We start from the raw sequence: 57,671 nt of genomic DNA on the forward strand, positions 1-57,671 counted from the left end.
CGAACGCCCAATGGCAGTGGGGCGCCGGCGCCGACGCGCACGGCGAGTTCGACAACGGCACCGTCTCGGGCGAGGGCAACGCCGGCGCCTTCGTCGGCATCGACACCGACGCGGGCGCGAGCGCGGGCATCAGCCTCGACGGCGCGGAGGCCAACGCCTCGGCCAGCGCCATGGTGGGCGCCGAGGCCTCGGCCGACGGCTCCGTCTCGGTGCTGAACGGCCTGGCCGGTGCGGAAGGCAGCGCCTCCGCGATGGCCGGAGCCGAGGCGAGCGCCGAAGCCGGAGCCACGATCGGCCCCGACGGCATCGGTGCGAACGCCGGCTTCGACGCCTTCGCGGGCGCTCAGGCCGGAGTCGACGGCAGCGTCTCGGCGCTCGGCGTGACGGCGGGCGGCGGTGCCGAGGTCTACGCCGGCGTCGGAGCCCACGCCAACGTCGACGCGAGCATCTCGATGGACGAGGTCGGCGTGAGCGTCGACGTCGGAGCCGCGTTGGGCATCGGCGCGGGCGTCAACTTCGACGTCTCGTTCAGCCCGCAGGACGCGGTCGACTCCGTGGCCGACTTCTTCGGGTTCTGACCCGCATCCGCTCCCCCTCTTCCTCCCCGATCCTCAAAGCTGAAAGGCTGAACCCATGACTCACACGCTGACCTTCCCCGGCGATGCCGCTCCGGCGTTCCCGTCCGTCACCCTCACGCTGCCCGACGACTGGCAGGCGCTCTCGGTCTCCGGAGCGGTGCTCGCCGCCGGCAAGACCGTCGAGCAGGGCCAGTTCCGGCCGAACGTCGTCGTGGCCGTCTCCCGCTTCGGCTCCGACTACACGCTGCAGACGGCGATCGACGCCGTGGTCGCCCGCGTGGGGAGCATCCCGGGCGTCGTCGAACTCGGCCGCGAGGAGCTCGAGGTGCTCGGCGAGCCCGGGTTCCGCATCGAGTTCAGCTACCCCGACGAGCGCGTCGGCACCCTGATGCAGGGCGTGCGGGTCGCCGTGGTCGAGAACGGGCCGGTCACCGACCTGGTGCAGATCACGGTCACCGCGACGGGCGAGCAGGCCACCGAGCTCTGGGGCGAGCTGCGCGAGATCCAGGCGACTGCCACGACCGAGGCCTAGGTTCGGATCATGGCAGACAGCTTCGAACAGGCTCAGGCGCGCGTCCTCGCGCTCAACAGCGACGACCTCCCCTTCGTCTACCAGGCGGCGCCGTACGGCATCCAGGCCACCTGGAAGTACGCCGACGTGAAGTGGGCCGCACTCACGGCCGCCGGCACGATCGACGCCTCGTACGAGCTGAGGGTCACGCTCGACCCCGCCGAGTCGGCGTGGGAGTTCGACGAGACCGACACCCGCACCGAGTCGCGCCTGCGCAGCACCGGCGACGGCGGGATCAGCTTCGGCACCTCCACGTCGACGTTCAAGGGGCGCGAGAACAGGAAGAGCTTCTCGTTCGGCGTGGGCTCGGCGGCGCGCACCACCGACCGGCAGGGCACGCACGACGGCAACCTCTACGGGTACTCGTTCACGACCGACGAGATCAAGCAGCCGCTGATCGCGGCGCTCGAGCAGGGCGGCTGGGAGCCGAAGAAGAAGGGGTTCTTCGGAAAACTCTTCGGCGGCTGAGGCCGCCCTCGGTTGAGGGTCGGATGCAGCGGGTGTAACTTTGCAGTCTGCGCAATGTTCGCGCGTTCCCCCGTTCTCCTTCTCGTCCTGAGGATGCCCATGTCGCGCACCAGCCCGTCGTCCCGCCGATCCGCATCGGAGGCCCGCGCCAAGCAGTTCGAGGAATCCGGCGGGAAGATGACCCACCGGCAGATCCTGTTCATCATCTTCGGGCTGATGGCGGGCATGTTCCTCGCCTCGCTCGACCAGACGATCGTCGGCACCTCGATGCGCACGATCGGCGACGACCTGGACGGCATCAGCCTGCAGGCCTGGGTGACGACCGGGTACCTGATCCTGTCGACGATCTCCACGCCGCTGTACGGCAAGCTGTCGGACATCTTCGGTCGTCGGCCGCTGTACATCATCGCGATCGCGATCTTCCTGGTCGGCTCGCTGCTCGCGGGGCTCGCCACCGACATGTACCAGCTCGCGATCTTCCGGGCCATCCAGGGCCTCGGCGCCGGCGGTCTGATGTCGCTGGCCCTCACGGTGATGGGCGACATCCTCGCTCCCCGTGAGCGCGCCAAGTACCAGGGCTACTTCCTCGCCACCTTCGGCATCTCCAGCGTGATCGGCCCGCTGCTGGGCGGCCTGCTCTCCGGCGCGCCCCAGATCCTGGGCATCACCGGCTGGCGCTGGATCTTCCTGCTCAACCTGCCGATCGGTGCGATCGCGATGGTGATCGTGCTGCTGTTCCTGCACATCCCGCACACCAAGCGCGAGGTGCGGATCGACTGGTGGGGCGTGGTCGCGGTCATCGTCACCGTCGTGCCGATCCTGCTCGTCGCCGAGCAGGGCCGCGAGTGGGGCTGGGGCTCGTGGGGCGCGATCCTCTGCTACGTGCTCGCACCGCTGGGCCTGGCCCTGTTCATCGTGGTCGAGCGCCGGATGGGCGACGACGCGATCATCCCGCTCAAGCTGTTCACGTCGTCCACCTTCACGGTCGCGACGATCCTCGGCGTGCTGGTCGGCTTCGGCATGTTCGGCGCCATGATGACGATCCCGAACTACCTGCAGATCGCGACCGGCGCCACGCCCACCGAGGCGGGGCTGCTGATGATCCCGATGGTGCTGGGCCTGATGATCTCCTCGATCGTCTCCGGTCAGCTCATCTCGCGCACCGGCCGCTACAAGATCTTCCCCACGCTCGGCACGGGCCTCCTGGTCGTCGCGTTCATCTACATGAGCTTCGTCTCGGCCGACAAGCCGGTCTGGTACGTGCTGATCGGGATGCTCGTGATCGGCCTCGGACTCGGCCAGCTGATGCAGACCCTCACGATCGCCTCGCAGAACTCGGTCGGTCCGCGGGACATCGGTGTGGCCACGTCGAGCTCGACCTTCTTCCGCTCGATCGGTGGAACCCTGGGCACCGCCGTGGTCTTCTCGGTGCTGTTCTCGCGCCTGGGCAACACCCTGCTCGACTCGTTCACGAACCCGGAGATCATCGCGGGCACCCAGGCGGCTGCGGCCGACCCGGCCGTGCAGGCGAACCCGGCGAACAACGCGATCCTCCAGGTGCTCGCCAACGCGCAGGCCGACCCGTCCTCGCTCGGCACGGCGCTGAGCGGCGACACGTCCTTCCTCGTCGGCGCCGACCCGCGGCTGAGCCTCCCGTTCGTCGACGCCTGGGCCAACGCCACCTCCACGGTGTTCCTGGTCTGCCTCGGGGTCGTCGCGGCCGCGTTCGTGCTGAGCTTCTTCCTCAAGGCCACGCCGCTGCGTCAGCGCTCGGCCCTCGAGGAGAGCGCCGCGGAGGACGCCGCCGTCAAGGCGCAGCTCGCCGCGGAGCAGGCGGGCGCCCTCGTGCTCCCCGACCTCCCCACCGGCTCGGTCCCCGTGCAGAAGCCCCAGGGGCAGGCGTAGGCACCGGCTTCCGGAGGCCTGAGGGGCGCTAGAAGTCCCTCAGGTTTCCGCGGAGGCCTCCGTCGCCGTAGCTGGTGCGGAGGATGCCCCGGCGGCGGAGGACGGGGACCAGCTCGCCGAGCATCCGGTGGATCGTGACCGGGTGCAGGTCGCCCGAGAAGATGAAGCCGTCGTTGTCGGCCTCGTCGCCGAGCTCCTGGATGAAGTCGGCGATCTCCTCCGCGGTGCCCACGTAGCCCGCCCGCTCCGAGATGCGGCCGAGCCGCGCCTTCGCGGTGAGCAGCTCACGGAGCGTCGCATCGGCGAAGTCGGCGAAGCCGCCCAGCAGACCCTTGATGCTCCCGCGGGAGACGTGGTCGCCGAAGACCCCCGGGTCCACCGGCCTGTCGAGGTCGAGCCCGGTGAGGTCGGTCTCGAGGTCGCTGGACTGACCCGCGGCCACCGCCAGCAGGGTCGCGTCGTCCGGATGCGCGGAGGCCTCGACGAGGCGATCGGCCTCCTCGCGGCTGGAGACCACGATCGGCTTGAACACGAACAACACGTCGATGTCGGCGGGTCGCCGCCCGTGCGCCCGGGCCGCCGCGTGCACCTTCGCCCGGTAGGCACGGATCGTCTCGACGTCGAGCGAGGCCAGCGCGAGCTGCACCTCGGACTGCTCGCCCGCGAAGGCGAGCCCGCGCGGTGAACCGCCCGGCGAGACCACGATCGGGTCGCCCGAGAGCTCCCCTCCCCCGCCGAGTCCGGGGAACGGCAACGCGTTGAGCGGCCCGTCGAACCGGAAGTGCTCTCCGCGGTGCGCGACGGCCTCCAGCTTCGAGCCGTCGGCGAAGCGGGCGGTCGCGGCGTCGGAGATCAGCGCATCCTCACCCCAGCTGTGCCAGAGCCGGCGCACGGCGGTGAGCCACTCCTCGGCCCGGTCGTAGGCGCCGTCGTGGTCGAGCGGCTCGACCCCGAAGTGCCGGCTCGAACCGACGTCGGTGACGACGTTGATGCCGAAGCGGCTCGCGCTCAAGTGCTGCAGCGTGGCGAACTGGCGGGCCGCCTGGTACGGCGAGTACGCCAGCGGGTTCACGGTCGGCGCGATGCCGAGATGGCTGGTGACGTCGAAGAGGTACGGGGCGAGCAGCAGCGGGTCGTGCTTGGGCCCGCCGTAGGCGCTGCGGATGCGGAGGTCGAGCGTGTCCGCGTTGCCGAGCGAGAGCGCGTCCTCGATGATCACGAGGTCGAAGCCCGCCTGCTCGAGGGTGCGGGCGGACTGCTGGTAGAGGTCGGGGCGGGTCCAGTCGTGGTTCCACTCCCAGTACGGGTGCCCCCAGCCGTGCGGGCCGAAGCCGCGCGAGAGGAACCAGCCGAAGTGCTGCAGTCGCGACATCCTCAACCCACCTCGGCCAGGGCCTGGACCTCGGTGCGGGCCGGGTGCGCGGTGCGGGCTGCGATCTCGGCACGGGCTGCGCTCCTCGCGCGGGCCGGTGCGCGCACGGGCGTCACGGCCGCTGCCGCCGCCAGCCCCCGCTCGAGGTCGGCGATCAGGTCGTCCGCGTCCTCGACCCCGACCGAGAGGCGGATGAGCCCGGGGCCGATCCCGGCCGCCGCGCGCTGCTCGGCGCTCCGGGCCGCGTGCGTGGTCGACGCGGGATGGATGACCAGCGAACGCACGTCGCCCAGGTGCGTCATCCGGGTGAACAGCTCGACCGCATCGAAGAAGGCCTGCGCGGCCGGGAGTCCGCCGTGCAGCGTGAACGAGAACACCGAGCCCTGCCCCTCGGGCAGGTACCGCCGGGCCAGCTCGTGGGACGGGCTCGACGCGAGCCCGGAGTAGTCGACCCGCTCGACCTCGGGCCGACGCTCGAGCCAGTCGGCCAGGATCGCGGCCGTCGTCGACTGCCGGTCGACCCGGAGCGACAGGGTCTCGATGCCCTGCTGGATCAGGAAGGCGTTGAGCGGCGAGGGCGTCGGCCCGAAGCGCGAGGCCACGACGTCGCGGGCGTAGGCCGCGAAGGCCCGGCGGCCGAAGCGCTCGACGAAGCTCGCGCCCGCCAGGCTCCGGGCCGGTTCCCCGAGGTGGGGGAACACCGGCGTCGCCCAGTCGAAGCCCTCGCCGCTCACGATCACCCCGCCGAGCACCGTCCCGTGGCCGGCGAGGAACTTGCTCGCCGAGTGCACCACGACGTCGGCCCCGTGCTCGAGCGGCCGCAACAGGTACGGGGTCGCGAAGGTGTTGTCCACGATCAGCGGGATGCCGTGCCGGTGCGCGACCGCGGCGACCAGCGCCAGGTCGACCAGGTCGTTGCGCGGGTTCGGGATCGACTCGACGAACAGCGCCCGGGTGCTCGGCCGGATCGCCCGCTCCCAGGCCAGCGGGTCGTTCGCCGCCGCCACGAAGGAGGTCTCGATGCCGAGACGGCCGAAATTCTCCAGGAACAGCCCCCGCGACCCCTCGTAGATGCTGTCGGCCGAGACGAGATGGTCGCCGGCCTGCAGCAGCGCGAGCACGGCGACCGAGACGGCCGCCTGGCCGCTGCCGACCAGGACGGCGTCCGTGCCGCCCTCGAGGTCGGCGATCCGCCGCTCCAGCGCCGAGTTCGTCGGGTTGCCGATCCGCGTGTAGGTGAAGCCGTCCTCCGCGCCCTGGAACCGGTCGCGCGCCTGCTCGAAGTCGTCGAACACGAAGCCCGCGGTCAGGTGGATCGGGGTGGCCCGCGCGTTGACCCCGTCGGCCGCGGCGCCTCGCCCGCCGTGCACCTGACGGGTCGCGAAACCCGCGGTTCGGTGCCCGGCATCCGCTGTGGTCGGCTCGGTCATCGACGTCTCCTCTCGATCGTTCGGACAGGTTCGCACGCCCCGGAGGACGGGAGCCCCTATGCGAAGTTGTGTTACGTCGGGGCGAACGCAGGGTGGTCACGAGATGGACTCGATGTTGCGTTAACTAGTTGACGACAACGATCCGCTGAGGCACGATACGAGGATGACGCCCGGCACCACCACCTCGCGCCGCTCCGCGAACCCGGGATCACAGGCGGCGCTTCGGAAGCTCAACCAGCAGCGGATCGTGCACACGCTGCTGCAGGCGGGCAGCCTGACGCAGGCCGAACTCTCCCGTCAGACCGGGCTCTCGACGGCCACCGTCTCCAACATCGTCAAGTCAATGGTCGAGCGCGGACTGCTCACGACGGCCCCCACGACCAGCTCGGGCCGGCGCGCGCTCTCGGTCAGCCTCTCGGGCGAGGACACGATCGCCGCCGGGATCGACATCGGTCGCAGCCACGTGCGCGTCATCCTCTGCACCATCGATCACCGGGTCGTCGCCGAGAAGTGGCTCCCCCTTCCCCTCGGCCACGACGCCGACCACGCGCTCGAGGTCGCCTCCGACCTCCTCGACGAGCTGCTCACCGGCTGCGGCCGCACCCGCTCGGCGGTGATCGGCGTTGGTCTCGGGGTGCCCGGTCCGATCGACAGCCGGAGCCACACCGTCATCGACGGCACGATCCTGCCGCAGTGGGTGGGCATCACGGTCGACGAGATCCAGGACAGGCTCAAGCTACCCGTGCGTCTGGAGAACGACGCCAACCTGGGCGCGATCGCCGAGGTCACCTGGGGGCCGCACAAGGGGGTGGACAACCTCATCTTCGTCAAGGTCGGGACGGGCATCGGCTCCGGGCTCATCCTCGACGGCGAGATCTTCGGCGGCAACGTCGGCATCAGCGGCGAGATCGGGCACCTGCCGATCCACGAGCACGGGCTGATCTGCCGCTGCGGCAACCGCGGCTGCCTCGAGACGATCGCCTCGACCGCCATCCTGATCGAGCTGCTCAGCCGTGAGCCGCAGAACGTGCGCTCGACGGCCGACATCGTGAAGCTGGCCGAGGAGGGCGACAAGGCGACGCTCCGGGTGGTCGAGGACGCGGGGCAGGCGCTCGGCCGCGCCCTGGCGGCCATCGCGAACCTGCTCAACCCGAGGATGGTCGTCATCGGCGGCCCCCTCGCCGGGCTCGGCGACCGGATGCTGGACCCGGTCAGGACGGGCTTCATGCGGTACAGCTCCCCGGTGGTGTTCGACACCACCGAACTGGCCGTCTCCTCCTTCACCGACCGCGCCGAAGCCCTGGGCGCGGCCTCGATCGTGATCCAGGAATTCGAGGCCGTCGGATTCGACACCTAAGCGTTATCGCAACGTTGCGTTCACAACTTGACCGCAAGCCTCCGACGATGCAGACTTTCTCAGTCAGACGAAGCAGTTGGAAACGACGAGGAGGTCGGCTTGTTGGAAACAGGTCCGGACACGAGGGACACACGGGACAATCCCGTCATCCTCGAGATGCGTTCGATCACCAAGGAGTTCCCCGGGGTCAAGGCCCTCTCGGACGTCTCCATCACGGTGCGTGCGAACGAGATCCACGCGATCTGCGGTGAGAACGGAGCCGGGAAGTCGACCCTGATGAAGGTCCTCTCCGGCGTGTACCCCTACGGGACCTACACCGGCGACATCCTGTTCCAGGGCTCGGAGATGCGCTTCCGCGACATCAAGTCCAGCGAGTCCGCCGGCATCGTCATCATCCACCAGGAGCTCGCGCTCATCCCGGAGCTGTCGATCACCGAGAACATCTTCCTCGGCAACGAGCCCACCCGCTTCGGCGCGATCGACTGGATCACGGCCAAGAAGCGCGCGATCGAGCTCCTCGCCCGCGTGGGCCTGGAGGACGACCCCGACACGCAGATCAAGAACATCGGCGTCGGCAAGCAGCAGCTCGTCGAGATCGCGAAGGCGCTCAACAAGTCGGTGAAGCTGCTCATCCTCGACGAGCCCACCGCGGCGCTCAACGAGGCCGACTCGCAGCACCTGCTCGACCTGATCCTGGGCCTGAAGAGCCGCGGAATCTCGTCGATCATGATCTCCCACAAGCTCAACGAGATCGAGCGCGTCTCGGATGCGATCACGATCATCCGCGACGGCAAGACGATCGAGACGCTCGACGTCAAGGCCGACGGCGTGAACGAGGACCGCATCATCCGCGGCATGGTCGGTCGCACCCTGGAGAACCGCTTCCCGGAGCGCTCGTCGAACATCGGCGAGGTCTTCTTCGAGGTCAAGAACTGGAACGTGCAGCACCCGCAGGTCGCGGAGCGCATGGTCGTGAAGAACTCCAGCTTCTACGTGCGCCGCGGCGAGGTCGTCGGCTTCGCCGGCCTCATGGGCGCCGGCCGCACCGAGCTCGCGATGAGCATCTTCGGCCGCTCCTACGGCAACTTCATCTCCGGCGAGATCGTCAAGGACGGCAAGGAGATCCAGATCCGCAACGTCACCGAGGCGATCGACCACGGTCTCGCCTACGTGAGCGAGGACCGGAAGGCCCTCGGGCTCAATCTGCTGGACGACATCAAGCGCTCCGTCGTCTCGGCGAAGCTCAAGAAGATCGCCAAGGCCGAGGTCGTCAACGACATCGCCGAGTTCCAGATCGCGGAGCAGTACCGCAAGAGCCTGCGGATCAAGACGCCCACGGTCAACGAGGGCGTCGGCAAGCTCTCCGGCGGAAACCAGCAGAAGGTCGTGCTGGCGAAGTGGATGTTCACCGACCCCGACCTGCTGATCCTCGACGAGCCCACCCGCGGCATCGACGTCGGCGCCAAGACCGAGATCTACGGCATCATCCGCGACCTGGCCGCCCAGGGCAAGGGCGTCATCATGATCTCCTCCGAACTGCCGGAGCTCCTCGGCGTCTCCGACCGCATCTACACGATCTTCGAGGGTGCCATCACCAATGACGTCCCGGCCGAAGAAGCCGATCCCGAAACCCTGATGAGGAGCATGACCTCCATGAAGACGAAGGCTGTGACCAAGTGACCGCATCGACCGAGGCTTCCGCGAAGAAGCGATTCTCATTCCGAGACCTGGGCAAGATGTTCGGCGGCGGCACGTCCAACGTCCGCCAGTTCGGCATCCTGTTCAGCCTGATCGCGATCATCGTGCTGTTCCAGATCCTGACCGACGGGCTGACGCTCTCCTCCGGCAACCTGATCAACCTGGTCAGCCAGTACGCCTACATCCTGATCCTCGCGATCGGCATGGTGATGGTGATCATCGCCGGCCACATCGACCTGTCGGTCGGTTCGGTCGCGGCGTTCACCGGCATCGTGGTCGCGACCGCCATGCAGTCCTGGAACCTCCCCTGGCCGCTCGGCATCCTGCTCGGCCTGGTCGTCGGCGCGCTGATCGGTGCCTGGCAGGGCTGGTGGGTCGCCTTCGTCGGCGTCCCCGCGTTCATCGTGACCCTGGCCGGCATGCTCATCTTCCGTGGTGGCAACCAGCTCATCGGTAACGCCAACACGATCCCCGTGCCCCAGGGCTTCACCGAGATCGGCGCCGGCTACCTCCCCGAGGTCGGCCCGGACACCGGCTACAACAACCTCACCCTGCTGCTCGGCCTCATCATCGCGCTGGCCGTGGTCTTCATGGAGATCCGCGCCCGCCGCGTGCAGCGCACCATGGGTTCGCAGCCGGCCCCGCTGTGGGTCAGCATCGTCAAGGTCGTCGTGCTCGTGGTCGTCGTCGGCTTCGCCACGGTGCTCTTCGCCGGCGGCCGCGTGGGAACCAGCTTCCCGATCTCGGGCATCATCCTGGGCGTGCTGGTGCTGGTGTACTCCTTCGTCACCCGCAACACGATCTTCGGTCGTCACATCTACTCCGTCGGTGGCAACAAGCACGCCGCCGAGCTGTCCGGTGTGAAGTCCCGCCGCATCGACTTCCTCGTCATGATGAACATGTCGATCCTGGCGGCTCTGGCCGGCATGATCTTCGTGGCCCGCTCGCAGGCCTCCGGCCCGCAGGACGGCATCGGCTGGGAGCTCGACGCGATCGCCGCCGTCTTCATCGGTGGCGCCGCGGTCGCCGGTGGTATCGGCACCGTCGGCGGGTCGATCATCGGTGGTCTGGTCATGGCCGTCCTGAACAACGGCCTCCAGCTGCTGGGTGTCGGCGCCGACCGCGTGCAGATCATCAAGGGCCTCGTGCTCCTCGTGGCCGTCGGCCTGGATGTCTGGAACAAGTCGCAGGGTCGCCCCTCGATCATCGGCTTCCTCACCAAGAGCCGGCGCAAGGACAAGCTCGACCTCGAGCCCACCTCCTCCTCGCCGTCCGTCGGCGCGGGCGAGGCCCCGTCGGAGGACCCGCAGGGCCTCGTGCCCACGGCGGGCACCCCCGACACGTCACGCCCCCGCGGCTGACGCCCCCAACTCAACTCCCTATCACCACAACCCCAACCGAGAGAAAGTACTCAACGATGAAGAAAATGCTCATAGCAACGGCAGCGATCGCCGCCGCAACGGCCCTCGCACTGTCCGGCTGCTCCAGCCGTGACGGCGGCTCGACCGGTGGCTCCACCGACGGCGCCGCGGCCGGCTTCGCCGCCGACTCCCTGATCGGTGTCGCGCTGCCCTCGAAGACCTCGGAGAACTGGGTTCTCGCCGGTGGCCTCTTCGAAGACGACCTGGCTGCCGCGGGCTTCAAGTCCGACATCCAGTACGCCGGCGCCTCCACCACGGTGAAGGACCAGCAGGACCAGATCTCCGCCATGATCACCAAGGGCGCGAAGGCCATCATCATCGGCGCCGCCGACGGTGGCCAGCTCGCCACGCAGGTTCAGGCCGCTGCCGACGCCGGCATCCCGGTCATCGCCTACGACCGCCTCATCCTGAACACGCCGAACGTCGACTACTACGTCGCGTACGACAACTTCAAGGTCGGCGAGCTCCAGGGTCAGGCCCTGCTCGACGGAATGAAGGCCAAGAAGGCCACCGGCCCGTACAACATCGAGCTGTTCTCGGGCTCGTCGGACGACGCCAACTCGGCCGTCTTCTTCGACGGCGCGATGAGCGTCCTGCAGCCGGCCATCGACTCGGGCGACGTCAAGGTCGTCTCGGGCCAGACCGACATCAAGCAGACCGCCACCGCCGGCTGGAAGGCTGAGAACGCCCAGAGCCGCATGGACTCGCTGCTCACCTCGAGCTACGGCTCGACCGAGCTCGACGGCGTCCTGTCGCCCAACGACACCCTGGCACGCGCGATCATCACCTCGGTGAAGGCCGCCGGAAAGCCGATCCCGGTCGTCACCGGTCAGGACTCCGAGGTCGAGTCCGTCAAGTCGATCATGGCCGGCGAGCAGTACTCGACGATCAACAAGGACACCCGCAACCTGGTCCAGCAGGCCGTCGACATGGTCTCGCAGCTCCAGAAGGGTGAGACCGTCACCACCAACGACGACAAGTCGTACGACAACGGCGTGAAGGTCGTCCCGGCCTTCCTGCTCGACCCGGTGATCGTCACCAAGGAGAACGCGGCCGAGGCATACGCCAACGACCCGACCCTCGAGCCGCTGACCAAGTAGTCCTACTCGGTCTTCGGACACCAGCACCACCACGAACGGCCCGGGCTCACGCCCGGGCCGTTCCCCTTTTCCCCGCCGTCGTTTCGCCGCCGTCGTTTCCCCGCCGTCGTTTCGCCGCTGTCGCCGGCACCGGTTTCCCGCTCTCGCGGGTTACTGGGATACTGGGTCGGGAGAGCGCTCTCACGCACGACCGGAGCGCTCGGATCACGCACACCACGCAAAGGAGCAGTGCAGCCGCATGACCACCCCGCCGTTCCCCCCCGTCTTCCCGCCCGGTTTCCTCTGGGGCTCGGCCACCGCGGCCGCCCAGATCGAGGGCGCCGCGTTCGAGGACGGCAAGCAGGCCTCCATCTGGGACGCCTTCGCCCGAGTGCCCGGTACGGTGCTGAACGGTGACACGCTCGACGTGGCGGTGGACCACTACCACCGGATGCCCGCCGACGTCGCCCTGATGAAGGAGCTGGGTCTCGGGTCGTACCGCTTCTCGACCAGCTGGTCGCGCATCCGCCCCGCCGACGGCGACGTGAACCCGGCCGGCCTGGACTTCTACTCGCGACTGGTCGACGAGCTGCTCTCGCACGGCATCCTGCCGTGGCTCACTCTGTACCACTGGGACCTGCCGCAGGCCGTCGAGGAGAAGGGCGGCTGGGCGAACCGCGACACCGCGTACCGCTTCCGCGACTACGCCGAGATCGTCTACGAGGCGCTCGGCGACCGGGTCACCCACTGGACCACGTTCAACGAGCCGTTCTGCTCGTCTTTGCTCGGCTACGCCTCGGGCGTGCACGCGCCCGGGCGCCAGGAGCCCGCCGCCGCGATCGCGGCCGTGCACCACCAGCACCTCGCCCACGGCCTCGCCGTGCAGCGCCTGCGGGAGCTCGGCGCGCCGGAGCTCGGCATCACGCTCAACCTCACCAACGCGGTGCCGAAGGATCCGACCGACCCCGTCGACCTCGAGGCCGCCCGCCGGATCGACGCGCTCAACAACCGCATCTTCCTCGACCCGATCCTCACCGGGGAGTACCCGGAGGACATCCGCCGCGACCTCGCCGAGTTCGGGCTCGACGAGGTGAGCGAGACCGGGCTGGTGCGCCCGGGCGACCTCGAGACCATCTCCCAGCCGCTGGAGTTCCTCGGCGTGAACCACTACCACGACGACCAGGTCAGCGGTCATCCGCTCGAAGGGCCGGCCGACCCCGAGTTCGTGCCGGTCGACCCGCACGCGGTGGCGGGCGGCCGTCCCACCCGGTCGCCGTTCGTCGGCTCGGAGGACGTCACCTTCCCGCTGCGGGGGCTCCCCCTCACGGGGATGGGCTGGGAGGTCAACCCGGCCGGGCTCCGCACGCTGCTGGTGCGCCTGGGGCACGAGTACCCGACGCTGCCGCCGCTGTACGTCACCGAGAACGGTGCTGCGTACGACGACACGGTCTCGCCCGACGGGGCGGTGCACGACGAGCTGCGCACCCGGTACATCCTCGACCACATCGCCTCGGTGTCGCAGGCGGTGCAGGATGGCGCCGACGTGCGCGGCTACTTCGTCTGGTCGCTGCTGGACAACTTCGAGTGGGCCTGGGGCTACGGCAAGCGGTTCGGGATCGTGCGGGTGGACTACGACACGCTCGAGCGCACGCCGAAGGACAGCGCGCTGACGTACGCGGGGCTGATCGAGGCGGTGCGGGCGGCGTCTGGTGCGGGTTCGGTGGCTGGTGCGGGTTCGGCTGGTGCTGGTTCGCCCGCTGCCGGCTCGCCCGCTGCCGGTTCGCCCGCTGCCGCGGAGTCGTCCGCCTCCGCCGGGGTCTGAGCGTGATCGGCGGGCCGGCGGGGCGCACCCCGACCCTCGAGATGGTGGCCGCGGCGGCGGGGGTCTCCCGTGCCACGGTCTCCCGGGTCGTCAACGGGTCGACCTCGGTGACGCCGGAGATCGTCGAGGCGGTCAACGCCGCCATCGCCGACCTCGACTACGTGCCGAACCGGATGGCCCGCTCGCTCGCGAGCCGGCGCACCGACGTGATCGCGCTGATCGTGCCCGAATCCACCTCGACCGTCTTCGCCGACCCGTTCTTCGCGCCGGTCGTGCGCGGCGTCGCACGGACCCTGGCCGACACCGAGTACACGCTCAACCTCCTGATCGCGTCCGAGTCGCGGCCCGAGAAGACGCGGCGCTACCTCCTCGGTGGCAACGTCGACGGCGCGCTCGTCGTCTCGCACCACGTCGACGACCACTCCTACGTCGGACTCGGCGACCAACTGCCGATCGTCTACGGTGGCCGGCCGCTCAACCCCGAACTGGCCGCCTCGTACCACGTCGACGTCGACAACGTCGCGAGCGCGCGCACCGCGACCGAGCACCTGGTCGGGATCGGCCGGCGGCGGATCGCGATGATCGCCGGGCGGCAGGACATGCCGGCCGGTGTCGACCGGCTCGACGGGTGGCGGCAGGCGCTCACGGCCGGGGGGCTGGACGCGGCGACGGCGCCGGTGGAGTTCGGCGACTTCTCGCAGGCCTCGGGGGCGCAGGCGATGGAGCGGCTGCTGGGGCGTGCATCCGAGGCGGGCGCATCTGGAGCATCTGGCGCATCCGGGGCTGGCGTATCGGGGGCGGGCGCATCCGGGTCGCTGCCGCTCGACGCCGTGTTCGTGGCGAACGACCAGATGGCGGCGGGGGCGATCCAGGTGCTGCAGGCGCGCGGGATCGCGGTGCCGGATCAGGTGGCCGTGGTCGGCTTCGACGACGACTCCTTCGCGGCGAGCTTCACCCCCGCGCTGACCACGATCCACCAGCCGGCCGCCGAGCTCGGGGCGGCGATGGCTGAGGTGCTGGTGCGGCGGATCGCGGGGGACGACCCGCCTCGGCGCACCCTCATCCCGACCCGCCTCATCCGGCGCGCCTCCGCCTGACCCCCCCGACTGTCCGCGACCCGTCAGTCGTTGTCACTATCGCGCCCGGATGGCGACAACAAGTGACGGGTCGCGGACAGTCGGGGGGGTCGAGCGAGGGCGAGCGGGGGCGGGTCAGAGGAAGCGGGCGGCGGGGAGGCGCGCGCGGATGACCTCGATCGCCTCGGGGTTCTGGTCGACGAGCACGTAGTTGCGGCCCAGGGCCGCGGCCACCGCCCCGGTTGTTCCGCTGCCGGCGAAGAAGTCGAGCACCCAGTCGCCCGTGCGGCTCGAGGCCTGCACGATCCGGCGCAGGATGCCCTCGGGCTTCTGCGTCGGATACCCGGTCTTCTCGCGGCCGGTCGGCGACACGATCGTGTGCCACCAGACATCCGTCGGCAGCTTGCCCCGCGCGGCACGCTCGGCGGTCACGAGGCCGGGGGCCATGTAGGGCTCACGATCGACCGTCTCGGAGTCGAAGTGGTACTTCTTCGGATCCTTCACGTAGACCAGGATCGTGTCGTGCTTCGTGGGCCAGCGGTTCTTCGACTTCGCACCGTAGTCGTAGGCCCAGATGATCTCGTTCAGGAAGCTGTCGCGACCGAACAGCGCATCCAGCAGCACCTTCGCGTAGTGCGCCTCGCGGTAGTCGAGGTGCAGGTACAGCGTGCCGTCGTCGGCGAGCAGCCGCCAGGCCTCCACGATCCGGGGTTCGAGGAACTCCCAGTAGTCGTCGAAGCGGTCGTCGTAGCTCAGCAGGTCGCCCTTGATGCGGTCGTACTGGCGCCCCTTGAACCCCGTCACCCGGCCCGGGCGGCGGTCGGCGGGGTCGGCATCCTCGGGCAGCCTGGTCGACGTGGTCGGGCGGCGGCCCTGCGATCGGCCGGTGTTGAAGGGCGGGTCGAGGTAGATGACGGTGAAGGATGCGTCGGGGAACGACGGCAGCACGGTCAGGTTGTCGGCGTGGTAGACCAGCCCCTCACCCCGGGCGTCGTCACCGAAGGCGGCGAGGGGCGGATGGTCGACGGGCATTGTGCAATTCTGGCAGTTCCAAGATGGCGGGCGTATCGTGCGAGGCGATGAGCACCATGATCCGCAACGAACCACGGCAGAACCGCTACACGATCACCCTCGACGACCAGGTCGCGGGTTTCACCGACTACCGCGTCGAGGGCACGCGGATCATCTTCACCCGCACCGAGGTCGACCCGGCCCGGCGGCAGGGCGGCCTCGCCGGCCGGCTCGTCGAGTTCGCCCTCGACGACGTGCGCACCGGAAGCGCGCTGACCGTGGTGCCGAAGTGCTCGTTCGTGGCACACTTCATCGACGTGCACCCCGACTACCAGGAGCTCGTCGACCGGGGGTGAGCGCAGATGACTGACGGCGGGACGGGCGACGGCGGGACGGGCGACGGCGTCGCACGCGTCGAGACCGGCGACTCGACGGTGACCGAGTGGATGCGCCGACTGGCGCGTCCGGTCGGCGATCCGGGCGGGGGCGCGGCCGCCGCGGTGATGCTCGGGGTCGCCTGCGCATTGACCGCGATGGTGGCGCGGTACTCGCATGCCGCGGACATCGACCTCGAGGGGCTGGCGGTTCGGGCCGATGATCGGCGGGCGAAGGCCCTCCAGCTCGCCGATGTCGACGCGGCACGCTCGCGCGACTACGGAGCCGCGTTCCACGTTCCGGCCGGGCCGGCGCACGATGAGGCCGTCCGGGTCGCCGGCGTGCGGGCCGCGGAGTCCTCCGAGACGATCGGCGACCTGGCACTCGACGCCCGGCACGACCTGGTCGACGCGGCGGACAGGGCCGCGCCGTTCCTGCTCCCGGACGCCCTCGTGGCCACGGCGGCCCTCCGTGCGGCGATCGTCGGTGCTCGCACCAACCTCGAGGCCGACGCGGGAGAGCTCCCGGCTGTCGAGGTGGATGAGCACGTGAGCCGCTATGACCAGGCCGTGAGCGAGCTCGACCGGTTGGAGACGACGCTCCGCGAGCGACTGCGCGGCTGAGCCCGGCGGAGCGGGCGGCGGGTGTGAGCCCGGCCGAGCGGAGGGCGGGTCGAATGCCGTTGTCGGCGCGGTGCCATGATCTCCGGCCCCTCCTCGGTCGGTGTTGTCGATCACCGACAGGCGAAGCGGGACGATCGGTACCGCTGTGCTTGCATGAGGTCATGCTCGACGACGAGACCACCGCATCCGGCCAGCCCACCGCGTCCGGCCGGCCCACCGCATCCACCACCGCTGCCACCGGCACCGCCGCGTTCGCGGTCGATGCCGGGGGTGACCTCGCGGTCGGCCCGCTCGAGCTGGAGGCCGGCGCGGTGCAGGCCGAGGCGACGGGGTTCGACGGGATCCTGATGACCGAGACGCGGCACGACCCCTTCGTGGCGCTCGCGCTGGCGGCGCGCGCGACCCGCCGCATCCGCGTGTCGTCGGCGATCGCCGTGGCCTTCGCCCGCAACCCGATGACCACGGCGGTGCTCGCCAACGACCTGCAGCTCGTGTCGGGCGGGCGGTTCGTGCTCGGGCTGGGGTCGCAGGTGAAGCCGCACATCGAGCGGCGCTTCTCGATGCCGTGGGGGCAGCCGGCGAAGCGGATGCGCGAGTACGTCGAGGCGCTGCGGGCCATCTGGGCGAGCTGGGAGACCGGGGAGCGCCTGGACTTCCGCGGCGAGTTCTACGGGCACACGCTGATGTCGCCGATGTTCAGCCCGGGGCCGAACCCGTGCGGGAACCCCCGCATCACGCTCGCCGCGGTCGGCACGCTGATGACCGAGTCGGCGGGAGAGGTGGCCGACGGCTTCCTCGCCCACAGCTTCACCACGGCGCGGTACCTGCGCGAGGTGAGCCTGCCGGCGCTCGCGCGGGGCCGGGAGCGGGCCCGCGCGGCCTCGGCCGTCGAGGCCGGCAGCGGGACCGGTGTCGGCACCGGCACCGGCACCGAGGCTGGCGTCGCTGGCGCGGCGGCCCATGCGGCGTCGCCCGTCGAGGTCAGCCTGCCCGCGCTGGTCGCCCTCGGCACGACGGATGCGGAGCTCGACGTCGCGATCGCGGCCATCCGCAAGCAGATCGCCTTCTACGGCTCGACGCCCGCCTACAAAGGAGTGCTGGAGCTGCACGGCTGGGACGGCCTGCACGCCGAACTGCACGCGCTCTCGGTGAAGGGCGAGTGGGATGCGATGACCACCCTGATCACGGACGACGTGCTCGCCGAGTTCGCCGCGGTCGGCACCCCGGCCGAGGTCGCGGCCCAGCTCGCCGACCGCTACAGCGGTCTCGTGCAGCGCCTCTCGTTCTCGACCCCGTACCCGGTCGCCCCGGAGCTCTGGCCCGCCCTCCTGACCGACCTCCGCGCCCGCTGAAGCCGGCCGCGGGGCGGCCGACCCCGGCTAGGCCAGGGACTGCTCGTCGTGCGCGGCCAGGAAGCCGGCGAGGGCGTCGGCCGAGGTCTGGTGGTCGATCACGTCGGGCTCGCCCGAGGTGGTGATCGTGCCCGCGAACTCGCCCCGGATGAAGATCGGGATCGACCCGCCGTGCGCCTTCATCAGGTCGTGATCGATCGAGGGGTCGTCGAGCTCGGCGAACGGGGTCCCCGCCTCCTCGTGGCGGCGGCGCACCAGCAGCGAGGGCTCGAGGAAGCGCTCGACCACGGCCGCCTTGCCGGCCAGCCACGGGTCGTTGCCCGGGCCGGTCGTGCCGAAGCGCGCCCGGAACACCAGGTACCCGCCGAGCACGATGTCGACCGCGAGGTCGAGGCCACGGCTGCGGATCAGGTCGCCCGCGATCATCCCGAGGTCGTAGGCGTCGTCGGACGTGAAGGAGACGACGTCGAACGACGGCACCTCCACCAGGTCGGCGACGGTGAAGACGGGCAGCTCGGCGCTCACGGGACGCGCCCGATCCACTCGGGGGTCGCGAACTTCGTGCGCACGAGTTCCTCGGCTTTCTCCCGCTCGGCGGGGGTGATCTCGGATGGGGTGGCGCCATACAGGCGGGTGAAGGTCTCGATCAGGCGGTCGATGATCTCGGCGCGCGAGAGGCCGGTCTGGCTGCGGAGCGGGTCGACGCGCTTGGCGGCCGACTTCGTGCCCTTGTCGCTCATCTTCTCGCGGCCGATGCGCAGCACCTGCGTCATCTTCTCGCCGTCCATGTCGTAGCTGAGGGTCGCGTGGTGCATCACGGCGCCGTTGCCGAGACGCTTCTGCGCCGCCCCGCCGATCTTGCCCTTGGCCGAGGAGATGTCGTTGAGCGGCTGGTAGAACGCGTCGATGCCGAGCGACTTCAGCGCCGTGATCACCCACTCGTCGAGGTAGGCGTAGGAGTCGGCGAAGGTCATGCCCTGCACCAGCGCGGCGGGCGCGTAGATCGAGTAGGTGACGACCGAGTTCGCATCCATGAACATCGCGCCGCCGCCCGAGATGCGACGGACCACCTCGAAGCCGTTCGCGGCCGCGTTCTCGAGGTCGACCTCGTTCTTCACCGACTGGAAGCTGCCGATCACGACCGCGGGCTGCTCCCACTCCCAGATGCGCAGCGTCGGGGCGCGACGCCCCTCCCCCACCTCCACGGCCAGCACCTCGTCGAGGGCCAGCTGCATCTGCGGCGACTCCGAGCCGGAGTGGATGAGCTGCCACTCGTACGCATCCCAACTCGTCGCCCGCGCCAGCGACCGTCGCACCGCGACCGCCACCGCCTCGGGAGAGAAGCCGAGCAGCTGAGCGCCCTCGGGCAGTGCGGCGCGCACCGCGGCCGCGATCGCCGCCGCGTCGCTGTCGCTCGGCAGGCCCTCGACGGCCGCGTCGATCAGCGGGAGCGCGTCATCCGGCTCGAGAAAGAAATCCCCGGCCAGACGGAAGTTTCGGATGTGTCCGTCGACGTCGTCGAGGTCGACGACGACCAGCTTGCCACCGGGGACCTTGTATTCACCGTGCATCCGTCCAGCGTAGTCATGTGCGCCACTGGAAACGCTGCGATAACACGGTGTTCACGCCCACCCCTTAACGTGGACTCATGACCGATACCGTCGTTCGAGACTCCAGCCGCCTGGCGACCGCCAAGGCGATCCTGTTCGACCTCGACGGAGTGCTCACTCCGACCGTCGACGTGCACATGCGCGCCTGGGCCCGGCTGTTCACCGACTACTTCGCCGCCCACGGCGCCGCGCCCTACACCGAGGACGACTACTACCTCCACATCGACGGCAAACCGCGCGTCGACGGGGTGCGTTCGGTGCTCGCCTCACGCGGCCTGTCGCTGCCCGAGGGCGAGGCGGACGACCCCGCGGGCGAGAGCACGGTCTGGGCGCTCGGCAACCGCAAGAACGACGCCTTCGCCGCCGAATTGGCCGAGGACGGCATCGCCGCCTACCCGGGCTCGCTCGAGTTCCTCGCCGCCGCCATCGGCTCCGGCTACGAGGTCGCGGTCGTCTCCAGCTCGCGCAACGCCGAGCCCGTGCTCGCGGCCGCCGGCATCCGCGACCGGTTCACCGTGATCGTCGACGGCCTGCGCTCGGCCGCCGAGGGCCTGCAGGGCAAGCCCTCGCCCGCGACCTACCAGCGCGCCGCCGAGCTGCTCGGGCTCACGCCCTCGGAGTGCGTCGTGATCGAGGATGCGCACTCGGGCGTGCGGGCCGGCCGCGACGGCGAGTTCGGCCTCGTGGTCGGGGTCGACCGGGGCGTCGGGGCGCAGGAGCTGCTCGACTCCGGCGCGGACGTCGTGGTCGACGACCTGGACGAGTTGGTGCCGTTCCTGCGCTGACGCTCCGCTAGCATCGATCGACCCGTCACACCTGTCATCCGAGAAGGATCCCGATGAACCCGATCGCCGCCGACCCGCTCGACCGCTCGCAGTTCCCGCTCGACGAGTGGGCGCTGACCGAGGCCGAGTTCCACACCTCCACGCAGGGGCGAACCGAGACGCTGTTCGCGGTCGGCAACGGCTATCTGGGGCTCCGCGGCAACTTCGAGGAGGGGCACAAGGCCCACGCCGAGGGCACCTTCATCAACGGCTTCCACGACACCTGGCAGATCCGGCACGCCGAGGAGGCCTACGGCTTCGCGCGCGTCGGCCAGACGATCGTCAACGCGCCCGACGCCCGCGTCATCCGCCTCTACGTCGACGACGAGCCCTTCGTGATCGCGGATGCGGACATGAGCGAGTACGCCCGCACCCTCGACTTCCGGGCCGGCGTGCTCGAGCGGGTCGTGGAGTGGCGCACCTCGTCAGGCAAGCGGGTCCTCATCCGGTCGCGCCGCCTGGTGTCGTTCACCGACCGGCACCTCGCTGTGATCGACTACGAGGTGACGATGCTCGACGCCGACGCCTCGCTGCTCATCTCGAGCCAGATCCTCAACCGGCAGGACCGCGTCGACGAGTTCGTGGCCTCCCCGGTGGGTGGCGGGGCGATCGCCGACCCGCGGAAGGCGTCCGGCTTCAGCGACCGCGTGCTGCTGCCGCGGGTGAAGACGGTGCACGACGGCCGCTTCATCCTGGGCTACCGCACCGCGAACTCGGGGATGACCATCGCCTGTGCCGCCGAGCACCGGCTCGAGACCGAGAACGAGTGGGACGAGACGTCGCAGATCGACGACGACATCGCCAAGCAGGTCTACCGGGTGCGCGCGCGGGCCGGCCGCCGCATCCGTCTGATCAAGACGATCGCGTACCACACGTCCTCCACCGTGCCCACGTCCGAGCTCGCCGACCGCTGCAACCGCACGCTCGACCGCATCGGCGAGGCGCCGATCGAGGAGGTCTTCGACCGCCAGCGCAAGTGGCTCGACGACTTCTGGCGGCGCTCGGACGTCGTGATCGAGGGCCACCCCGACGTGCAGCAGGCCGTGCGCTGGAACATCTTCCAGCTCGCCCAGTCGACCGCCCGCACCGACGGCGGCGGCATCGCGGCCAAGGGCGTCTCTGGCTCGGGCTACGGCGGGCACTACTTCTGGGACACCGAGATCTACGTGCTCCCCTTCCTCACCTACACCTCGCCGCACGTGGCCCGGAACGCCCTGCGCTTCCGGCAGGGGATGCTGGATGCGGCCCGCGACCGCGCGGTCGAGCTCAACCAGCGCGGCGCCCTGTTCCCGTGGCGCACGATCAACGGCCTGGAGTCCTCGGCCTACTACGCGGCCGGCACGGCGCAGTACCACATCGACGCCGACATCTCCCACGCGCTTTCGCAGTACGTCGCGGCCACCGGCGATGACGACTTCCTCTACCGCGGGGCCATCGACATCCTGGTCGAGACCGCGCGGATGTGGGCCGACCTCGGGTTCTGGCGGGGCCGCGGCACCACCGGCGTGCAGACCTTCCACATCCACGGCGTGACCGGGCCGGACGAGTACACGACCGTGGTCAACGACAACCTGTTCACCAACGTGATGGCCCGCGCCAACCTGCGCGCGGCCGTGCGCCAGACCCGCAAGATGCAGCAGGTCGACCCCGCCGCCTACGCCTCGATGATCAAGCGCCTCGACCTGAACCAGGACGAGATCGAGGAGTGGTCGGCCGCGGCCGAGGCCATGCACATCCTCTTCGACGCCGACCTCGGCATCCACCCGCAGGACGCGCAGTTCCTCGAGAAGGAGCTGTGGGACCTCGAGAACACGCCCGACTCCAAGCGGCCGCTGCTGCTGCACTTCCACCCGCTGGTGATCTACCGCTTCCAGGTGATCAAGCAGGCCGACGTCGTGCTCGCGCTGCTGCTGCAGGGCGACGAGTTCACGACCGAGGAGAAGCGCGCCGACTTCGAGTACTACGACGCGCTGACCACCGGCGATTCGACCCTCTCGGCGTCGACGCAGTCGATCATCGCGGCCGAGGTCGGCTACCGCGAGCTCGCGCTCGGCTACTTCCGGGCCGCGCTGTTCGTCGACCTCGGCGACCTGCACAACAACACCGCCGACGGCATCCACGTGGCCTCGACCGGTGGCGTCTGGAGCGCGCTCGCATTCGGCTTCGGCGGGATGCGCGACTACCTCGGCAAATTCACCTTCGACCCGCGGTTGCCGGATGAATGGACCTCGCTGGTCTTCCACGTCACGATCCACGGTGCGCTGATCCAGGTCGATCTGCGCTCGGACCGGATGACCTTCACGATCCTCGAGGGGTCGCCGGTGACGGTGTGGGTGCGCGGCGCCTCCGTGGCCGTCTCGCTCGGTGCGCCCGTCACGGTGGCCCTGGCCGACGACCGGCCCATCATCGAGGGCGCGCCGACCACCTCGGACATCGAGGGCACCGTGCGGGCCGACGGCTCGGTCATCACGGCGTCGATGCCGACGATCGTCTCGGAGTTCGACGAGCCGGAGAGCTTCGTAGGGATGGACTGAGGCCCTCTTGCTCGCGCTGAGTAGAAAGTACTCACGCGGGAGTGGGGTGGATCGTGGGTAGGTTCGCGGTCTGACCCTCTTAACCCGTTGAGGGCGACTCGTTCTCAATCGGAGCTTCCCATGCGTGTCCGCACCCGTCTTCTCGCCGTCGGCCTCGCCGCGGCAACGGCACTCGCCCCGTGCGTCGCTGCGCTGACGCCCGCATCGGCGGCCGGCCCGTCACCGCAGCAGACCCAGCTCGTCAGCATCTCAAGCTCGGGCGTCGCAGCCGACTACCCGGTCCGCGGCGTATCGACCTCGGCGGACGGCCGCTACGTCGCGTTCGCGTCGAAGGCGACCAATCTCACCAGCATCAGCACGGGATTCCCGTTCCAGGTCTACCTTCGAGACACGGTCGCCGGGACGACGACGATGGTCAGCAGTCTCGCGGGGGTGGCGGGCACTGACAACTCCCTCACTCCGTCGGTCTCGGCGGACGGCCGGTTCGTCGCCTTCACGTCGAGTGCCACGAACCTCGGTCTTCCTGGTTCGACCGGGGCCCAGGCGGTCCTCTGGAATCGTGAGACCGGCAGCCTCCGCCTGGCCAGCGTGACTAACGGCCCCACGCCCGTTCCAGCGAACGGGGAGGTCGGTAAGGTCTCCCTTTCCGCCGACGGAAGCAAGGTCGCTTTCGAAAGTCACGCCACGAATCTCACGCCCGAGAACACGAACGGGGTGGCTCAGATCTATGTGCACGACTTCGGTACCGGTCAAACGCAGATGGTGAGCGTCGACGCAACAGCAGCGAGCCCATCCGGCGGCTCAAGCTCGGCGATCGCACCGTCCATATCTGACGATGGCAATGTCGTGGCTTTCCTTTCTGACTCGGTCTTGACAACCACCGCGACGTCTCGGCGATCGCAGGTATACGTCCGCGATGTCGCCGCCGGGATGACGCGCCTGGAGAGCGTAGATGCGGCCGGGACGGGCGGCGCGGACGGTTCGAGTATCGCCGTGAGCCTGTCGGGCGATGGTCACTCCTTGAGCTTCTCCTCGAACGCGACAAACATACTGCCCGGCATCACGGTCGACTCGAGCACGTATCGCGTCTACTTGCGAGACCTCGACACCGGTGTGACGCAGATCGTGAGCGTGGATGCCGACGGCAACCCGACCGAGGGTTGGAACCCTTCGACCTCCCGAGCCGGCGACCGGGTCGCGTTCTCATCACGCGCTAACGGCATCGACCCCGTCATCCGAAACTCGGTTTACTCGGATACCTACGTGCGCGATATGACGACGACCACGACATCAATGGTGTCGGTCAGCTCCGAGGGGAATTCTTCGAGCGAGCCCGGCGATGGGACGGTCTTCGAGACTGCACTTTCCGCAGACGGGTCTCATGTCGCCTTCATCTCTGGTGGGACCAACCTCGTCCCCAGCCCTACGACGCGTTCCAATCTGGCCTACATCAGGAACATCGCCGATCCGGGGGAGGTCGTTCGCGTCGGTGGCGCCAGTCGGTTCGACGTCTCGGCCGCGACCTCAGCGCGAATCTTCCCCGCTGCCTCTCATGGTGTGGCATACATCGCGTCGGGCGAAAGCTACCCCGACGCTCTGGCAGCCTCGGCCGCCGCAGGTCGCGCTGGCGGGCCAGTTCTCCTCACCAACCGTGACCAGATCTCAGCCGTGGTCCTCAGCGAACTCGAGCGGCTCAGTCCACGCGCGATCGTCGTGGTGGGGGGACCATCAACGGTTGCCGACAACGTGATCGGCTCGGTTCAAGCCGCCCTTCCGGGAATCCCGGTGAACCGAACGCAGGGCGCTGACCGCTTCGGGACTGCTGCCGCCATCTCCCAGTTGGCTTTCGCCGGTGGCGCGGAAACGGTCTTCGTCGCATCGGGCGAGAACTTCCCCGATGCACTCGCGGCCGGTCCCGCGGCGGGACGCGACCAGGGACCGGTGTTGCTCACTCAGCGAGATGGCGTGCCGGGAGTGATTGCGGCCGAGATCCAGAGGCTGCAGCCTCGCCGCATAGTCGTGGTCGGCGGCACCGGTTCCATCTCCGACGCAGTCGTCTCACAGCTCACGATGCTTGCGCCCACGACTCGAACGTCGGGAGCGGACCGTTATTCCGGCTCCGCGGCTCTTTCGCAAGCGACGTTCCCGGCCAGTACCCGAACGGTATTCGTCGTGTCCGGCGAGGTCTTCCCGGACGCACTGTCCGGGGCGGCCGCCGCGATCGCATCGAGAGGGCCGCTTCTGCTCGTGACCAAGGCCGACATACCCGCGGCCGTTGCTACCGAGCTGCGTCGCCTCAACCCCGTGAAGATCATCGTGCTTGGGGGGCCGAACACGGTTTCCGATGCCGTCGTCAGTCAGCTGCAGGGGTACCTGCGGGCGGGTTAGCGCCTCCGCTCAAGCGGTTGGGGCTTCGGCCTCGGGGAGGACTCGGGTGAGCCAGGTGAGGAGGTCGGCTACTACCTCGGCTCGGTTGGACTCGTTCAGGACCTCGTGGCGGGCCTCGGGGTAGACGTGCAGCTCGACGTCGGTGAGGCGGGAGCGGGTGAGGTACGCGTCGCGGAGGCGCTCGGCACTGCGGGTGCCACCTAGGGTGTCGTCGGCACCGACGAGGATCAGGATCGGCACGTCGAACGCGAGCCGGCGACCAGGGCGACCGTAGAGGCGGAGGCCGTCGAGGGGCCCGAAGAGCTTGAGGACCTCGGCCGGGAACATCAGCGGGTCGGTCGATGCTCGGCGCTGCGCCTCGGGGTCGCGCGAGAGCCACTCGAAGCCGGTGCCGGGCTTCACGCGACCCTTTTTCGGCGTGGAGGCGTCGACGTCGGGGGCGGGGCGGTGGTTGCGGGTGAGGTCGCCGGCGTCCATCGAGCCGGGCATCCGGTAGGCCGTGCCCGAGAGGACCACGGCCGCGTAGTGCGCGAGCGCCGGGGAGTTCACGATCTTCTGGACCATCAGGGAACCCCAGCTGTGCCCGAGGAGGACGAGCGGGACATCCGGATGCTCGCGCGCGATGCGGATGCCGAGCTGGCGGATGTCGTCGACGGTCGCGCGGAGTCCGCCGCGGCCGAGACGGCCGAGCAGCGCGCGGTCGCCGCCGTGCTGGGCGAGGCCGGTCGCGCCGTGGCCGCGCTGGTCGGCGGCGTAGACCGCGTAACCGGCGGCGTTCAGCTCGGCGGCCACCGTCGCGTACCGCTGGGCGTGCTCACCGAGACCGTGACTGATCTGGACGACTCCGCGCGGGCGCTCGACCGTCCAGCCGTAGAAGGTGATCTCGACGCCGAAGTCGTCGACGAAGGTGTCGGTGAAGTGGGCTCCGTCGGGGCGGGGGGCACCGGGCTCGTGAGGCATACGCGGATTCTCCCACGACCGCTTCCGGAAGGCTCGCGAAGGACGGCGAAGGCCCTCGATCCGTCAGTTGTGGTCGCTAAGGCGTGCCCGTAGCGGCAGGAAGTGACGGGTCGAGGGCCTTCTGGGGCGGTCGGGGGCGGCTGGGTGGCCTGGCCCCTCAGGGCCGTCGGGACGCCTGGGCTGTCGGGGGCCCTGGGTCAGGACTCGCGGGTGATCTCGACCTTCACGAAGAGCGACGAACCGAAGGGGCCCGCGTAGACCCCGCGGAGCGGCGCGACGTCGTTGTAGTCGCGACCGCGACCGACGGTGACGTGCCGGTCGCCGATGTCGATCAGGTTGGTGGGGTCGAAGCCACGCCAGTCGCCGCAGAACCACTCGACCCACGCATGGGACTCGCCGGTGACCGTCTCGCCGATCGCCGCATCCGGTTTCGGATGCAGGTAGCCCGACACGTACCGCGCCGGAATACCCACCGAGCGGAGGGCGCCGATCGCGATGTGCGTGATGTCCTGACAGACACCGCGCTTGTCGAGCCAGGCCTCGCGGGCCGTCGACTGCACCCCGGTGACGCCCTGCACGTACTCCACCTGCCGGCCGATCTCGGTGCAGATCGCGAGCGCCGCGTCGCACGGGCTCGCGTGCCGGGAGGCGATCTCCTCGGCCAGCACGACCAGGTCGGGGGTCGGCTCGGTGAGGCGGGTCTGCTTCGTCTGCTCCACGTAGGTCGTCGAAGCCTGCGCCTGATTCGCCAAGAGCTCCCAGTCGGCCGGATGCGGGGCGTGGGCCCGGTTGCGCACCTCGACCAGCGAGGTCGCCGTCAGCGACAGCTCGCGGTGCGGGGTCAGCACCTCGAACGAGGAGACGCGGGTGCCCCAGTAGTCGACGTAGTGATGGCTCGAGGAGACGGGCGAGATCTCCAGCGCCGAGTGCAGCACGAACTGCCCCTCGGAGCTGACCGGCAGCATCCGCGCCTCGTTATAAGAAGCCTGCACCTCGCCCTCGTAGCGGTAGCCGGTGATGTGCCGGATGCGCAACCGGTTCATGCGCTCTCTCCGATCCAGCTCGGTGCGGTGTTGGTCGGGAAGTAGCGTTGCCGCACCGCTTCGGAGGCCGCGCTCGTCGCATCCTGCACGCTGTCCATGTATCGCGGCAGCTCCTGGAGGATGTCGGTGATCGGCCGGTACTCCAGCTGCGAGCGGATGCGGCCGAGCAGTCGCTGGGCGTCGTCGGTGACGCCGACCCGGTTGCTGCGGGGGCCCAGGTCGCTCAGGCACTGCTCGGCGCGCACGACGGAGTAGATGATCGAGCGCGGGAACAGCCTGTCGAGCAAGAGGAACTCGGCCGCGTTGCGCGCCGACGGCACTCCTCGGTAGGTGCGGAGATAGGCCTCGTAGGCGCCGCACGACCGGAGGATCGTCGTCCACGACGGCCCCGAGGCCTCGGTGAGCGAACGGGTGGCGAGCAGCCGCGCGGTCATGTCGGCGCGCTCGATCGAGCGGCCGAGGGTGAAGAAGTGCCAGGCCTCGTCGCGGGAGGCCGAGGAGTCCATGATGCCGACGGCGAGTGCCGACCGGTCGCGCACCCAGCCGAAGAACTCGTGGGTCTTCTCCGCGGCGATGCGCCGCGGCATCCTGGCCCTCGTCGTGTTGAGGCACTCCCAGAGCTCGGTCGACACGATCTCGCGGGCCCGCCGGGCGTTCTCGCGGGCGGCACCGAGCGAGTAGGCGATGGATGCCGGATGCGTGCGGTCGACCGCGAGCATCGCCAGCACGTCGGCCCGGGTCAGCGAGCGGTTGTCGTCGGGCACGTCGCTGCCCATGACGCTGAGCAGGGAGCGGCAGGCGAGGTTCTCCTCGATCCACGGATCCTCCAGCAGGAGCTGGAGGTGCACGTCGAGGATGCGGGCCGTGCCGTCGGAGCGCTCGATGTAGCGCCCGATCCAGAACAGGGATTCCGCGATGCGGGAGAGCATGGCCATGACTAGAGCACCTCCTGCTGCGACTGCTGCTGCTGCTGCGACTGGTCGTTGCGCGGCGCATCCTCGGGCGAGTGATCGGGCACGTGCCCGATGATCGCGATCGCCTGCGTGTTGGCGGCCTGCTCGGCCACCAAGCCCTGGATGTTGTGGCCGTCGCTGGAGGAGGAGAGCGGATCGAGCCCCACGACCCAGGTGTCCTTCGAACCGCCGCCCTGCGAGCTGTTGACCACCAGCTGCCCCTCGGGAAGCGCGACGCGGGTGAGGCCGCCGGGCAGCACCCAGACGTCGGAGCCGTCGTTGACCGCGAAGGGGCGGAGGTCGGCGTGACGGGGGCGCATGCCGTCTTCGACCAGGGTGGGGATGGTGGACAGCTGCACGACGGGCTGCGCGATCCACCCCCGCGGGTCGGCGATCAGGCGGCTGCGGAGGGTCTCGAGCTCCTTGGGCGACGCATCCGGGCCGACGACGAGCCCCTTGCCGCCGGAACCGTCGACGGGCTTGACCACCAGCTCATCGAGGCGGTCGAGCACCTCCTCGAGGGCTCCCGGGTCTTCGAGCCGCCAGGTGTCGACGTTCGGGATGATCGCCTTCTCGCCCAGGTAGTACTCGATGAGGGCGGGCATGTACGTGTAGACGAGCTTGTCGTCGGCGACCCCGTTGCCGACGGCGTTGGCGATCGTGACGTTGCCGAGGCGCGCGGCCATCAGGAGGCCGGGGCTGCCGAGCATCGAGTCGGCCCGGAACTGCAGCGGATCGATGAACTCGTCGTCGACCCGGCGATAGATCACGTCGACGCGGGTGGGGCCGGCGGTCGTGCGCATCCACACCTTGCCGCCGGAGCAGAACAGGTCGCGGCCCTCGACCAGCTCGACGCCCATCAGGCGCGCGAGGAGGGTGTGCTCGAAGTAGGCGGAGTTGTAGACGCCGGGCGTGAGCACGACCACCGTGGGGTCGTCGACCCCGGCGGGGGCGGATGCGCGCAACGCCTGCAGGAGCTTGTTCGGGTAGTCGCCCACCGGTCGCACGCGCATACTGACGAACAGCTCGGGCAGCGTCTGCGCCATGACTCGGCGGTTGGAGATGACGTAGGACACCCCGCTGGGCACCCGCACGTTGTCTTCGAGCACCCGCCAGGCGCCCTTCTCGTCGCGGATCAGGTCGATGCCCGAGACCTGGATGCGCACGTTGTTCGGCGAGACGATGCCGGCGGCCTCGCGGTGGAAGTGGTTCGAGGAGCTGATCAGTGCCGCGGGGATCACCCCGTCGCGCACAGCGGCCTGGGAGCCGTAGATGTCGGAGAGGAAGGCCTCGAGCGCGCGGACGCGCTGCTTGATGCCACCCTCGACGTCGACCCACTCGCTCTGCGCGATCACCCGGGGAACAGCGTCGAGCGGGAAGGGGCGCTCCTCGCCCGCGAAGTCGAACGTGACGCCCTGGGCGAGGTACGAGCTGGCAAGGGCGTCGGTGCGGCCGCGGAGCTCCTCCTGGGTCATCTTCGCCAGGGCGTTGTAGATGTCGCGGTAGGCGGCGCGGGCCTCGACCGGGTCTTGCGACTTGGGTTCGGGGAACATCTCATCCCACGGAGATGCGCCGCCGCGGCGGGATCGGGGCAGGAGCGTGGCGCCGTACCCGTCGAACAGGTCAACCATGGGGCGAGCCTACTGCGGGCGTGTTGCGGCGGTGTTTCCGGGGAGAGGTGGGGGATAACGCACGGTTTTCCACAGGCGTCGGGGAACTCTGGCGCGTTCGTGCTTCATGAGCTAACCTCACGACATGAGAGTGAGCATTCGTCATCACATCGCCCCGACCATCGCTGTGGCGGGCCTGATCAGCGTCCTGGCTGCGGTCGGAGTCGCTTCGCCGGCATCGGCGCGGGAGCTCCGCGAGATCGTCCTCTCGCCGCTCGACAGCGTTCAGCCGCCCTCCGCCGTGCAACTGAGGAGCATGGTGATCGACCCCGACGCGCGGCGCGGGTACGTGCTCGAGGGGCTGACGGACGACGTGCTGGTCTACGACATCAGTGGCACCTCGCTCGCGCCCCTGGCGCGCATCGATCTGACGCTCGGGCGCGGCTCGAAGGATCTCGCACTCAACACCTTCACCCATCAGGTCCTGGTGCTCGACGGCGGCGATGACGAGGTGGTGACGATCGACGGCGACCCGACGTCGCCCACGGTCGGTACCGTTCTCACGACCCGTCCCACCGGGGGTTCCGGGGGGCGCTCGATCGCCGTGGATTCCGGCGAGAACCTGGCCTATGTCGCCAACGCCGGGTCCAGTGACGTGAGCATCATGGATCTGGCCCTCGGCGGAGTGACCCTCGTTCCGATGGACGACGTCCCGGACCAGGTCGTGGTGGACTCGAGCTTCCACCGCGCCTTCGTGTCGAGCTCCACGGGGTCGACCATCACTCCGATCGCCCGACGGATGCCCTTGGCTCCGGTCGTGACGCCTGGCATCCCGGCAGTCATCGCGCTCGGCGGCGGCCGTGTTCTGGCCGGGCTGAGGTCGACGTCGGGCACGGAGGAGGTGTGGACGGTCGCCGGGTACGACGTCCTACTTAACCCCGCCGGCGCCACCGGGGCGCTCGACTCCCGGGTGACGTCCATCGCCACCGACGACAGCCTTCTCCTCGTGTACGTGACGACCGAGTCGGGCAAGGTCTTGCCGTTCCAGTTGGCCGGCCTGGGCGACGAAGGCTCGACCTCACTCGTCGGCTCACCTGTCGGCGCGGTGAGCGTCGACCCCTCGACGCACCGGGTCGTGGCCACGACGTCGTCGAGAACGGGAGGTCGCATCGACCTCTTCGCCACCCGGGTGAGCCCGATGTTCGTGACGCCGACGTCCTGGCAGGCGCAGACGGGGTCCCATTGGGGCACGCAGGTCCTCGCCGTCGGCAACCCCGGAGTCATGACCTACTCCGTCGTAAGTGGCACGCTTCCTCCGGGAATCACCTTCGACCCCGTCACCGGAATCCTGGAGGGCACGCCCACCGTGGCGGGCAGCTACAGCGTGTCGTTCTCGGCCTCGAACGGGATGGCGACGACGGGGACCACGACGCTCACGATCGATGTGCTCGACGGGCCGCCCGTCGCACCGGTGATCACGTCGGGGCCTCCTCCCGCCGGAACGGTCGGGACGGCGTATCCGGCGTTCCGGGTGACGGCGAGCGGGAGCCCCGCACCTCGGTTCGCGGTGACCCACGGGAGTCTGCCCGCGGGGCTGGCACTGGATGCGGCGACCGGGGCCATCTCGGGGACGCCGACGACGGAGGGGCGCGTGGAGTTCACGATCGGCGCGACGAACAGCTCGGGCACGAACAGCGTCGAGTACGCGATGGTGATCGCGCCGGCTGTGCCGACGCCCAGCCCGACACCGACGCCGAGCCCGACACACACGCCGACACCGGTCCCGACGTCGAGCCCTGCACCGAGCCCGGCGCCGGCGGGCAACGGTTCGAGCGGGAACGGCTCTGCGAGCGGGGTCGGCCGGGGCTCCGGGGGGTCGGCGTCAGGCGGGTCACGCTCGGGTCAGCTGGCGAGCACCGGCGTCGAGGGGCATTCGACGTTCGGGCTGCTCGCCTCGGGCGGGCTCGCCGTGGGCCTCGGGCTGACGGCCCTGTTCATCCTCCGCCCCTGGCGCAAGCAGCGCCGCCCCTAGCGGGAGATGAGTTGCGGCCCGGGAGTCCCCACCACCAGGGACTCCCGGACCGCAAGTTGTGTAGGCGCCTCAGCGCCAGCGCCAGCGCCAGCGGCAGCGACAGCGGCAGCGGCAGCGGCGGGCTACGCCCCCCAGCTGGCCTGCGCGCCACCGACGCGCTCGGCCACGATCTTCTCCTGGTACCCCGACGCCTTGAAGGCCGCGATCGGGTCACCCGCGAGACCGCGGGACTCACGCCAGGAGGCGAGCATCGGGCGCACGTCCGTGTAGAACGCATCCATCAGGATCCCGTTCGCGCCGAGCACGTCGTTCTCGTTCTGGGCCGCCAGCAGCGCAGACCGGTCCACGAGCAGCGCCCGCGCGGTCATCTCCTGCACGTTGAGCACCGAGCGCATCTGGCCGACGATCTTGTCCTCGACGTTGTGGCACTGGTCGAGCATGAACGCGACCGGCGAGTCGACGTCGTACCCGCCGCCGCGCACGACCTCGAACAGGATGCGGAACAGCTGGAACGGGTCGGCCGACCCCACGATCAGGTCGTCGTCGGCGTAGAAGCGCGAGTTGAAGTCGAACGAGCCGAGCTTCCCGAGACGCAGCAGCTGGGCGACGATGAACTCGATGTTGGTCCCCGGCGCGTGGTGCCCGGTGTCGAGGCAGGTGAACGCCCGGTCGCCCAGGGCCGAGACGTGGGCGTACGAGGTCCCCCAGTCCGGAACATCGGTGTGATAGAACGCCGGCTCGAAGAACTTGTACTCCAGCACCAGCCGCTGCGACTCGCTCAGCGCGGCGTAGATCTCCTGCAACGACTCGGCCAGCCAGTCCTGCCGCGAGCGGATGTCGCCCTGCCCGGGGTAGTTGGTGCCGTCGGCCAGCCAGATCTTGAGGTCCTGCGACCCGGTCTCGTTCATGATCTCGATGCACTCGAGGTGGTGGTCGATCGCCTTGCGACGGATCGCCGTGTCGGAGGAGGTCAGCGAACCGAACTTGTAGTCGTCGTCCTGGAAGGTGTTGGAGTTCACCGTTCCGATGTCCACGCCCAGGTCGTTCGCGTACGAGCGGAGGGCCGCGTAGTCCGAGACCTTGTCCCACGGGATGTGGATCGCCACCTTCGGGGCCAGGCCGGTGTAGCGGTTGACCTGCGCCGCATCCGCGATCTTCTCCTCGGGCGTGCGCGGGGTTCCGGGCGTGCCGAAGACCTTGAAGCGGGTACCGGAGTTGCCGAAGGCCCAAGACGGGAGCTCGATCGCTTGACGCTCGAGCTCAGAAGCGATGTCACTGAACTGCACCATGGGAATTCTCTTTCGTGTGGAAACGTCGTGTGGAAACGTCGTGTGGAAACGGGCCGGCATCGCGGTGGAACCGAGCGCCGACGGGTGAAGCGGCTCTCTCAGGCCAGTTGGTCTTCGAGATGGAAGACTTCGACCAGCTGGAGGAATCCCGTGTCGGGAGCCCCCTCCAGGTCGACGAAGAACTCCGCCATCTCGGCCTGCCATCGCGCGTTGACCTCGGTGGCCGCCATCCCCGCCTGGGCCGCTTCGAGCGACTCGGTCTCGAAGTAGCCGATCAGCAGGCCGTCGGGCCGGAGGAACAGGGAGTAGTTGTTCCACCCGGTCTCCTTCAGCGCCTGCGCCATGTCGGGCCAGATCGCCGCGTGCCGCTCGGTGTACTCCGGGATCCGTTCCGGCTTGACCTGCAATTGGAAGCACACGCGCTGCATGATCTGACTCTCTGAGAAGGGGGGCGGATGCCCGGGGCCGGCCGTCGCCGACCGGCCCCGGGCGGGACGGCTTAGAAGTCGAAGTCCGCGATGTTGGACTTGTCGAACACGAACGGGTCGCCCAGCAGGACGGTCTGGTCGGCTCCGACGGTGAACGAACCGAGGTCGCCGGCGTCGAAGGTGTCGCCCTCGGCTCCGGTGATCGTGCCCTCGATCAGCGCCTTGTCCGCGAAGGCCGCGAGGTAGCCGAGGTCTTCGGGGTTCCACAGGGCGAACGAGGTGACGGTTCCGTCGTTGACGTAGTCGCGCATCTGGTTCGGGGTGCCGAGGCCGGTCAGTGCGACCTTGCCCTTGTACTCCGAGGTCTGCAGGTAGCGCGCCGCAGCGGCGATGCCGACCGTGGTGGGCGAGATGATGCCCTTCAGGTTCGGGTGCGACTGCAGCAGGGCGGCGGTCTTGTCGAACGAGGTCTGGTCGTCGTCGTCGCCGTAGACGGTGTCGACGATCGTGATGTTCGGGAACGCCGTGGCGGCGTACGCCTTCATCTTCTCGATCCAGTCGTTCTGGTTGGTCGCGTTGGCGGAGGCCGAGAGGATCGCGACCTCGCCCGCGTCACCGATCTGCTCGGCGATCTGGTCGATCTGCACCTTGGCGATGCCCTCGGCGTCGGCCTGGTTGATGAACAGGTCGCGGCACTCGGGGTCGGTGTCGGAGTCGAAGGTGACGACCTTGATCCCGGCACCACGGGCCTCGTTGAGCGCGTCGCAGATCGCAGTCGGGTCGTTCGCCGAGATGACGAGTCCGCCGACGCCCTGCGTGGTCGCGGTGTTGATGTAGGAGACCTGGGCGTCGGGGCTGGCCTCGGCCGGGCCGACCTCCTGGAAGGTGCCGCTGAAGGAATCGATGGCCTTCTTGCCGCCCTTGTCGGAGGTGTCGAAGTAGGGGTTTCCGAGGTTCTTCGGAATGAAGGTGATGGCGAGGTTGCCGGTGTCGCCGCCGGCCGCGTCGGTGGACCCGCCGCCCGTGCTGTCGGAGGCGCATCCGGTGGCCACGAGGGCGATGCTCACTGCGAGGGCAGCGACCGCGCCGGCGCGGGCCGCTTTGCCCTTACCGAGGTTGTGAAACAACATCGTTGTTCTTCCTTTCGATGGGTTTGATGCCGATGTGATTGCATCGACGAGGGAGGGAATCACGCCTTGGCCGCGATGGTTCCCCCGTGTTTCTTGCCGCCGGGCCCGATCCGCTTCTTGCGGACCCAGGCCAGGAAGCTCGCCGCCACGACCGAGAGGACGAGGAGGACACCTGTGATGATGTTGATGACGTCGGAGGTGACGTTGACCAGGCGGAGGGCGCTGGAGAGCACCCCGATCAGCAGCACACCCGCGATCACCCCGTGCAGCGCCCCGCGCCCGCCGAACACCGACACCCCGCCGAGCACGACCGCCGCGATGACCTGCAGCTCGAGCCCGGTCGCGTTGTCGCCGCGGGCGCTCCCGAAGCGCAGGGTGTAGTAGATGCCGGCCAGCGCCGACACCGTGCCGGTCAGCACGAAGAGGATGAACTTGGTGCGGTTGACGTGCACGCCCGAGAAGGAGGCCGCCTCCGAGCTGAGCCCGATCGCGTAGATCCCGCGGCCGAACGGCGTGAAGTGCAGCAGCACCGCGAAGACGATCGCGAGCACGAGGAAGAGGATGACGACCACCGGGATGGTGGTGCCGCCGATCTTGGCCTTGGCCAGGTCGGTCCAGAACTTGGGCCAGTCGGTCACGGCGGTGGTGCCCAGCAGGCCCACCGCGAGCCCGCGGTAGAGGGCGAGCGTGCCGATCGTGACGGCGAGCGAGGGCAGCCCGACGACCGTGACGAGGAAGCCGTTCAGCGCTCCGCCGAGCGCGCCGACGACGAGGCAGATGATCGCCGCGACGCCGATGTCGACGCCGGCCTGGTTGAGCAGGCCGAGCGTGGCGCTGGAGAGCCCGACCACGCTGGCGACGCTCAGGTCGATCTCGCCGGTGATCATGACGAGGGTCATCGGCAGCGCGATCAGGAGGATCGGCATGATGTCCAGCAGCAGGTAGCCGAGCGTGACCGGCTGACTGAAGCCCTTGACGGTGATCAGCGAGACGACGACGACCAGCACGAGCAGACCGATGATCGCGGTCTCCCGGGTGAGGAGGATGCGGCGCCAGAGGGGCTGCCCGTAGTCCTTGTAGACGCGGGCGGCCCTCGCGGGGGTCGCCTGGGGGTTCGGGTGGTTCGCGGTCGCGGTGGTCATTTCGTTTCCTCCCTCGACTCGAGGAGCTTGCGGGATTGTCGGAGCGCGAGCACGCGGTCGAGCACGATGGCGCCGATGATCAGGGCGCCGACCACCGCGCGCTGCCAGAAGTCCGGCACCCCGATGATGGGGAGCGCGCGGTTGATGGTGAGCAGCAGCACCGCACCGATCGCCGCGCCCCAGACCGTTCCCGAGCCGCCGACGATGGCGACGCCACCGATCACGGCCGCACCCACCGCATCCAGTTCCCAGCCGGTGCCGGCCTGGGAGTTGACGGTGCCGTAGCGGGCGGCGTAGAGCACGCCGGCCAGGCCCGCGAGGGCGCCGGATGCGACGAACGCGATCAGCAGGCGACGCACGACCCGCAGGCCGTAGAGACCGGCGGCGGCGGGATCCGAACCGATGGCGTAGAACTCGCGGCCCCCGCGGGTGTTCTTCATGTACCAGGCGGCGGCGACCAGCACGACGAGCGCGATGATCGTCAGCAGCGGGATCGAGAGGAACTGCCCCGTCCCGAGTGCCAGGAAGTCCTTCGGCATGTCGGAGGCGTTGATGCGGTCGCTGCCGGCCCAGACCACGTTGATGCCCCGGTAGGCGTAGAGGGTTCCGAGGGTGATCACCATGGCGGGCACCTTCGCGAAGGCGACCAGGGCTCCGTTGATCAGCCCGAGCAGCCCGCCGAAGACGATGCCGGCGAGGAAGACCACGATCATCGGGATGCCGGGGATGTCGATGAACAGCCGGCCGGTCAGGTAGGCGGTGAGCCCCAGCACCGAGCCGACCGAGAGGTCGACGCTCTTGGTGATGATGACGATCGCCTGACCGACGGCGACCAGCACCAGGATGGACGGGGTCAGCAGCAGGTCGCGCCAGCCGTCCGAGGAGAACACGAAGCTCGGGTTCTTCACCGTCGTCACGACGATGACCAGGAGGACGGCGATCAGGATGCCGGTCTCGCGCGCTTTGAAGAAGTGGCCGAGACCGCGCACGAACGGCGAGGACTGGCCGGGCGCATCCTGATTTCGGGGGGTCAGTGTTGCGGTGCTCACGAGACGTGCTCCTCGGCGTGGGTGGCGGCGAACATGACCGACTCGGCGGTGGCGTCCTCGCGGGGGATCTCTGCGGTGATGCGGCCCTCGCGCATGACGAGCACGCGGTCGGCCATGCCGAGCACCTCGGGCAGTTCGGACGAGATCATCAGGATGGCCATGCCCTGCCCGGCGAGCTCGGAGAGGAGGCGGTGCACCTCGCTCTTGGTGCCGACGTCGATGCCGCGGGTCGGCTCGTCGATGATCAGCACGGTGGGGTTCGTGGCGAGCCACTTGGCGAGGACGACCTTCTGCTGGTTGCCGCCGGAGAGGGTGCCGGCCTCGGTGTCGAGCGCGTTGGTCTTCACCTCGAGCCGGCTGTCCCAGATGCGGGCGGCACCGTTCTCGGCTCCGCTGGTGAGCAGGCCGAGCTTCGAGAGCTGCCGGCGGATCGCCATCGTGGTGTTGCGAGCGACCGACGACTCCAGCACGAGGCCCTGCTTGCGGCGGTCTTCGGGAACGAGCGCGATCCCGAGGTTCATCGCGGCGGTCGGGCTGTTCGGCGGCACCGGGCGGCCTTTGATCGTGACGCTGCCGGACTGGTAGCGGTCGACGCCGAAGACGGCGCGGACGACCTCGCTGCGGCCGGCGCCGACCAGCCCGGCGAGGCCGAGGATCTCACCCGAGTGCAGGTCGAAGCTGATGTCGTGGAAGAGGCCGGGCTGGGTGAGCCCGCGCACCTCGAGCACGGTCGGGCCGATCGTGGTCTCCTGCTTGGGGAACAGCTCGGTCACGTCGCGGCCGACCATCCGGCGCACGATCTCGTCGACCGTGACGTCGGTGGTCGGGTCGGTCGAGATGTAGGCCCCGTCGCGCATGACGGTGATGGTGTCGCAGAGGTCGAAGACCTCGTCGAAGCGGTGCGAGATGAACAGGAGCGCGCGGCCCTCGTCGCGGAGGCTGCGGGCGACGGCGAACAGGCGGTCGACCTCGACGCCGGAGAGGGCGGCGGTCGGCTCGTCCATCACGAGCACCTTCGCGTCGAGCGAGATGGCCTTGGCGATCTCGATGATCTGCTGGTCGGCGATCGAGAGGCCCTCGGCGGGGCGGTCGGGATCGATCCGCACGCCGAGGCGGGCGAAGAGGCCGATCGCCTCGGCCTTCATCGCCTTGCGGTCGATGCGGCCGAAGCGGTTGGTGGGCTGACGGCCCATGAAGATGTTCTCGGTGACCGACAGGTCGGGGAAGAGGGTCGGCTCCTGGTAGATCACGGCGATGCCGGCGCCCTTGGACTCGGCGGTCGAGCGGAAGTCGACGCTCGCGCCCTCGAGCAGGAGGTCGCCGGAGTCGCGCTGGTAGAGACCGGCGATGATCTTGACCAGCGTGGACTTGCCGGCGCCGTTCTCGCCGACGAGGGCGTGGATCGAGTTCTTTCGGAGAGCCAGTGAGCCGGAACTCAGAGCCACGACGGCTCCGAACGACTTGGCGACCTCGCGGAGCTCGAGTGCGGGTGAATCTGAGCCCGGTGGTGGGATCGACATTGACCTAGACCTTGCCTCTGCTTTGAGGGATGTTGAATCGTTTTACTGAGAGTGGTCACACCATACGACACGGTTTCGAGCGTCGTCAACTTCCCGGTTTGAATCGTGATCATCGGCCGGGTGGCGCTAGTCTCATGAAACGTTCAACAGCGAACGAAGAACTCGTCGACCACAGTGAGGTGAGTATGGCCGCCGCCAACGTCAGAGACGTCGCCGCTCTCGCGGGCGTCTCGGTCGGCACCGTGTCCAACGTGCTCAACCGGTCGAAGCCCGTCGCCCCCGACACCGCCAAGCGGGTTCAGGATGCGATCGACAAGCTCGGTTTCGTGCGCAACGACGCCGCCCGCCAGCTGCGGGTGGGTCAGAGCCGCACGGTCGGCATCATGGTGCTGGACGTCTCGAACCCGTTCTTCACCGACATCGCGCGCTCGGTGGAGGACACCCTGACGCGCTTCAACCGCTCCCTCATCCTGGGCAACAGCGGCGACCTGGCCAGCCGCGAGCTCGCCTACCTCGACCTGTTCGAGGAGCAGCGGGTCTCGGGCCTTCTGATCACCCCCGTCGGCAACGTGCTGTCACGGCTCGAGCGCCTGCGCGACCGGGGGTCGCCGGTGGTGCTGGTCGACCGGCACGACAACGCGCGCAGCTTCAGCTCGGTCTCGGTCGACGACCATCGCGGCGGTTACCTGGCCGCGGCGCACCTGGCCGACACGGGGCGCACGAACATCGCCTTCGTCGGCGGCACCAGCCAGTTGCAGCAGGTCGCCCAGCGATCCGGCGGGGCTCAGGATGCGCTGCGTGAGCGCGGCGTGACCCCGCTCCGTGTGCTCGAACTCGATTCGATGCGGGCCGAGGCGGGGCGGATCGGGGCGGAGCAGCTGCTCGCGCTCCCCGCCTCCGAGCGGCCGGACGCCGTGTTCGCGGCGAACGACCTGATCGCGCTCGGTGTGCTTCGGGCGCTGACGCACGCCGGGGTGCGGGTGCCGGACGACATCGCGATCATCGGTTACGACGACATCTACTTCGCGGCGAACGCGGCCATCCCGATCTCGTCGATCCGGCAGCCGGCCTGGGAGATGGGGCGCACGGCGACCGAGCTGCTGATGGCCGAGATCGAGGCGCCGGGCCGGGCCGACTACCGGCACGTCGTCTTCCAGCCCGAGCTGATCGTGCGCGACTCGACCGTCCCGACCGCCGACTAGGCGTCTGTGACCAGGCTCCGGCGACTAGCGGCTAGGCGCCGGCGAGCCAGGCCTCACCGGCCGGCGAGTGCTCGCACCCGGTCGAGGGCCTCGGCCTCCTGGGGCTTCGTGAGTTGTCTCGAGCCGACGGGACGGATGACGAACCCGGTGCGAGGATCCACCTGCGCGAGTCGGGTCTCCCCCATCCGCGAGAGCGTGTACCCGGCCTCGGCCTCACGTCGCGCAGCACGGGCGCCGAGATACAGACCCCCGAGTGAGAGCAGCGTCCACCCCAGGAGCACCGCCATGACCGGCAGGAAAGAGCCCCTCGAGATGTCGGAGCCCGTGAGGACGATGACGCCGAAGAGGGTCGCGGCGACGACGCCGCCCACGACCCCCACCACGATCCGGAGGCGGGTGTAGAACGTCGACGAGAGGCCGGGCGCCCGCTTGAGGCGGGGCGGTGTGATGTGGGAACCCGCTCCGGGCTGTCCACCCGGCGCGGACGAGAGCTCTCCGACCCGACCCGCGCTTGTGACCGGTCCCCGCCCTCTGGCCGCCGCCTCGCACTCGTCGACCTGGGCTCGCAGCCGCCTGATCCCGCGGGCACTCGCGAAGAAGTAGACCTCGGTGATCACCGGGAAGGGGACGACGACTCTTCCCGCATCCGTCCGGATCTCGACCAGCAATGCAGCACGATTGCGGGAACCGACGCTCGCAGTGCCCTCGCTGACCGCGTCGATCCCTTCCCAGGGGACCTCGAGCACCGCCTCGATCTCCGGCGCACCGCGGTAGACGCGCAGCCCGAAATCATCGAAGACGACCGCGGTCGACTCCGCCGGGGGCGCTCCCGGGACCACGCCGATGGTCGCGAGGTCGCTCAGGGCCGCTTTCGTGTCGTCGCTCTTGAATGCGGAGAAGACCACGGCATCCGGATGCGCACGGGCGGCGGCCTCGTGCCGCACGTCACCCGGCCATTTCAGCGCCAGGAGGACCAGCACGATCACTGCCGCGACGGCGCCCCCCGCGAGGGCGGAGGCGACGACCGGGAAATCGGGGAATCTCAGCGAGAGCAGCGCTCCGGCCGCGACTCCGATGGGGATGCCCAGGAGCAACCGGAGACCGCGCACCCACCTGCTCGGAATCATGGGTTCATCTTGGCAGGCGCCCGAGGGCTCGGGCGCACCGCGGAAGGAGCCGTCGCCGGGGCGGGCGGGGGCGGGGGCCGGCAGCCAATAGGGTCGGAGGATGACCGACGACCGGCACGCCGCCCGCCGCACGACCGTCGGCGCGGCGACCCAGCTGGGCACCGAGGTGAGCATCAACCTCGGGTCGGCCCTCGCCGGGCTGGTCATCCCGCTGGTCGGGGCGTTCACGGTCGTGGCGGCCCGCCAGGTGGTCATGGCGGTGACGATGCTGCCGTTCTACCGGCCGACCCGCGCCGGGTTCACCTGGCGGCGACTGTGGCCGGCGCTCGCGCTCGGCGTCGTGCTGGCGGCGATGAACCTGTCGTTCTACCAGTCGGTGCATCTGCTGGGCCTCGGCATCGCGGCGACGATCGAGTTCCTCGGACCACTGACGATCGCCCTCCTGGCGAGCCGACGCGTGCTGGATGTGGTGTGCGCGGTCGCCGCGGGCGCCGGGGTCGTGCTGCTGACCGGCTTCGACGGCTCGATCGACGTGCTCGGGGTGGTGCTCGCACTGACGGCGGCCGCGGCGTGGGCCTTCTACATCGTGCTGACCCGGCGGGTCGCGACGCGGTTGCCGGGACTCGAGGGCATCACGGTCGCCGGGGTCGTGAGCCTGGCCATCCTGCTGCCGTTCGCGATCGCGACCTTCGACCCGGCCGCGTTCGACTGGGGAGTGGTCGCGCTGCTGGTGGGGGTGGGCATCCTGTCGTCGGCGCTGCCCTACAGTCTCGACACGTTCATCCTGCGCCGGATCACCCCGCGGCTCTACGCGATCATCACTGCGTTCGGGCCGGTGGTGGCGGCGGTCTTCGGCTGGCTGATCCTCGCCGAGCAGTTCAGCGCGCTGGAGGTGGTGGCGATCGCGCTCGTCTGCGCCGCGGCCGGCACCGCCATCGCCACCCAGCACACCCCGGCCCCCACCCTCGTCGACCCGTCGGTCGTTGCCGCTACGCGGCTGGAATAGCGACGACAACTGACGGCTCGGCGACCGGAGCCGACCACAGGGGCGGGGCGCCAGGGGGCGGGGGTCGGGTAGCCTCGGGCCATGGCATCGGTGATCGGCGCAGAGCGACGCGAACGGCTGCTCGCGCGCCTCGAGGCCGACGGCGTCATCCGGCTCGAGGAGTCGGCGCTCGAGCTCGGCGTCTCGACCATGACCGTGCGCCGCGACCTCGAGGGCCTCGAGCTCGAGGGCGTCGTGGTACGGGTGCGCGGCGGCGCCGTCGCGACCGTCAAGGCCCAGCCCTTCGCCGAGCGGCAGGGCGTCGACGACCTGGCCAAGACCGAGATCGCCCGCAAGGCGCTCGACCTCGTGCCGGCCACGGGCACCATCGCCGTCGACGCCTCCTCGACCTCGGGGCACCTCCTCGCCGCCGTGCGCGGGGCCACCGACCTGGTCGTCGCCACGAACTCGGCGCACAACCACGCCCGCGCGCGGGGACTCCGGGGCGTGCGCGCCGTGCTGCTCGGCGGCGAGCTCGAGCCCCGCACCGAGAGCTTCGTCGGGCCGATCGCCTGCGGCGCGGCGGCGATGCTCAACTACGACCGCTTCTTCACCTCGGCGAGCGCCGCCGACGTCGAGCGCGGCACCAGCGAGACGATCATCGAGGAGGCCCAGGTCAAGCGCGAGCTCGTGCGGGCCGCCCGCGAGACGGTGCTGCTGATCACCTCGGCCAAGCTGGGGCGCCGGGCGATGGCCTCGGCCATCCCCTGGCAGAACATCTCGATCGTGGTCACCGAGCTCGATCCCGGCGACCGGCAGCTGGACGGATTGCGAACTCTCGTCGAACTGCGTTGACGCCCTGCCCGCCGACTGTTAGGTTTTGTGAAGTTCACACGACATGACATCCGATGGAGCATCCATGACCTCGCAGGCCGCCGCCGATCTGATCGCGCGCTCGAACCGACTCGGCTCTGACCCGAAGAACACCAACTACGCCGGCGGCAACACCTCGGCCAAGGGCTTCGAGACCGACCCGGTGACGGGTGAGGATGTCGAGCTGATGTGGGTGAAGGGCTCGGGCGGCGACCTCGGCACGCTCACGGAGTCGGGCCTGGCCGTGCTGCGGCTCGACCGCCTCCGCTCGCTGGTGAACGTCTACCCCGGTGTCGACCGCGAGGACGAGATGGTGGCCGCCTTCGACCACACCCTGTTCGGCAAGGGCGGGGCGGCTCCGAGCATCGACACCGCCATGCACGGCCTCGTCGACGCGAACCACGTCGACCACCTGCACCCCGACTCCGGCATCGCGATCGCCACGGCGGCCGACGGCGAGGAGCTGACGAAGACGATCTTCGGCGACAAGGTCGTCTGGGTGCCCTGGCGCCGCCCCGGTTTCCAGCTGGGCCTGGACATCGCCGAGATCAAGCGGGCCAACCCGAACGCGATCGGCACGATCCTCGGCGGCCACGGCATCACCGCCTGGGGCGACACGAGCGAGGAGAGCGAGAAGAACTCGCTCTGGATCATCGACACCGCCGCCGCCTACATCGCCGAGCACGGCCGCAGCGAGCCCTTCGGCGCCGCGCTCGACGGCTACGGGGCCCTGCCCGAGGCTGAGCGCCGCGCGAAGGCCGCCGCCCTCGCGCCGACGATCCGCGGCCTGGCCTCGACCGACAAGGCGCAGGTGGGCTCGTTCACCGACGCCGACGTCGTGCTCGACTTCCTCGCGAGCACCGAGCACCCGCGTCTCGCGGCCCTCGGCACCAGCTGCCCCGACCACTTCCTGCGCACCAAGGTCAAGCCGATGGTGCTCGACCTGCCGGCCGACGCCTCGATCGAGGACTCGATCGCCCGCCTGAAGGAGCTGCACGCCGAGTACCGCGCCGACTACCAGGCGTACTACGACCGCAACGCCAGCGCCGACAGCCCCGCCCTCCGCGGCGCCGACCCGGCGATCGTGCTCGTGCCGGGCGTCGGGATGTTCTCCTACGGCGCGAACAAGCAGACCGCCCGCGTGGCCGGCGAGTTCTACATCAACGCCATCAACGTGATGCGCGGCGCCGAGTCGCTGTCGACCTACGCCCCGATCGACGAGGCCGAGAAGTTCCGGATCGAGTACTGGGCGCTCGAGGAGGCCAAGCTGCAGCGCCTGCCGAAGCCGAAGTCGCACGCCACCCGCATCGCGCTGGTGACCGGTGCCGCATCCGGGATCGGCAAGGCCATCGCCACCCGCCTGGCCGCCGAGGGCGCCTGCGTCGTGATCGCCGACCTCGACCTCGAGAAGGCCCAGGCCGCCGCGGCCGAGCTCGGCAGCACGGATGTGGCGATCGGCGTGCGCGCGGACGTCACCAGCGAGGCCGACATCGCCGCCGGCATCCAGGCCGCCCTGCTGCAGTACGGCGGGCTCGACCTCGTCGTGAACAACGCCGGGCTCTCGATCTCGAAGCCGCTGCTGGAGACCACCGAGAAGGACTGGGACCTGCAGCACGACGTGATGGCCAAGGGCTCGTTCCTGGTCTCGAAGGCCGCGGCGCGCGTGCTGATCGAGCAGGACCTCGGCGGGGACATCATCTACATCTCGTCGAAGAACTCCGTCTTCGCCGGCCCGAACAACATCGCCTACTCGGCGACCAAGGCCGACCAGGCCCACCAGGTGCGGCTGCTCGCCGCCGAGCTCGGCGAGCACGGCATCAAGGTCAACGGCATCAACCCGGACGGCGTCGTGCGCGGCTCCGGCATCTTCGCCGGCGGCTGGGGCGCGAAGCGCGCCGCGGTCTACGGGGTGCCCGAGGAGGAGCTGGGCGCGTACTACGCCCAGCGCACTCTGCTGAAGCGCGAGGTGCTGCCGGATCACGTGGCGAGCGCGGTGGCGGTGCTGACCGGCAGCGACCTCACCCACACGACGGGGCTGCACATCCCGGTCGACGCGGGTGTCGCCGCGGCATTCCTCCGCTAGGCTCGCGCGCATGACCGCAGCAGTCGCCGCCGTCGACCTCGGGGCCACGAGCGGTCGGGTGATGCTCGGCTACGTCGGGCACGACGAGCTCCGGCTCGTGCCGGTCGCCCGGTTCCCGAACAACCCGGTGCGGATCGTCGACGGCCTGCACTGGAACATCCTCGAGCTCTACCGCAACGTGCTCGTCGGCCTCGGGTCGGCGGTGCGGGAGGAGCCCGACATCCGCAGCATCGCCGTCGACTCCTGGGCCGTCGACTACGCCTTGACCGCCGGCGGCCGGATGCTCGGCAACCCCTACCACTACCGCGACGAGCGCACGGCGGCGGGGGTCGAGGCGACCCACGCGCTCGTCGGCCCCGCGGAGCTGTACGCCGCGAACGGGCTGCAGTTCCTCAGCTTCAACACCCTCTACCAGCTCGCCGCCGAGCGCCTGGCCGGCTCGCTCGACCGGGCCGAGACGATGCTGCTGGTGCCTGACCTGGTGAACTTCTGGCTCACCGGCGCCTCGCGCGCCGAGCAGACGAACGCCTCGACCACCGGGCTGCTGAACGTGCACACCGGACGGTGGGACGACGAGCTGATCGCGCGTTTGGACCTGCCCCGCGGCATCCTGCCCGAGGTGATCGCCCCCGGGTCGACCGTGGGCACGCTGCTGCCCTCGGTCGCGGCCGAGATCGGCGCATCCTCCTCTCTCGCGGTCAGTGCGGTCGGATCGCACGACACCGCCTCGGCCGTGGTGTCGATCCCGGCCGTCACCGACGACGTCGCCTACATCTCCAGCGGAACCTGGTCGCTCGTCGGGGTGGAGCTCGAGCATCCGGTGGTCTCGGAGGCGAGCCGCGAGGCCGGCTTCACGAACGAGGGCGGGGTCGACGGCCGCATCCGGTACCTGACGAACGTCTCGGGCCTCTGGCTGCTGTCGGAGTCGGTGCGCACCTGGGAGCGCACCGGCGAGCAGATCGACCTGCCGAGCCTGATCTCGGCCGCCGCGGCCGTGCGCGGCCCGGTCGCCGTCTTCGACGCCGGTGACCCGCGGTTCATCGCCCCGGGCGACATGCCCGCGCGGATCGCCGAGTGGTGCGCCGAGCACGGGATCGCGGCGCCCGAGACCCGCGCCGAGTTCGCCCGGAGCATCCTGGAGAGTCTCGCCGAGGCCTATTCCGGCGCCGTCGAACGGGCCGCTGCCCTCTCGGGGAAGCGGATCGAGGCCATCCACGTGGTGGGCGGCGGATCGCAGAACACGCTGCTGTGCCAGCTCACGGCCGACCGCACCGGGCGGGTCGTGCTGGCCGGGCCGATGGAGGCCACGGCGATCGGGAACGTGCTCGTGCAGGCCAGGGCACAGGGGCTCGTCGCGGGCGACTCCTCGCTCGAGGGGCTCCGCGCCCTGGTGGCGAAGACCTTCGCACCCGTTCGCTACGAGCCCAGCGCACACTGATCCCACGCTCAGGTTCGCTCGGCCCGGGTCGTGTCACAATTGCACGCCAGGCCATTTCCGAATCGGCTACAGAAGGTGCGACCCGACGATCATGCGACGTGAATTGAACATCGTCAGCTACAACCTGCGCAAGCACCACGCCAGCGGTGAGCTGATCGACCTGTCGAAGCTGTACGACATCGACATCCTCTGCCTGCAGGAGTGCGACACCGCCGACATGCCCGAGCGGATCGAGCACCTCGTGCTGGCCGACTCGACCAAGACCAACCGGCTGGGCCTCGCGATCTACTACCGCGAGTCGCGCTTCGACCTGGTCACGACCCGGGTGTTCGCGCTGCGGAAGTCGATGCACGACCGCGTGATGGCCCCGGCGCACGAGCGGCTGCTCGCGGCGAAGCTGTTCGACAAGGAGCTGGGCCGGGAGCTGCTGGTCGGCTCGTTCCACGCCGCGCCGCTCACGGCCACGAACTCGCTGCGCCGCAAGCAGATCGCGGCCGCCCACGGGGCCCTGCGCATCATGGGCCCGGGGCTGCCGACCGTGATGGTGGGCGACTACAACTACCCGTGGTTCCGCAACAACCTGAGCGAGCGGATGGAGGAGTCGGGCTACCTGCTCTCCTTCAGCGACAAGCCCACCTACGCCCGGTACAAGTACTTCAAGGGCCACTTCGACTTCGTCACCTCGGCGCACACCCGCATCGACTCGATCGACACCCTGCCCCAGGGCGAGAGCGACCACCTGCCGATCCTGGTCGTGGCCGGCGTCGAGGACTAGCCCCTCCCCACTTCGCCCGCTTCGCGCACCTGAGGGGGGATAACCCCCGGACGGATCGGGAGGGGGGCTCCATCGTGGGCGCCGGAGGGCGCGCCCTACGGTGGAGGGGTGCGAAAGAAACTCGTCTTCCTCTGGTCAGCCGCGGCCGATCTCGCGATCGACGGCGTGCTCGGCACGGTGTGGTTCACGCTGCTCTTCTCCCTCCTCCTCACCGGGATCAGCGCGATCCCCACGCTCGGAGTCGGGATCGGCATCCTGTGGCTCACCGCCCGGCTCGGCACCGGCATCCGTTTCGTCGAGCGGCGCCGCGCCGAGGCGCTCTACGGCATCACCATCACTCCCCAGCCGCGCCGGCTGAGCACCGCGGGCGGCTTCCTGGGCTGGCTCGGCCAGGTCTTCCTCGACACCTTCTCGGCTGCGACCTGGAAGGGCGTGCTGCACCACTTCATCTCGATGGTGCTCGGCACGGTGCTGTTCGGCCTCGTCTCCGGGGCGAGCGACCTGCTGGTCGGCGTCTCCCGCGGCGCCCTGGGGCCCGCACTCACCGGCCCCGGCGTCACCGCGGCGTGCGGCGTGCTCGCCCTCGCCGTGCTCGTGCTCTACATCGTCGTCGCCGGACTCGCCGACCGCGCCCTGGCCAAGGCTCTGCTCGGCACCAGCCGCGCCGTCGTGCTCGAGCAGCGCGTCGACGCCCTCCAGGGTGCGCGCCGCGGGGCCGTCGACGCGGCCGCCCTCGAGCGCCAGCGCATCGAACGCGACCTGCACGACGGCGTGCAGCCCCGACTGGTCTCGGTCGCGATGACCCTCGACATGGCCCGGGCGAAGCTCGCCGACGACGACCGGGCGGGCGCCACCGCCCTGCTCGACGACGCCCACCGCGAGACCAAGCAGTCGATCACCGACCTGCGGCACCTGGCCCGCGGCATCCACCCCGCCGTCCTCACCGACCGCGGACTCGACGCCGCCCTCTCGGCCGTGGCCGAGCACTGCACCGTGCCCACGACCGTGCGCGTCGACCTGCCGGTGCGGCCGTCGGCCGAGACCGAGGCCGTGCTCTACTTCGTCGTCTCCGAGGCGCTCACGAACGCGAGCAAGCACTCCCGCGCTTCCGGATGCTCGGTCAGCGTCATCCAGACCCCCACCGGCGTGCGCGCGGTCGTCTTCGACAACGGCGTGGGCGGCGCGGCGGCCGGGCACGGCGGCGGCGTCGGCCTCACCGGCATGACCGACCGGGTGCGCGCGGCCGGCGGCACCCTGACCATCGCCAGCCCCCAGGGCGGGCCCACCGTCATCACCGTGGAGGTGCCATGCGCATTCTGATCGCCGAGGACTCCGTGCTGCTGCGCGCCGGTCTGGAACGCCTGCTCGCCGACGCCGGGCACACCCTGCTGCCGTCGGTCTCCACCGCCGAGGACCTGCTCCGATCGGTGGCGGCCGACCGGCCCGAGCTCGCGATCGTCGACGTGCGGATGCCGCCGACCTTCACCGACGAGGGGATCCGCGCCGCGGTGCTGCTGCGCTCGGGCCCCGGCCCCGCCCTCCCGGTGCTCGTGCTCTCGCAGTACGTCGAGGAGCGGTACGCCGCCGAGCTCATCGCCGGCGCCTCCGGGAGTCTCGGCTACCTGTTGAAGGACCGGGTCGCCGACATCTCCGACTTCCTCGAGGCGGTCGCCGCCGTCGGATCCGGCGAGACCGTGCTCGACCCCGAGGTCGTGGCGCAGATCGTCATCCGGTCGCGGCGCAGCGCCGAGCTCGCGACGCTCACGACCCGCGAGCGCGAGGCCCTGCAGCTGATGGCCGAGGGGCGGTCGAACAGCTCGATCGCCGACCGGATGCACGTCACCGAGGGCTCGGTCGAGAAGTTCATCTCGTCGATCTTCGGCAAGCTCGGGCTCTCGGCCGAGGAGAGCGGCAACCGCCGCGTGCTCGCGGTGCTCAAGTACCTCGGCGCCGACGCGCGGGGCTGAGCCGGCCGCCCCCCTCCATCCACTCATCCCCCTCAGCAGACTTCACGAAGGACAGATCATGACGACCAACCCTCCCGTCTCCGCCACGCCCGCCCCCTCCCCCGGCGGCAACCGCTCGCTCCGCATCGCGCTGCTCTCCGTCGGGTCGGCGCTGATCGCGGGCCTGCTCGTCGCGGGGTCGGTGCAGTTCGCCGCCGCCTCGACGGGTGAGGACGAATCCGGCCGCTACCTCGTCGGCGAGGCGTTCACGACGCTCGACATCGACGTGAGCGCGGCCTCCGTGACCGTGCGCTACGACGACGTGCCCGAGGCCGTGCTCGACTTCTCGGCCGGTCGGAAGGCGCTGAGCTTCGAGCACGAGGTGCGCGGAGACACGCTCGAGGTGCGCGTGCTGAACCGCGGCTGGTGGGTGTTCGGCCTGGTCTCCGGGCCGTTCTCCGGGCTCGACGCCCCCCGGCTCGACGTGGTGCTGCCCGAATCGCTCGCGCCGGTCGCGCTCGACGTGCAGTCCTCGGCCGGCGACGTGGAGGCGTCGGGCGGGTTCGCCGCGACCGACCTCGAGACCTCGGCCGGCGACATCGACGTGGCGGGGGCCGCCGATTCGCTCCGGCTGAGCACGTCGGCCGGGAACATCACGGGCACCGACCTCGTGGTCGGCGGTGAGGTCTCGACCGAGACCTCGGCCGGCAACGCCGACCTGTCGTTCGAGACGCTGCCCGCGGGGCTCCGGATGCAGGGTTCGGCGGGCGACATCTCGGCCGCCCTGCCGGAGGGCGAGTACGAGATCGACACCTCGACCTCGTTCGGCACCGTCGACCGCGGCCTGCCGAACACGCCCGGCGCCGACCGTCGCTACTCCTTCACGACCGACGCGGGCGACATCCGCCTCCGCACCCGCTAGGCGCCGTCCCCGTCCCGCCCCCACCCCTTCGCCGAGAAGTCACTTTCACGTCCAAACCAAGGGATATGGACGTGAAAGTGACTTCTCGGCGAGGTGGATGGGGGGTGGGTGGGGGGTGGGGTGGGGGCTAGCCCGCGGCGCAGGGGGTGAGCGCCTCGACCTCGGGGGTGAGGGTGTTCGGGCCGCCGAGGAGGGTGACCCGGTCGGCACCCAGGTCACGGATCTGCTTCAGCGTCTCCGCCGGGATGCAGGTGCCGGGAACCGTGAACAGCGGCGCGTCGACCCGGGGAGCGAGCGCGGAGCCCGACAGCGCATCCGGGAACTTCTCGCCGGTGGCGATCAGCACCCGGTCGGCGCGGTCGAAGAAGTGCGCGTCGATCACCCGCGACGACTCGTACCGGTCGACCCCGGCCAGTCGCTCGGTGGGAGCGATGGCGTCCGCCGAGGCGAGGATGCCGGCGCTGACCGAGTTCTCGCCACCGGCGATCACGATCGAGCCGACCCCCAGGTCGCGCAGCAGCTGCTGCGTGGCCGCATCCAACTCGCCGGCCGCACCGTCGACCAGGATGACCGGACCCCGGTCGCCGACGGCAGCACCCGCCGACAGCGCGTCGGGGAAGGTCGCGCCGGTCGCCAGGACCGCCACGGAGGCGGTCTCCGGGAAGGCCGCGCGGGCGACGATCCGGGACGACTCGAAGCGGTCGGCACCCTGCAGGCGGCTGACCGAGCCGTAGGCGGCGAGCGCCGTCTCGACCTCGGGGCTCACGGTGGTGGCGCCGCCGACGATCACGATACGCTCCGGGTGGAGGCGCTCGAGCTCGGCACGCACCGAGTCGGGCAGGGTCCCGGCCTGCGTGAGCAGGATCGGCGCATCCGCCACCGCCGCCGCCGGCGCGGCCGACAGCGCGTCGGGGAAGACCTCGCCCGAGGCCACGTAGACGACCGGAGAGCCGTCGGGGAACGCGTCGCGTGAGGCAGCTGCCGAGACCGCGTACCGGTCGGCGCCGTCGATGCGATCGACCGCGGGGCGGATGCCGCCGGTCTCACCCGGGGGCAGCACCGACAGGGCGACGAGGCCGGCCTGTCCCTCCTGCCACTCGGTCGAGACGGCCACGTAGCGTGCGGTCTGGCCGACCGCCACCTCGCTGTGGGCCGAACCCGCGATGATCGCCGCGACGTCACGGAAGGTGATGCCGTCGTCGCTCACCGAGACGGTCGCGGCCGGTGTCGCCCGGGACTCCCAGGTGGTCGTGACCGTGCCGATCTCCTTCGCGGCGCCGAGGTCGGTGACCATGCGGCCACCGGGGCCCGGGGTCCACGCGGTCGCGGCATCCCCGTCGACCGCCGCCTGAGGGGAGGTCATCCCCGCGGGCAGCACCGAGGCCGGGAAGGTCAGCGTGCTGAGCGCGAGATCGCGCACCGGGTAGGGCGCCGTGCCCGCGAAGGTCGCGGCGACGGTGGCGTTGCGGGCCGAGCCGTCCAGCGTCACGGTGCGGACGGCCTGGTTCTGCAGGTTCGTCAGCTCGACGCTCGCCGGGGCCGGCGCGGGCGCCGTGCTCGTGAGCGAGATCGTGCGGGCGTCCTCGACCGTGGCGGCGAGTTCGTCGCCGGCCACCTGCGCCACCGGAACCGAGGCCCGCGGGGTCAGCACGACGGCCGAGCCGGCAGCGAGGGCGAGGTCGAGGCTCGACGACTCCGCGCCGAAGCGCTGGGTGCCCTGGTAGAGCGGCACGGAATCCCCCGCGTACGGCAGGTCGACCGTCGCCGTCACCGGGGCACCGGTGAGGTTGAACGCCGTGAGGTAGCCGTCGACCGAGCTGACGAGCACGCCGTCGGTGGCGGTGGTGGGCACCGGTCGGGCCTGCTGGGCGGCGGTCGCCGCGGCATCCCCGGGCACCATCTCGATCAGGAACGGGCCGGCGGCCTGGTCGGCCAGGCGCACCTTCTGCTCGTTCGCCTTCTCCTGCGACACGAGGATGGGGGCGTCGGTGTCACGCACCACGAAGCCCGCCTCGCCCTCGACGTTCAGCCACTTGCCGGTGCTCGAGGTGATCTCGTCGCCGGTGTACCGGAACGACGCGGCGTCCTGCCAGGTGGTGCCGTCGAGCGAGGTCTGGATGCGGTACTCGCGCCCCGCGGAGGCCTCCCAGCCGAGCTGCACCTTCGCCACGTCGACGGCGGCGCCGAGGTCGACCTGGATCCAGGAGTCGGGGCGGAGCCGGTCGTCGCGCGAGACCGCCCAGCGGGTGTTCCCGTCGCCGTCGGTGACCGCGGTGGCCGGCTTCCCGGCATCCTCGCTGGATGCGGTGGCCGGCTTCTTCGCGGCGAGATCGATGCCCTCGGGCGAGAACGCGCGGAAGTGGTAGAGCGAGTAGCCGTAGGCCGGCGCACCCTCGACGCCCTGCATCCGCACGTACCGCGCCTCGACCGGAGCCGCGACCTCGGAGCCGGGCGGGGTGAGCTCGACGGTGTCGGTGCGGGCGACGTTCACGTCGGCGCTGCCGGCGTACGACTTCTGGGTGGTCCAGGTCTTGCCGTCGGTCGAGGTCTGCACCAGGTACCGGTCGCCGGCGCTGGCCTCCCAGGCCAGGCGGGCCGACGAGACGGTCTGCTCCTGGCCGAGGTCGACCTGGATCCAGGAGTCGGTGCGTGTGCGCTCGGCCGTCGAGACCGCCCAGCGGCTGTTGGCGTCGGCGTCGGTCACCTTGGAGGCGCCGCGGCCGCCCGCCGCATCCTCGCTGGAGGCCTGGGCGGGTTTGCCGGCCGCCAGGTCGGTGGTGACCTGCGGGTCGGCGCCGTAGACGTGGAACGAGAACAGCGAGTAGCCGAACTTCGCGTTGCCCTGCTGACCCTGCATCCGGATGTAGCGGGCCTGGACCGGGTCGAAGGTGAGGGTGTCGACCCGCGCCGCCTTGGCGTCGAGCGGGTCGGCGGGCACCACGACGGGCAGGGGGTCGGAGGTGACCTCGCCCTCCGCGGTCGTGTAGGTGCGCGTGCCGTCGAGGCCGTCGTAGCCGTCGAGGTCGAGGTTGCGGACGGTGACGCTGCCGTCGTCGGATCCGGCCCCGGTCGTGGCGTAGACCGCCGCACCCGTGGGGAGGGTCGCCTGGCCGGCGTAGCCGTCGCCGATCCGGAACACCGAGGCGGTGCCCTCGAAGCCGTCGCGGGGTCCGGTGTAGGTGGTGGTCACCCGGTCGTCGACCTTCGCGGAGGTCTTCGGGTAGAGGTACGGGTTGGCGCCGGAGATGTTGAACAGCCACGAGTCGTGCGCGGGCACCCAGGGGAACTTGACGAAGCCGTCGTGGCTGGAGGCGGCGGCCCAGGCGGCGTCGGACTGCTGCACCGTCAGGCCCGGGACGGCGCCGAAGTCGCGCACGCCGGACAGGCGCTGGAAGAACTCGTCCTCCGGGGTGGGCTGCACCACGCCCTCGGCCGACTCGGCCGACTCGACGTGCAGCAGGTAGGAGATGCCGATCTCGGCACGGGCCTCGGGCTCGTACTTCGCCTCGCCGGAGAACTTGGCGAGGCGGTAGACGGGCTCGTAGCCCTGGTAGGCCTCGAGCGCCGAGGCGAGCCCGGCCTCCGCGCGCACGGCGTCGGGGTCGCGCTGCACCTGGCCGAGGAAGGCCATCGGCAGCACGTCGCGGCCGTAGAGGTACTCGCGGTCGTTGACCATCGGCATGAACGGCTCGCCCTGCGCGGACATCACCATCTTCACCGACTCCCACAGCTCGGCGGCGTTGGGCTGATCGGTGAGGATCTCGGGCAGCGGCTGGTCGTTCAGGATGAACTGGATCGCGTTGCGCCCGCCCGAGCGCCAGATGTCGGACTGGTAGTGCGGCCCGAACGAGCCGTGGTTCTCGACGATGTAGGTGTCGTGGATCGTGTGCATCGTGTTGCTGGAGACCGGGGCGCCCGCGACGATCGCCGGGTTGTTCAGGTCGGCGGTGGGCTGGCCGGCCGCGTTGCGGCCCCAGTCGTTCAGCTGCCCCGCCCAGCGGGCGGCATCCGGGCTGTCGGGGGCCCAGGCGAGGCCGGGCGCCAGGGCCTGCGTGTAGACGCCGGACTCCTCCTGCGCGGTGTCGCCGAGGTACTTGCCGGTGGGCCAGTCGGCGGTCCAGCTGCCGGAGAGCGGGTCGTTGCCGTAGGCGAGGTCGGCGGTGTAGGTCGACTGACCGGTCGCGATGGTCGTCAGGTTCGCCTGCGTCTGCGCATCCAGCTGGTCCCAGAGGAGGCGGCCCGCGTCGAGGAAGTAGGACTGGAAGGTCGAATCCCAGAACAACTGCTTGCCCCAGTTGCCCTTGGGGTTCACCAGGCGGTTGGAGGCGGCGTAGCGCGTGATCGTGGCGAGGGTCTTCTGCCGCAGCTCGTCCTTGGAGATGCCGGCGAGCTGCTCGTCGTACTCGCCGTGGGTGAGGAGGACCGCGTTGCCGAGCACGACACCGAAGTTGAAGTCCTTGAGCTGGTAGGCGTTGATCGCGGGATCCCAGACCGTGTTGACCCAGCGGGTGTGGCGGAGGAGGGCCGCGTAGTAGTCGGCGGCGATCGCGTCGGGGGCGCCGTAGGCGGGCGGGGCGACGTCGGCGACCGCGGCGGCGCCGAGTGCGGCGCCTGCTGCGGTACCGGGCGTCGAGGCCAGGGCCGGGGCCGCCGCGCCCAGCAGGGGGATGGCGACGCAGACGGCGGCAGCGGTGCCGATCGCCTTGCGGAAGAGTGTTCGGGTCATGTCGTCTCCTGAGAGGCAGTCGCGCGGGGAGCGTACCGCGCGGGTCGGGCTCATGACACCGAGCATCCGGGGTAGGACAACGTTGTCATGTCGGTTTCGTCGACCGTAGCCGCTTCCCTCGCCGTCGGTCAACCCCCCGAACGGCGGAACGGTAATCTTGGTGCGATGACCATCACCGCTTCCGCCGACGGCTCCGCGCTCGGCAACCCCGGGCCTGCGGGCTGGGCCTGGTACATCGACGACGACACCTGGGGCGCGGGCGGCTGGCCGCACGGCACCAACAACATGGGTGAGCTGAAGGCGGTGCTCGAACTGTTCCGCGCGACCGCCCACGTCGACGACGACCTGCACGTGCTCTGCGACAGCCAGTACGTGATCAACACCATCACGAAGTGGATGCCGGGCTGGAAGCGCAAGGGCTGGCGCAAGGGCGACGGCAAGCCGGTGATGAACCTCGACCTCATCAAGGAGATCGACGACGCCATCGCCGGCCGCCGCTACACCTTCGAGTGGGTGAAGGGGCACGTCGGGCACGTCATGAACGAAGCAGCGGATGCGCGGGCCCGCGCGGCCGCCGAGGCCTACCAGCGCGGGCGCGAGCCGGATGCGGGGCCGGGCTTCCCGGGTGCCCGGCCGGCGCCCGCGCGGTCTGCTGCACCCTCGCGGTCTGCTGCACCCTCGTCGGCGCCGGCATCGGCCGCCGCCCCCGCGACGCCTCCGCCCGCCACGCTCTTCTAGCGCGCGCTCCCGTGCTTCTAGCGCGCGCTCCCGGCGCCGAGACGGAGGCGTGAGCGGAGCCACGGGCGCCGACTCGGGCGCAGACGCAGGCCGACCAGGAGCGCGCCGGCCAGCAGCGTCGCGACGGCGATCAGGAGCTGCGGGGCCGCATCCATCGCACCGGTCTCGGCGAGCGCGGTGGTGCCGTCACCGGCCGGGGCAGCGCTGTCGCCGAGGGGCGCCGGCAGCACCTGGAGGGTCCAGGGGTCGCTCGTCGAGGCGAGATAGCGGGCGTCTCCGGAGTACACGGCCGTGATCGTGTAGTCGCCCGCGACGGGCCAGGTCGTGGGCAGGAAGGCCCAGCCGCCGCTCACCTCGGCGGTGCCGGCGAAGGTGCCGTCGACGAAGAAGTCGACCGAGCCGCTCACCGGGAACCGCGGCGGGGCCTCGTCGAGCGGAAGACCGTCGATGATCCGCGCGGCGAGGTCGTAGCCCCAGTCGGTGCGGGTGCGCTGGCGCACGTCGTCGCTGTCGGCGATCGCGACCCGTGTCGCGCGAGGGACGATGGTGACTCCGGCGGCCGCCTGGGACGGCGCGAGGAGCGTGGGGTCGGCGGGGGTGAAGTCGACCTGCACGCCATAGGTGCCGAGATCGAGCACGGCCGAAGCGGCGGGGTCGGGCCGTCCATCACCCTCGGCCTGGTGATAGGTGTAGGTGGCACGGCCGTCCTCGAGCGGAAGGAACGCCGCTTGATCGACGCCGGCGCCGGTCGCGGAGACGCTGACCGAGCCGCTTGCCGGTCGGCCCTCCGCATCCGTCACCGTGATGCCGACGGTCAGCAGCGAGCCGTACGGCAGCTGCAAGGGCACGTCGAGGGAGACGGCCGTGGCGACCGGGGCGCCGGCCACGGGGGTGGGGGCATCCGGTGCGGGAGCGTCGTCTCCGGGCGCCGGCGCGGGCGCGTCGGTGGGGGCGGGCGCGTCAGAGGCGGGCGCTGCCGCGTTGGCCGCGGGGGTGGTCACCGACGCGATCGGGGCGGAATCCGCGGGCGGGGCCTCCGGGGCGGGATCGGCGTGGGCCTCACCGGCACCGAAGGTGAGCGCCGCCAGCACGACGGCGGCAGCGGTGGTGGTCGCGAACCGGGTGGGAGGTCGGTGGCGGGCGGGGCGGGGAGCGCGGGGCGGGCGGGCGTGCATGGGATCCTCCTGGCTGTCGCCGGCGCATCCGGCTCTGTCGAGGAATGTCCGCTCCCCCCGATTCGGTTCCATCCGCATCCCCTCGGCCACGTACACGCCCGGACGCAGCCCGGCGTCGAGGACCGAGCAGGATCGAGCAGGATCGGAGAAGCCTCGGCGGCGGCCCGGTTTCTAGACTGACCGGGACGAGAGGGGTCGACATGGCCGCGAAGGACACGAAGAACGCGACGAACGCGAAGAGCACGACGGGCACCGAGGACACGAACGGGGAGGGGTTCTCCGCCGAGGAGCGCGCCGCCATCAAGGAGCGCGCGGCCGAGCTCCGCGCCGAGAAGCGCGCCGCGACCCGGAAGGGCACGGGGGCGGGCAAGGGCGCCGACAAGGCCGCTGCCGCCGAAGCCGAGGTGCTCGCCAAGATCGCCGAGCTGGAGCAGCCCGACCGCGGCATGGCCGAGCGACTGCACACCCTCATCCTCGAGGCCGCGCCGGAGCTGACCCCCAAGACCTGGTACGGCATGCCGGGCTATGCCAAGGACGGCACGGTGCTGGTCTTCTTCCAGAGCTCGGCGAAGTTCAAGACCCGCTACTCGACCCTGGGCTTCAACGACTCGGCGCGGCTGGACGACGGCGGGTTCTGGCCCACCGCCTACGCCATCGCCGACCTGACCCCCGAGGTCGGGAAGGCGGTGTCGGCCCTGATCACGCGCGCCGTCGCCGAGTAGCTGAACGGGCTCACGGGCCGGCGGCGTAGCGTGGAGGGATGAAAGCACTCCAGTACACCCGTGTCGGTTCGCATCCTGAGGTCGTCGAGATCGAGAAGCCCTCGCCCGGGCCCGGCCAGGTGCTGCTCAGGGTGACGGCGGCGGGCGTCTGCCACTCCGACGAGTACGTGATGAGCCTCTCCGAGGAGGACTACACCGCGCAGGGCTACCCCCTCCCCCTCACGCTCGGGCACGAGGGCGCCGGCATCGTCGCCGAGCTCGGCGAGGGAGTCGAGCACCTCGCGGTCGGCGACGCCGTCGCGGTCTACG

General features: G+C 70.2%; 46 protein-coding genes and 1 pseudogene (2 of these 47 cut by a window edge). 29 read left to right on the plus strand and 18 right to left on the minus strand.

Annotation, left to right across the window (positions count from 1 at the left end; translation table 11 throughout):
- From AC59HU_RS15635 to AC59HU_RS15650, 4 genes are all read left to right on the plus strand, one after another.
- On the plus strand, window positions 1–578 hold the 3' portion of the coding sequence (locus tag AC59HU_RS15635; protein WP_497224349.1) for a WXG100 family type VII secretion target. The gene continues 475 nt to the left of window position 1, outside the view; 578 of the gene's 1,053 nt are visible here — the last part of the coding sequence; its start codon lies beyond the left edge, outside the window; it ends in the stop codon at window positions 576–578.
- 55 nt (window positions 579–633) lie between these two features.
- Window positions 634–1,110, plus strand: a complete 477-nt coding sequence (locus tag AC59HU_RS15640) for an LpqN/LpqT family lipoprotein (protein ID WP_497224350.1) — start codon at window positions 634–636, stop codon at window positions 1,108–1,110.
- Window positions 1,111–1,119: 9 nt separating this feature from the next.
- A complete protein-coding gene (locus AC59HU_RS15645) occupies window positions 1,120–1,617 on the plus strand; it encodes a hypothetical protein (RefSeq protein WP_497224351.1) in 498 nt (165 codons plus the stop codon).
- A gap of 99 nt (window positions 1,618–1,716) precedes the next feature.
- Window positions 1,717–3,522 (plus strand): MDR family MFS transporter, encoded by a 1,806-nt coding sequence (locus AC59HU_RS15650; RefSeq protein ID WP_497224352.1) that lies wholly within the window; start codon window positions 1,717–1,719, stop codon window positions 3,520–3,522.
- Window positions 3,523–3,550: 28 nt separating this feature from the next.
- Here AC59HU_RS15650 and AC59HU_RS15655 read toward each other — a convergent pair whose 3' ends face one another.
- A complete protein-coding gene (locus AC59HU_RS15655; protein WP_497224353.1) occupies window positions 3,551–4,894 on the minus strand; it encodes an LLM class flavin-dependent oxidoreductase in 1,344 nt (447 codons plus the stop codon).
- A gap of 2 nt (window positions 4,895–4,896) precedes the next feature.
- The gene (locus tag AC59HU_RS15660) at window positions 4,897–6,324 is read right to left on the minus strand and encodes an O-acetylhomoserine aminocarboxypropyltransferase/cysteine synthase family protein (RefSeq protein WP_497224354.1); all 1,428 of its coding nucleotides are present in this window, start codon (window positions 6,322–6,324) and stop codon (window positions 4,897–4,899) included.
- A gap of 163 nt (window positions 6,325–6,487) precedes the next feature.
- Between AC59HU_RS15660 and AC59HU_RS15665 the strand changes: the two genes are divergently transcribed.
- The 6 genes from AC59HU_RS15665 to AC59HU_RS15690 all read left to right on the plus strand — a co-directional run bounded on the left by AC59HU_RS15665 (window position 6,488) and on the right by AC59HU_RS15690 (window position 14,798).
- On the plus strand, window positions 6,488–7,681 hold the full coding sequence (locus tag AC59HU_RS15665; protein ID WP_497224355.1) for an ROK family transcriptional regulator: 1,194 nt from the start codon (window positions 6,488–6,490) through the stop codon (window positions 7,679–7,681).
- A 156-nt stretch (window positions 7,682–7,837) separates the two neighbouring features.
- Window positions 7,838–9,361, plus strand: a complete 1,524-nt coding sequence (mmsA, locus tag AC59HU_RS15670) for a multiple monosaccharide ABC transporter ATP-binding protein (protein WP_497224356.1) — start codon at window positions 7,838–7,840, stop codon at window positions 9,359–9,361.
- A gap of 56 nt (window positions 9,362–9,417) precedes the next feature.
- Entirely contained in the window at window positions 9,418–10,740 is a 1,323-nt protein-coding gene (mmsB, locus tag AC59HU_RS15675; protein WP_497224572.1) for a multiple monosaccharide ABC transporter permease, read from the plus strand.
- 56 nt (window positions 10,741–10,796) lie between these two features.
- Window positions 10,797–11,900: a substrate-binding domain-containing protein gene (locus tag AC59HU_RS15680; RefSeq protein WP_497224357.1), complete on the plus strand. Its 1,104-nt coding sequence runs from the start codon at window positions 10,797–10,799 to the stop codon at window positions 11,898–11,900.
- 238 nt (window positions 11,901–12,138) lie between these two features.
- Window positions 12,139–13,701 (plus strand): glycoside hydrolase family 1 protein, encoded by a 1,563-nt coding sequence (locus AC59HU_RS15685; protein WP_497224358.1) that lies wholly within the window; start codon window positions 12,139–12,141, stop codon window positions 13,699–13,701.
- Between the two features lie 41 nt (window positions 13,702–13,742).
- Window positions 13,743–14,798 carry a LacI family DNA-binding transcriptional regulator gene (locus tag AC59HU_RS15690; RefSeq protein WP_497224573.1) on the plus strand — a complete coding sequence of 352 codons (1,056 nt, stop codon included), beginning with the start codon at window positions 13,743–13,745 and terminating at the stop codon, window positions 14,796–14,798.
- Between the two features lie 114 nt (window positions 14,799–14,912).
- On the opposite strand, the gene AC59HU_RS15695 is transcribed toward AC59HU_RS15690, so the two are convergent.
- Window positions 14,913–15,809, minus strand: coding sequence for a DNA-methyltransferase (locus AC59HU_RS15695; protein ID WP_497224359.1), 897 nt, complete (start codon window positions 15,807–15,809; stop codon window positions 14,913–14,915).
- A 47-nt stretch (window positions 15,810–15,856) separates the two neighbouring features.
- Between AC59HU_RS15695 and AC59HU_RS15700 the strand changes: the two genes are divergently transcribed.
- The 3 genes from AC59HU_RS15700 to AC59HU_RS15710 all read left to right on the plus strand — a co-directional run bounded on the left by AC59HU_RS15700 (window position 15,857) and on the right by AC59HU_RS15710 (window position 18,138).
- A complete protein-coding gene (locus AC59HU_RS15700; protein WP_497224360.1) occupies window positions 15,857–16,144 on the plus strand; it encodes a GNAT family N-acetyltransferase in 288 nt (95 codons plus the stop codon).
- 6 nt (window positions 16,145–16,150) lie between these two features.
- Window positions 16,151–16,786 (plus strand): cyclodeaminase/cyclohydrolase family protein, encoded by a 636-nt coding sequence (locus AC59HU_RS15705; protein ID WP_497224361.1) that lies wholly within the window; start codon window positions 16,151–16,153, stop codon window positions 16,784–16,786.
- 161 nt (window positions 16,787–16,947) lie between these two features.
- Window positions 16,948–18,138, plus strand: coding sequence for a TIGR03617 family F420-dependent LLM class oxidoreductase (locus AC59HU_RS15710; protein WP_497224362.1), 1,191 nt, complete (start codon window positions 16,948–16,950; stop codon window positions 18,136–18,138).
- Window positions 18,139–18,165: 27 nt separating this feature from the next.
- Here the strand turns inward: AC59HU_RS15710 and AC59HU_RS15715 are convergent, their stop codons facing one another.
- Window positions 18,166–18,663: a heme-binding protein gene (locus AC59HU_RS15715; protein ID WP_497224363.1), complete on the minus strand. Its 498-nt coding sequence runs from the start codon at window positions 18,661–18,663 to the stop codon at window positions 18,166–18,168.
- Window positions 18,660–19,709 carry a lipoate-protein ligase LplAB gene (gene lplAB / locus AC59HU_RS15720; protein ID WP_497224364.1) on the minus strand — a complete coding sequence of 350 codons (1,050 nt, stop codon included), beginning with the start codon at window positions 19,707–19,709 and terminating at the stop codon, window positions 18,660–18,662. Before lplAB ends, AC59HU_RS15715 begins: the two co-directional genes overlap by 4 nt.
- Window positions 19,710–19,786: 77 nt before the next feature.
- On the opposite strand from lplAB, the gene AC59HU_RS15725 reads away from it, so the two are divergent.
- The 3 genes from AC59HU_RS15725 to AC59HU_RS15735 all read left to right on the plus strand — a co-directional run bounded on the left by AC59HU_RS15725 (window position 19,787) and on the right by AC59HU_RS15735 (window position 25,494).
- Entirely contained in the window at window positions 19,787–20,533 is a 747-nt protein-coding gene (locus AC59HU_RS15725) for an HAD family hydrolase (RefSeq protein WP_497224365.1), read from the plus strand.
- 53 nt (window positions 20,534–20,586) lie between these two features.
- A complete protein-coding gene (locus tag AC59HU_RS15730; RefSeq protein WP_497224366.1) occupies window positions 20,587–23,106 on the plus strand; it encodes a glycoside hydrolase family 65 protein in 2,520 nt (839 codons plus the stop codon).
- Between the two features lie 120 nt (window positions 23,107–23,226).
- On the plus strand, window positions 23,227–25,494 hold the full coding sequence (locus tag AC59HU_RS15735) for a cell wall-binding repeat-containing protein (protein ID WP_497224367.1): 2,268 nt from the start codon (window positions 23,227–23,229) through the stop codon (window positions 25,492–25,494).
- 9 nt (window positions 25,495–25,503) lie between these two features.
- Here the strand turns inward: AC59HU_RS15735 and AC59HU_RS15740 are convergent, their stop codons facing one another.
- From AC59HU_RS15740 to AC59HU_RS15755, 4 genes are all read right to left on the minus strand, one after another.
- Entirely contained in the window at window positions 25,504–26,454 is a 951-nt protein-coding gene (locus tag AC59HU_RS15740) for an alpha/beta fold hydrolase (protein ID WP_497224368.1), read from the minus strand.
- Window positions 26,455–26,651: 197 nt separating this feature from the next.
- Window positions 26,652–27,497, minus strand: a complete 846-nt coding sequence (locus AC59HU_RS15745) for a transglutaminase family protein (RefSeq protein ID WP_497224369.1) — start codon at window positions 27,495–27,497, stop codon at window positions 26,652–26,654.
- Window positions 27,494–28,426, minus strand: a complete 933-nt coding sequence (locus tag AC59HU_RS15750) for an alpha-E domain-containing protein (RefSeq protein ID WP_497224574.1) — start codon at window positions 28,424–28,426, stop codon at window positions 27,494–27,496. Before AC59HU_RS15750 ends, AC59HU_RS15745 begins: the two co-directional genes overlap by 4 nt.
- An 8-nt stretch (window positions 28,427–28,434) precedes the next feature.
- Window positions 28,435–30,081, minus strand: coding sequence for a circularly permuted type 2 ATP-grasp protein (locus AC59HU_RS15755; RefSeq protein ID WP_497224370.1), 1,647 nt, complete (start codon window positions 30,079–30,081; stop codon window positions 28,435–28,437).
- A gap of 124 nt (window positions 30,082–30,205) precedes the next feature.
- Here AC59HU_RS15755 and AC59HU_RS15760 point away from each other — a divergent pair, with 124 nt between their 5' ends.
- A complete protein-coding gene (locus AC59HU_RS15760) occupies window positions 30,206–32,092 on the plus strand; it encodes a putative Ig domain-containing protein (RefSeq protein WP_497224371.1) in 1,887 nt (628 codons plus the stop codon).
- Window positions 32,093–32,214: 122 nt separating this feature from the next.
- On the opposite strand, the gene rhaI is transcribed toward AC59HU_RS15760, so the two are convergent.
- From rhaI to AC59HU_RS15790, 6 genes are all read right to left on the minus strand, one after another.
- Window positions 32,215–33,381 carry an L-rhamnose isomerase gene (rhaI, locus tag AC59HU_RS15765; protein WP_497224372.1) on the minus strand — a complete coding sequence of 389 codons (1,167 nt, stop codon included), beginning with the start codon at window positions 33,379–33,381 and terminating at the stop codon, window positions 32,215–32,217.
- Between the two features lie 98 nt (window positions 33,382–33,479).
- Complete coding sequence (locus tag AC59HU_RS15770) at window positions 33,480–33,809, minus strand: L-rhamnose mutarotase (protein WP_497224373.1); 330 nt, start codon at window positions 33,807–33,809, stop codon at window positions 33,480–33,482.
- Between the two features lie 71 nt (window positions 33,810–33,880).
- A complete protein-coding gene (rhaS, locus tag AC59HU_RS15775; protein WP_497224374.1) occupies window positions 33,881–34,939 on the minus strand; it encodes a rhamnose ABC transporter substrate-binding protein in 1,059 nt (352 codons plus the stop codon).
- Window positions 34,940–34,998: 59 nt separating this feature from the next.
- Window positions 34,999–36,081 (minus strand): ABC transporter permease, encoded by a 1,083-nt coding sequence (locus tag AC59HU_RS15780; protein ID WP_497224375.1) that lies wholly within the window; start codon window positions 36,079–36,081, stop codon window positions 34,999–35,001.
- The gene (locus tag AC59HU_RS15785; RefSeq protein WP_497224575.1) at window positions 36,078–37,070 is read right to left on the minus strand and encodes an ABC transporter permease; all 993 of its coding nucleotides are present in this window, start codon (window positions 37,068–37,070) and stop codon (window positions 36,078–36,080) included. Before AC59HU_RS15785 ends, AC59HU_RS15780 begins: the two co-directional genes overlap by 4 nt.
- A 56-nt stretch (window positions 37,071–37,126) precedes the next feature.
- Complete coding sequence (locus AC59HU_RS15790) at window positions 37,127–38,650, minus strand: sugar ABC transporter ATP-binding protein (protein WP_497224376.1); 1,524 nt, start codon at window positions 38,648–38,650, stop codon at window positions 37,127–37,129.
- 134 nt (window positions 38,651–38,784) lie between these two features.
- Here AC59HU_RS15790 and AC59HU_RS15795 point away from each other — a divergent pair, with 134 nt between their 5' ends.
- Window positions 38,785–39,852, plus strand: coding sequence for a LacI family DNA-binding transcriptional regulator (locus AC59HU_RS15795; protein WP_497224377.1), 1,068 nt, complete (start codon window positions 38,785–38,787; stop codon window positions 39,850–39,852).
- Between the two features lie 53 nt (window positions 39,853–39,905).
- Here the strand turns inward: AC59HU_RS15795 and AC59HU_RS15800 are convergent, their stop codons facing one another.
- On the minus strand, window positions 39,906–40,979 hold the full coding sequence (locus AC59HU_RS15800; protein ID WP_497224378.1) for a hypothetical protein: 1,074 nt from the start codon (window positions 40,977–40,979) through the stop codon (window positions 39,906–39,908).
- 100 nt (window positions 40,980–41,079) lie between these two features.
- Here AC59HU_RS15800 and AC59HU_RS15805 point away from each other — a divergent pair, with 100 nt between their 5' ends.
- The 8 genes from AC59HU_RS15805 (at window position 41,080) to AC59HU_RS15840 (ending at window position 50,001) form a co-directional block, all read left to right on the plus strand.
- Window positions 41,080–41,985, plus strand: coding sequence for an EamA family transporter (locus AC59HU_RS15805; RefSeq protein ID WP_497224379.1), 906 nt, complete (start codon window positions 41,080–41,082; stop codon window positions 41,983–41,985).
- Between the two features lie 81 nt (window positions 41,986–42,066).
- Window positions 42,067–42,819 (plus strand): DeoR/GlpR family DNA-binding transcription regulator, encoded by a 753-nt coding sequence (locus tag AC59HU_RS15810; protein WP_497224380.1) that lies wholly within the window; start codon window positions 42,067–42,069, stop codon window positions 42,817–42,819.
- Window positions 42,820–42,883: 64 nt separating this feature from the next.
- On the plus strand, window positions 42,884–44,920 hold the full coding sequence (locus AC59HU_RS15815; protein ID WP_497224381.1) for a bifunctional aldolase/short-chain dehydrogenase: 2,037 nt from the start codon (window positions 42,884–42,886) through the stop codon (window positions 44,918–44,920).
- A gap of 10 nt (window positions 44,921–44,930) precedes the next feature.
- On the plus strand, window positions 44,931–46,358 hold the full coding sequence (locus AC59HU_RS15820) for a rhamnulokinase (protein WP_497224382.1): 1,428 nt from the start codon (window positions 44,931–44,933) through the stop codon (window positions 46,356–46,358).
- A gap of 91 nt (window positions 46,359–46,449) precedes the next feature.
- Window positions 46,450–47,133: an endonuclease/exonuclease/phosphatase family protein gene (locus tag AC59HU_RS15825; protein WP_497224383.1), complete on the plus strand. Its 684-nt coding sequence runs from the start codon at window positions 46,450–46,452 to the stop codon at window positions 47,131–47,133.
- 108 nt (window positions 47,134–47,241) lie between these two features.
- Entirely contained in the window at window positions 47,242–48,453 is a 1,212-nt protein-coding gene (locus AC59HU_RS15830; protein WP_497224384.1) for a sensor histidine kinase, read from the plus strand.
- Entirely contained in the window at window positions 48,441–49,100 is a 660-nt protein-coding gene (locus AC59HU_RS15835; protein WP_497224385.1) for a response regulator transcription factor, read from the plus strand. The genes AC59HU_RS15830 and AC59HU_RS15835 overlap by 13 nt, the downstream gene beginning before the upstream one ends.
- A gap of 58 nt (window positions 49,101–49,158) precedes the next feature.
- Window positions 49,159–50,001 (plus strand): DUF4097 family beta strand repeat-containing protein, encoded by an 843-nt coding sequence (locus AC59HU_RS15840; RefSeq protein WP_497224386.1) that lies wholly within the window; start codon window positions 49,159–49,161, stop codon window positions 49,999–50,001.
- 127 nt (window positions 50,002–50,128) lie between these two features.
- On the opposite strand, the gene AC59HU_RS15845 is transcribed toward AC59HU_RS15840, so the two are convergent.
- Window positions 50,129–54,727, minus strand: a complete 4,599-nt coding sequence (locus AC59HU_RS15845) for a discoidin domain-containing protein (protein WP_497224387.1) — start codon at window positions 54,725–54,727, stop codon at window positions 50,129–50,131.
- 165 nt (window positions 54,728–54,892) lie between these two features.
- On the opposite strand from AC59HU_RS15845, the pseudogene AC59HU_RS15850 reads away from it, so the two are divergent.
- A pseudogene (locus AC59HU_RS15850) lies at window positions 54,893–55,453 on the plus strand (ribonuclease H family protein); the annotation flags it as partial.
- A gap of 29 nt (window positions 55,454–55,482) precedes the next feature.
- Here AC59HU_RS15850 and AC59HU_RS15855 read toward each other — a convergent pair.
- Entirely contained in the window at window positions 55,483–56,640 is a 1,158-nt protein-coding gene (locus AC59HU_RS15855) for an Ig-like domain-containing protein (protein ID WP_497224388.1), read from the minus strand.
- 200 nt (window positions 56,641–56,840) lie between these two features.
- Here AC59HU_RS15855 and AC59HU_RS15860 point away from each other — a divergent pair, with 200 nt between their 5' ends.
- Both AC59HU_RS15860 and AC59HU_RS15865 read left to right on the plus strand, forming a co-directional pair.
- A complete protein-coding gene (locus AC59HU_RS15860; protein WP_497224389.1) occupies window positions 56,841–57,362 on the plus strand; it encodes an iron chaperone in 522 nt (173 codons plus the stop codon).
- A 38-nt stretch (window positions 57,363–57,400) separates the two neighbouring features.
- Window positions 57,401–57,671 carry the 5' portion of an NAD(P)-dependent alcohol dehydrogenase gene (locus AC59HU_RS15865; protein ID WP_497224390.1) on the plus strand. It continues 773 nt past the right edge of the window, so 271 of the gene's 1,044 nt are visible here — the first part of the coding sequence; its start codon is at window positions 57,401–57,403; its stop codon lies off the right edge, out of view.

Source organism: Herbiconiux sp. 320_LB, assembly GCF_059691755.1.

Coding starts and splice junctions, on each gene's coding strand:
- AC59HU_RS15640 (WP_497224350.1), top strand. CDS start 634: ATGACTCACACGCTGACCTTCCCCGGCGATGCCGCTCCGGCGTTCCCG.
- AC59HU_RS15645 (WP_497224351.1), top strand. CDS start 1,120: ATGGCAGACAGCTTCGAACAGGCTCAGGCGCGCGTCCTCGCGCTCAAC.
- AC59HU_RS15650 (WP_497224352.1), top strand. CDS start 1,717: ATGTCGCGCACCAGCCCGTCGTCCCGCCGATCCGCATCGGAGGCCCGC.
- AC59HU_RS15655 (WP_497224353.1), bottom strand. CDS start 4,894: ATGTCGCGACTGCAGCACTTCGGCTGGTTCCTCTCGCGCGGCTTCGGC.
- AC59HU_RS15660 (WP_497224354.1), bottom strand. CDS start 6,324: ATGACCGAGCCGACCACAGCGGATGCCGGGCACCGAACCGCGGGTTTC.
- AC59HU_RS15665 (WP_497224355.1), top strand. CDS start 6,488: ATGACGCCCGGCACCACCACCTCGCGCCGCTCCGCGAACCCGGGATCA.
- mmsA (WP_497224356.1), top strand. CDS start 7,838: ATGCGTTCGATCACCAAGGAGTTCCCCGGGGTCAAGGCCCTCTCGGAC.
- mmsB (WP_497224572.1), top strand. CDS start 9,418: ATGTTCGGCGGCGGCACGTCCAACGTCCGCCAGTTCGGCATCCTGTTC.
- AC59HU_RS15680 (WP_497224357.1), top strand. CDS start 10,797: ATGAAGAAAATGCTCATAGCAACGGCAGCGATCGCCGCCGCAACGGCC.
- AC59HU_RS15685 (WP_497224358.1), top strand. CDS start 12,139: ATGACCACCCCGCCGTTCCCCCCCGTCTTCCCGCCCGGTTTCCTCTGG.
- AC59HU_RS15690 (WP_497224573.1), top strand. CDS start 13,743: ATGGTGGCCGCGGCGGCGGGGGTCTCCCGTGCCACGGTCTCCCGGGTC.
- AC59HU_RS15695 (WP_497224359.1), bottom strand. CDS start 15,809: ATGCCCGTCGACCATCCGCCCCTCGCCGCCTTCGGTGACGACGCCCGG.
- AC59HU_RS15700 (WP_497224360.1), top strand. CDS start 15,857: ATGAGCACCATGATCCGCAACGAACCACGGCAGAACCGCTACACGATC.
- AC59HU_RS15705 (WP_497224361.1), top strand. CDS start 16,151: ATGACTGACGGCGGGACGGGCGACGGCGGGACGGGCGACGGCGTCGCA.
- AC59HU_RS15710 (WP_497224362.1), top strand. CDS start 16,948: ATGCTCGACGACGAGACCACCGCATCCGGCCAGCCCACCGCGTCCGGC.
- lplAB (WP_497224364.1), bottom strand. CDS start 19,709: ATGCACGGTGAATACAAGGTCCCCGGTGGCAAGCTGGTCGTCGTCGAC.
- AC59HU_RS15725 (WP_497224365.1), top strand. CDS start 19,787: ATGACCGATACCGTCGTTCGAGACTCCAGCCGCCTGGCGACCGCCAAG.
- AC59HU_RS15730 (WP_497224366.1), top strand. CDS start 20,587: ATGAACCCGATCGCCGCCGACCCGCTCGACCGCTCGCAGTTCCCGCTC.
- AC59HU_RS15735 (WP_497224367.1), top strand. CDS start 23,227: ATGCGTGTCCGCACCCGTCTTCTCGCCGTCGGCCTCGCCGCGGCAACG.
- AC59HU_RS15740 (WP_497224368.1), bottom strand. CDS start 26,454: ATGCCTCACGAGCCCGGTGCCCCCCGCCCCGACGGAGCCCACTTCACC.
- AC59HU_RS15745 (WP_497224369.1), bottom strand. CDS start 27,497: ATGAACCGGTTGCGCATCCGGCACATCACCGGCTACCGCTACGAGGGC.
- AC59HU_RS15750 (WP_497224574.1), bottom strand. CDS start 28,426: ATGCTCTCCCGCATCGCGGAATCCCTGTTCTGGATCGGGCGCTACATC.
- AC59HU_RS15755 (WP_497224370.1), bottom strand. CDS start 30,081: ATGGTTGACCTGTTCGACGGGTACGGCGCCACGCTCCTGCCCCGATCC.
- AC59HU_RS15760 (WP_497224371.1), top strand. CDS start 30,206: ATGAGAGTGAGCATTCGTCATCACATCGCCCCGACCATCGCTGTGGCG.
- rhaI (WP_497224372.1), bottom strand. CDS start 33,381: ATGGTGCAGTTCAGTGACATCGCTTCTGAGCTCGAGCGTCAAGCGATC.
- AC59HU_RS15770 (WP_497224373.1), bottom strand. CDS start 33,809: ATGCAGCGCGTGTGCTTCCAATTGCAGGTCAAGCCGGAACGGATCCCG.
- rhaS (WP_497224374.1), bottom strand. CDS start 34,939: ATGTTGTTTCACAACCTCGGTAAGGGCAAAGCGGCCCGCGCCGGCGCG.
- AC59HU_RS15780 (WP_497224375.1), bottom strand. CDS start 36,081: ATGACCACCGCGACCGCGAACCACCCGAACCCCCAGGCGACCCCCGCG.
- AC59HU_RS15790 (WP_497224376.1), bottom strand. CDS start 38,650: ATGTCGATCCCACCACCGGGCTCAGATTCACCCGCACTCGAGCTCCGC.
- AC59HU_RS15795 (WP_497224377.1), top strand. CDS start 38,785: ATGAAACGTTCAACAGCGAACGAAGAACTCGTCGACCACAGTGAGGTG.
- AC59HU_RS15800 (WP_497224378.1), bottom strand. CDS start 40,979: ATGATTCCGAGCAGGTGGGTGCGCGGTCTCCGGTTGCTCCTGGGCATC.
- AC59HU_RS15805 (WP_497224379.1), top strand. CDS start 41,080: ATGACCGACGACCGGCACGCCGCCCGCCGCACGACCGTCGGCGCGGCG.
- AC59HU_RS15810 (WP_497224380.1), top strand. CDS start 42,067: ATGGCATCGGTGATCGGCGCAGAGCGACGCGAACGGCTGCTCGCGCGC.
- AC59HU_RS15815 (WP_497224381.1), top strand. CDS start 42,884: ATGACCTCGCAGGCCGCCGCCGATCTGATCGCGCGCTCGAACCGACTC.
- AC59HU_RS15820 (WP_497224382.1), top strand. CDS start 44,931: ATGACCGCAGCAGTCGCCGCCGTCGACCTCGGGGCCACGAGCGGTCGG.
- AC59HU_RS15825 (WP_497224383.1), top strand. CDS start 46,450: ATGCGACGTGAATTGAACATCGTCAGCTACAACCTGCGCAAGCACCAC.
- AC59HU_RS15835 (WP_497224385.1), top strand. CDS start 48,441: ATGCGCATTCTGATCGCCGAGGACTCCGTGCTGCTGCGCGCCGGTCTG.
- AC59HU_RS15840 (WP_497224386.1), top strand. CDS start 49,159: ATGACGACCAACCCTCCCGTCTCCGCCACGCCCGCCCCCTCCCCCGGC.
- AC59HU_RS15845 (WP_497224387.1), bottom strand. CDS start 54,727: ATGACCCGAACACTCTTCCGCAAGGCGATCGGCACCGCTGCCGCCGTC.
- AC59HU_RS15855 (WP_497224388.1), bottom strand. CDS start 56,640: ATGCACGCCCGCCCGCCCCGCGCTCCCCGCCCCGCCCGCCACCGACCT.
- AC59HU_RS15860 (WP_497224389.1), top strand. CDS start 56,841: ATGGCCGCGAAGGACACGAAGAACGCGACGAACGCGAAGAGCACGACG.